Below are 57,671 nucleotides of genomic sequence, written 5' to 3'. Positions count from 1 at the left end.
AATAGGCTGTTGCAACTTTTACAAGTTTTAGCCAAAGTATGCAACAGCCTTAATAAAAAAATTATAAGTTTTCTTTTATTACAGAGATAAGTTTTTTAGAAGTTAATTCGTATTTTTCTAAAAGCTCATTTCCAGTTCCACTTTGACCAAATTGATCATAGATTCCAACTTTTTTAACTTTTGTTGGGTGTACTTCTGATAAAAATTCAGATACAGCAGAACCAAGTCCTCCAATTACAGAATGTTCTTCAGCTGTAACAATAAATTTTGTTTCTTGAGCAGCTTTTAATATTGTCTCTCCATCAAGAGGTTTGATTGTTCCTACGTTGATTACTCTAACTGAAATTCCCTCTTTTTCTAATTCTTCAGCAGCTTTTAAAGCCTCATAAGTAAGAAGTCCTGTTGCTGCTATTGTTACATCTTTTCCATCTCTTAGTGTATTTGCAATTCCGATTTGGAAATCATAAGTTTCTTCATCAAATATTACTGGTACTCCTAATCTTCCCATTCTGATATAAACTGGTCCGTCATATTCAGCAGCAGCGAAAACCATTTTTTTAGTTTCAGTTGCATCAGCTGGAGATAAAACAACCATTCCAGGGATAGATCTCATAAGAGCTATATCTTCTACTGATTGGTGAGATCCTCCGTCTTCTCCAACAGATATTCCTGCATGAGTAGGTGCAAGTTTTACATTTAATTTAGGATAAGCTACTGTATTTCTTATTTGTTCAAAAGCACGTCCTGCTTCAAACATTGCAAAAGTAGATGCAAATACTGTTCTTCCACAAGTTGCAAGTCCGGCAGCAGTTCCTACTAAGTCAGCCTCAGCTATCCCAACGTTTATATGTCTTTCAGGAAATACTTTTTTGAAAGAACTAGTTTTAGTAGAACCAGAAAGGTCAGCGTCTAAAACAACTACATCTTTATTTATTTTACCAAGTTCAACTAAAGCTTCTCCATAAGCTTCTCTTGTTGCTTTTTTTATCATTATTAAATCCTCCAAAAATTTTTTAAATCTTTTCTAATTAGTCATTACAAGATAATTCTTCTAAAGCTTTTTTACATTCTTCAGCTGTAGGTGCAACTCCATGGAATCCACAAACGTTTTCCATAAATGAAACTCCTTTACCTTTAACTGTTTTTGCAACAACTAAAGTTGGTTTACCTTTAACTGTTTTTGCTTCGTCAAGAGCAGCTATAATTTCTTCAAAGTTGTGTCCATCAATTTCGATTACGTGCCAACCAAAAGCTCTCCATTTATCCGCAACAGGTTCGATACCCATAACTTTATCAACATTACCATCTATTTGAAGATTGTTAAAGTCTAAGAAAGCACAAACGTTATCTAATTTGTAGTGGCTTGCTGTCATTGCAGCTTCCCAAACTTGTCCCTCTTGAGTTTCTCCATCTCCCATTATTACGTAAACTCTGTAATCGATTCCGTAGATTTTAGAGTTTAAAGCCATTCCATTAGCAACAGATAAACCTTGACCTAAAGACCCAGTAGAAATTTCTACTCCTGGTACTTTTTTCATGTCAGGATGACCTTGTAAAATAGAACCGTATTTTCTAAGAGTTTTTAAAAGAGATTTATCAAAGTATCCTCTTTCAGCTAAAGTTGCGTAAAGAGCAGGAGCAGCGTGTCCTTTAGATAAAACAAATCTGTCTCTGTTCTCCATTTTTAGATTGTTTGGATCAATATTCATTTCGTGAAAATATAATGTTGTTAAAATATCAGTAGCTGATAAAGATCCTCCTGGATGTCCAGATTTAGCCTCTGTTATCATAGAAACAATGTTTTTTCTGATTTCATTAGCTTTTGTTGATAAAAGATTAATATCCTTCATTTAAAAATTCCCCTTTCAATATTAATAATCATCATATTATATTATTTTTTTACTTATTTTGTCAAATTGTTTAACCAAAAAAGAACCATTTTTTATCAATTCTTTTTGCAAAGAATCATATTTTATGTTTCCTACCAATAAAAAACTTACTAGAAACAAACATAAAGGTCTAAATAATTTCCCCTCTTTTTTTATATCTCTTATAATTTTAATTACAGAAAAAATTCCAAGTAGAAAATATTCCTCCAAATTCTTTGTAGTATAAAGTGATATAAATAGTGATATAACTATAAAGCCTGCAAAAAAACTTTTTGATATAAAAGGTTTAAGTTCAAGTTTTAATATCGGCACATGTAACAAAGCCCCCCTTGACCAACCTTTTGGAAAAATATCAAATATAAAGTGTAATGTCAAAGCCATTGCAAAACCACTTATAAATATTCTCAAAAACTCACTTTTTTCCATTATGTAAAATTGTAAAAGAATTATTAAAATAAGAGGACTGTGAGTTACTATACTTCTATGTTTTAGATTTAGATGAAAATCCCAATCTGGAAACTTAATCCCAACATTAAAAGCAATAAAAATAAAAATTATTTTGTAAAAAATAATTTTATCAAAGGATTGAAAAAAACTGTCCACAGTATCACCTATTATAAATTTCTCTACTACTATTGTACTATATTTTTTGAAAAAAATCATCATTTAATTTTAAGAAAAATAAAATATTTCAAACTTTTTTGAAATAACAAAGTCTAAAAAAATATACAGCAAAGGAGGGACTTATGAAGAAAACAATATTATCGCTTTTTTTGATGGCATCAGCTATTACATATCCTTGTACTGGGATAAGTCTTAGGACTCAAAATGGAGATCTCGTCCAAGGAAGAACTATTGAATTTGGAGAAAGTAATATAAATGGAAAAATTATTATTTCTCCAAGGGGTAGAGAGTTTAAAGCTCTTACAACAGAGGGTAAAATTAATGGACTTAAGTGGAAGGCTAAATATGGATTTGTTGGAGCTAGTGTTGTGGTTGACCAGTTTATCGGAGAGGGGATAAACGAAAAAGGGTTAAATGCAGGACTTTTTTATTTTCCTCACTATGGAAGTTTAGCAGAACATGAAAAATCAAAAGCTAATATATCTATTGCTGATATGGAATTGGTAACTTGGATTTTGTCAAACTTTGAGACAGTAGATGAAGTAAAAGAGGAAATTAAAAAAATAAAAGTTGTAAATATTGGTTATGATGATAAAGGAAAACCTCTTCCAACAGCTCATTGGAGAATAGGAGACGTTAGAGGAAATAATATTGTTTTAGAAATAGTTAACAATGGTGAAATAAAAATTTATGATAATAAAGTTGGAGTATTAACAAATTCTCCTGACTATGAATGGCATATAAAAAATCTTAACAATTATATAAATATTTATTCTGGAAATGCTAACTCTTTTAATGTAAATGGAGAAGAATTATTTTCTTTTGGAGCTGGAACAGGAGCTTTGGGACTTCCTGGAGATATAACTCCTCCATCAAGATTTATTAGAGCATTTTTCTATGTAAATACTATCGGAGAGGTTGAAAATACAAAACTTGCAGTCAATAAAGCTTTTCATATTCTAAATAATTTTGATATACCTATTGAGATAGAGTTTCCAAAAGAATACAAAGGAAATATTCCAAAAGATGTAATAAGTGCTACTCAATGGACAGCAGTTAGTGACTTATCAAATAGAGAATTTTATTATAAAACTATGGATAACAGCCAAATAAGAAAAATTGATTTAAAGAAAATAGATTTTTCATCAGTTAAATATCAATCTTTTCCAATGGATAATAAAAAAGATAATTTCTTAGAAATAAATATTAAATAATAGAAAAAAAGGATTAACCCTCATTAATTTGAGAAAGTTAATCCTTTTATTTTTTATTCTGTCTCTGGGAAAATTTTATTTAAAATAATTCCTACAAAAGCCGCAATAGCTAATCCTGATAATGAAACTGTTTTCCAGATAACAACGTTATCAATCCCAATTCCAAATACTAAGATAAGAGAAGCTATTATTAAGTTTCTTGATAGTGAGAAATCAAGTTGTGATTCAATAAGAGTTCTCATTCCAACAGAAGCTATCATTCCAAATAGAATAACTGAAATTCCTCCCATAACTGGTGATGGAATAGTTTGTAATATTACTCCAAATTTTCCAATGAAAGAAAGTACGATTGCGTAACAAGCAGCAATTCTTAAAATGCTTGGATCGTAAACTTTTGTTACTGCAAGAACTCCTGTATTTTCTCCATAAGTTGTATTTGCAGGTCCACCTAAGAATCCAGCAGCGATTGTAGCAAGTCCATCTCCTAATAAAGTTCTACTGATTCCGGGATTTTTAAAGAAATCTTTTCCAACAACAGCTCCGTTTGTTGTAATATCTCCAATATGTTCAATGAAAACAACGAAAGCTATTGGAGCAATTCCTAAAATTCCTGTTAAAGAAAAATCAGGTAAAGTTGTAAGTGATGTCATTGCATCTTGAGAAAATCCTATCCAACTAGCCTCTCTTATAGGTGTGAAATCTACCATTCCTAAGAATATAGAAAGAACATAACCTATAATAACAGAAACTAATATTGGTATAAGTCTTAAGAAAGATTTTCCAACAGAAGAGATAACAACCATACTGATAACAACTGTTCCAGCAACTAATAAACTTTTTGGATCAAATCTTCCATTTGAAAATCCAGCCATTGAAATAGCAGTAGGACTAAGTCTTAATCCTATAACAACTATTATTGGTCCAACAACTATTGGTGGGAAGAAAGATTTAATCTTTTCAATTCCATATATTCTTACAAGAAAACTCATAAGTACATAGATAAGACCAGCAGCTATTACTCCACCTTTAACAGCAGCAATTCCCTCTTCTTGTAATACAAGGGCGATAGCTCCTATAAAAGCAAAAGAAGAACCTAAGAAAACTGGAACTATTTTTTTAGTACATAGATGGAAAATAAGAGTTCCAACACCAGCTGTTAAAAGTGCAACAGATGGATTTAACTTAGTAAGAAAAGGAACTAATACAGTAGCTCCAAACATAGCTAATACGTGTTGAAGTCCTAGTATTAACTTTCCCTTAGTAGAAATTTCGTTCATAAAAACCTCCAAGTTATATTAAATTTTTTGTAAAAAATTATTTTTCGGGTAATATTCTACCATAGTTATCAATAAAAATCAAATTAAAAAGTTAAAATTTTTGTAATACTCCCAGTAGTTTTCCTGAAGAAAATTTTACCTTTGCCAAGTCTTCTACAATTATATTACTGTTACATATACTTTCTCCAAGTTTTAGATTATATCCATTAAGAGGATACTTAAATCCCTCAAGATAAATATTATTTACTTCACTGCTCATTGGGATAAAAGATATAGTATGATTTTTTCTATTTTTTATCTCCATTCCATCTTCTACTCTAAAAATAATCTCCTTTTCATCAAGAAAAATAATATTATCATATTTAAAAACAATATTAAGATTTGTTAGGAAATGGTCTGTTCTTCCTCCAAGTCCTCCTAAAATATAAATCTTATCAAAACCTTTTTCAGAAAGATATTTTACTATAAGTTCTCCATCTGTAAAATCTTTATCTGCATTAAATTTTAAAATTTTTACATTTAATTCTTTAGCTTTTTCTATATAAGACTTGTCCAAAGAGTCCAAATCTCCCCAAATCTCTAAAGGTACAACTCCCATATCCAAAGCATATTTTGTACCACCGTCAGCACAGTAAATGTTTTTCTCATTTTCTAAAAGTTTTTTATAATAAGAATTTTCCCAGTCCATAACCCCATTAAAAAAAACAAAAGCTCTTTTTTCCATATAAACTCCATTCTAAAATATAAAAATAAAGAGGTTGTTGCTTTCACAACAATCTCTTTGTTACTTAATCATCATCTTTTGAAATATTCACTTCTATAAAAATAGGAAGATGATCTGATACTTCTTTTCTCGCTTTTTTATAATTTTTTCTTGTAAAATCTAAAGTTCCACTATTTCCTGTAAACTCACTTGTATATTTTGATATAAAAATATTATCGTATTGATTTGCAAGTCCTTTTGTTCCTATTGTAGTCTTAAGATTTGGAGAGATACAATAGATAATTTTATCCTCGTGAGAAAGAAGATTTTTAAAACCGTTATCTCTAACAGATAGATTAAAATCTCCACCTATTATAATATCATTCTCTTCTTTATCCATATCTTGAAAATAATCATAAACTTTTCTCAAAGAGTTAGCCTCAGCCACCCTAAAACTTTTTTTATCTCCATAGATAGAGTGTAAAAGAACAAAAGTAAAGTCCATATTACCTATTTTAAAATCAGCTCCATAAGGTTCTCTTATGAAATCATTTTGTCTATCTTTAAAATATCCACGAGATTTTAAAAATTTTACTCTGTCAGTTCTAAATACATAAGCATAATGTTCTTTATATTTTTTAGTTCCAACAGGGTAAGAAGTCATATGATAATCCCAATCTACACTAGTAACTTTTTCTAGTTCATCTACTACTTTTTGAACTCCAGCCTCAGAAAATACCTCTTCTAAACCTACAATGTCAAAACTGCTTAAGATTTTTCCAACCTCTTTATAATTTTTTTCATTGGCTCCCAATCTTAAAATATTAAAAGAGGAGATATATCCAATATTTTCATCAGAAAAAATAATAGTTTGTAACAGAATAAAAAATCCAAGTATCAGTTTTTTCATAAAATCAACTCCTAAAATTAGTAGTTTTCAGGGAACATTATTCTTTCAACACCTTCGATAATTATATGTAAAATCATCATATGAATCTCTTGGATTCTATCAGAAGTTTCCCCTGGAATAACAAATTCAAAGTCACAAAGTCCTTTTAACTTTCCTCCGTCTTTTCCAAGAAGTCCCACTGTTTTCATTCCTAGAGATTTTGCCATCTCAACTGCTTTTATTACGTTAGAAGAGTTTCCACTAGTAGATAAACCTATAAATAAATCTCCCTCTTTTCCAAAAGCCTCAACACCTTTTGAGAAAATATAATCAAATCCATAATCATTACCAACACAAGTAATATGAGAAGACTCTGATATAGCGATAGCTGGTAAAGCACGTCTTTCTTTTCTAAATTTTCCTGTAAACTCCTCTGCAAAATGAAGTGCGTCACTATTACTTCCACCATTTCCACAGATTAAAACTTTATTTCCATTAGAAAAAGCTTTAGCTAATTCACTTGCAACTTTTTCTGTCATTTTTTCTTTTTCTTCTTGTTCTATAAAACTTTTTAAAAGTTCTAGTTCAGTTTTATAAGACTCTATAAGATTCATTGCCCCTCCTCTATTTTAATAATTTGTAGCTAGATATAAAGTTTAAGAATTTAATAATAGGAACTAAAGTATTTTTATCCTTTGTCACTATAACTTGATATCCATCTTTTACATCTACAATCTCTTCAATAACTTTAAACTCACCATTTTTTATCTCTTTATCAATAGCATAATAAGGTAAAATTACATTGGCAAGTTTATTTTTTACCATTCCTTTTATTATTTGTAAACTTCCTTGAACTATAATTCTATTATCAAAATTAATTTGATATTTTTCTTCAAGGAAATTAATAGCCTTTAAGTTATTTGGAACATTATTTCTACTGATTAGAGGATAATCAGCAACATTTGTAATATTTATATTTTCATCACCAGTTATTAAATAGTATGGAACTTTTTCAACTGTGATAATATCAAGATTAGGGTCAACAATATGCTCTTCGTCAACTAAAGCGATATCTATTCCTCCCTCTTTAAGAGTTTTTAAAAGTGTTGGCTTATCAGAAATTTGAATTTCATACTCAATCTCTGGGTATTCTTCACTAAACTCTTTCATTAATTTTGGAAGTAATGGGTCACCTATAATTGAAGTAGAACCTATAATTATTTTTGCCTTTCCAAGTTTTATAATTCTATTTATCTCTTTTTCAGCTCTTTGGACTTTGTTAAAAATATCCTCAGCCATTCTATAAAGAGCCTCTCCTGTATAAGTAAGTCTTATTTTCTTAGAACTTCTATCGAATAATTTCGCATTTAATAGTTCTTCAAATTTTTTAATTTGAATAGAAACTGCAGACTGATTGATATACAGTTTAGTAGCTGCCTTTGTGAAACTTTTTTCCTTGGCAACTTCATAGAAAATTTTTAGATAATGTAAATCCATCTTTCCTCCTAATATATTGAAAATATATATTAAAAATTTTATTTTACAATACATTCTATCACATAAATTATATATTTCATATATATTTTTTAATTTTTTTAAATTTTTTTGATTTTTTAACCAACTTTTTCTAATTTTTTCCCAAAAAAATAAAAACAAATCTTACCCCTATCTTTTTTATTAGAAAGTTTTAATTAATAATATCTACTTTTAAGTATACTATTAAATAAATTAATTATTAAAAAAATATATATACATTTATACATTGAAACAAAAGAGCTGTCCAAAACGACAGCCCTAATTCTCTTATCTATTTAAGCAAAGCTCTTTAAATCTTGGTAGAGTTAAGCACCAATCACAGAAAGCTCCCCAATCTTCCTTAAGTTTGTGATGTCTTCTTTGATTGTAAATAGTTTTTAATTGAAGATAGTTTGTTGTAACTCTCATTGTTTGTTCAAGACCTAATGGAGCGTTAGAAATTATTTTCATAAAGATTTCATATTGAGTGTATTCTTTATCTCCAACTTTTTTTGTTTCCTCTCCAGCTTCAAAAGAGTTATAAATATCTACCCATTTTTGAAGATTTTCTATAACAACATCATCTACATATTTATTACAAGTTTCTTTTAAATTCATTTTAGTTATTCTGTGCATTTTAGAAGTTGAACTTACTATATCTGCAAAGTGGTATCTTTGGAATTGTGGAGTCCAATAGTTAGGGTATGTAATATCAAATTGTACTGTTATCCCTTTTAAAAAACAATCGTGTCCACTAGCTGGGATTGCATTTCCTAATTTTTCTATTCTTTTTATATCTTTTTCAGAAAGCTCACAAATATCATCGTCATAAGCTGGTATCATTCCACTAATCATTGGATAACCACTAGCTTTTGCACTTTCTTCTAATCCATATACTCTTACATTAAATATATTTAACATTAATTTTTTACCTCCATTTTTAATTTTACATTATATTATACCATTGTGATGATAAAAAAGTAAAATTATTTTCTTAATAAAATATATAAGTATCGAAAAAATATGATATAATATTCTTAGAAAATATTTTTTATAAAGGAGGGTGTAGTAATACACAAAAAATTTTTATGGATTATCAAATAGATTTGCACGTACATAGTAATACTAATCCTCACGCTTTTAGCACAATCGAAGAAAATGTTACTTATGCTGCTGAAAAAGGTATGAAAGTAATAGCTATTACAAACCACGGTCCTGCTCTTTTGGATACTCCTCACTGGTGGCAACTTTTAAATATAAGAGTTCTTCCAAACGTTATCAAAGGAGTAAGAGTTTTAAAAGGAGTTGAGGCAAATATAATTGGAGAAAATGGAGAATTTGATATAAATCAAGCTATCTATCAACATCTTGATATTATACTTTGTGGTTTCCACGGTTGTAGAGAATATCATAAATACCAACCAATAGAAAAAAATACAAAATCCGCTATCAATATTATAAAATCTCAAAAAATAGATATTTTAGTTCACCCAGGAAATAAAGAGTTTCCTATAGATTTTGAAGAAGTTATAAAAGTTGCAAAAGAATGTAACGTGGCTTTGGAAATAAATAATAGCTCTCTAGGAGGAACAAGAATTGGTTCTTATGAAAGATGTAGCGAGGTAGCAAGAATCGCTAAAAAATACGGTTGCTTTATAACTGTTAATACTGACTCTCACTATTGTCGTTTGGTAGGACATACAGACTTAGCTAGAAAAATTATTGAAGAAGTTGACTATCCTGAAGAACTTATTATAAACAGCTCAGAAGAAAGACTAAACAAATTCTTAGAACTTAGAAAATCTCTTAGACCAAAAGAAATTTTTGATACTTATATAGATGAAAAGTTTAGTTATTAGTTTTAGGAAAAATTTGAAGAAATTTAAAAAAAATGATATAATCACAGAGAAAATACTTTAGAGAACCATAGGAGGTTAAATGAAAAATAATAGAGTTTGTCAATTATTAGGAATAAAATATCCTATTTTTCAAGGGGCTATGGCTTGGATAGCTGATGGAAATTTAGCTGGACACGTTTCAAAAGTTGGAGGATTAGGAATAATCGCTGGTGGAGGTATGCCTGTTGATATTCTTCGTAAAGAGATAAAAAAAGCTAAAGAGATAACTGAAAATCCATTTGGAGTTAACCTAATGCTAATGATGCCAAACGTGGCTGAACAAATAGATGTTTGTATAGAAGAGGGAGTAAAAGTAGTAACTACTGGAGCTGGAAACCCTGGAGTATATATGGAAAAATTAAAAGGAGCTGGAATAAAAGTTATACCTGTTGTTTCTTCTGTGGCTCTTGCAAAAAGAATGGAAAAAATCGGTGCTGACGCTTTAGTTGCTGAAGGATTAGAAGCTGGAGGACATATTGGAGAAATCACAACAATGGCTCTTACTCCACAAATAGCCGAAGCTGTATCAATCCCTGTTATCTTAGCTGGAGGAGTTGGAGGAGGAAAACAATTCCTAGCTGCTTTCGCTCTTGGAGCTGAAGGAGTACAAGTTGGAACTAAATTTATAGTTGCTGACGAATGTACAGTTCACGACAACTACAAAGAAGCTATAATAAAAGCTAAAGACAGATCAACTGTTGCAACTGGAAATTACACTGGACACCCTGTTAGAGTAATTGAAAATAAATTAGCAAAAGAACTTCTTGAAATGGAAAAACATGGAGCAAGTGTAGAAGATTTAGAAGCTAAAGGAACTGGAAAATTAAGACTTGCTGCTATCGATGGAGATGTAAAAGAAGGAAGCGTAATGGCTGGACAAGTTGCATCTATGGTTACAAAAAGAGAATCTGCTCTAGAAATAATCGAAGGACTTATCAAAGATTTAGAAACTGAAAGAGAAAGACTTTTTAAATATTTTGAAAATATAAAATAATTATCAAAACTATCTTTATTAATTTTAATAAAGGTAGTTTTTTTTATTTGTATAAAGTGGTATAATGTGATTGTAAGAATATTTTTAAAGGAGATGTTTAGATGAATACAGTAGAAATTGCAAAAAAATTATTCGATTCAGAGATAGAAGAACTTATAAAGGTTAGAGATAAAATAAATGAAAGTATAGAAAATGTGGTTGAATTGATTCTTAATTCAAAGGGTAAAGTTGTAATAACAGGAATTGGAAAATCTGGACTTATTGGAAAAAAAATCGCCGCAACTCTTGCCTCAACAGGAACACACGCAATATTTATGAACTCTGCTGAAGGATTACACGGAGATTTAGGAATGATCTGTGAAGAAGATGTGGTTATTGCTATATCAAACAGTGGAAACAGTGAAGAAGTCTTATCACTTATTCCATCTATAAAAAGAATAGGTGCTACTCTTATAGCTATGACAGGAAATGAAAAATCTCCTCTTGGAAGAGAGGCAAAATATATTTTAAATATTGGAATTGAAAAAGAGGGTTGTCCTTTAAATCTTGCTCCAATGGCATCATCTACTTCTACTCTTGTAATGGGGGATGCTCTAGCTGCTATTTTAATAGCTAGAAGAAATTTTAAACCTGAAAATTTTGCTGTTTATCACCCCGGTGGAACTTTAGGAAGAAGACTTCTTATGAAAGTTAGAGATGTTATGCACTCTGGAGATAGTCTTCCTCTTGTAAAAGATATTTCATCGGTTGATGAGCTTATTCTTAATATGACTAAAAAAAGACTTGGAGCAGTTTGTGTTATGAATGAGCATAACAAAATGGTAGGAATAATAACAGAGGGAGATCTAAGAAGAGCTCTATCTAAAAAAGAAGAATTTTTCAAAATGAAAGCTCAAGATATAATGACAAAGAATTTCACTTATGCTGAAGAAAGTATAATGGCAATAGAAGCTCTTGATCTTATGGAAAATAGAGAAAACCAAATCTCTGTACTTCCTGTTATGAAAAATGGAGAACTTGTGGGAATTGTAAGAGTCCACGACCTTTTAAACGTTGTAGGAAGATAAATATATATTTTAGAAAAATTTGATTTTAAAAATATACTTATAAAAAAATAGTTTTGTAGACTAAAATATTTAATCTCTTATTTTATTGACAACGAAAGAAAAATCTAGTATAATAACAGTGAAAAAATTTATTTTAAACTAAGGAGTGATTATATATGGTAACAAGAGATAGTAACATACTTGAAGTTGCAAGACAATATCCAGTAGTAGGAATGGTATTTAGAAAATATGGTTTAGGATGTATCGGATGTATGGTAGCAGCTGGAGAAACTTTAGGAGAAGGTATCGAATCTCACGGATTAAACGCTGATATCGTAATAGATGAAATCAACAGACTTATAGCTGAAGAAGAAAACCAAGCTAAATAGTTTCTTATTTAAAGAACAAGGAGTTGTCAAACGACAACTCCTTATTTTTTTATATTTATTTTTTAAACATAAAGTATACTGCACCTATAAGACAGATAAAAGCATAGATATAATTTAATTTAAACTCTTGTTTAAGATATAAAACTGAAAATCCAGAAAATACAACTAAAGTGACAACTTCTTGTATTATTTTTAATTGAGCCACTGTGAAATATTGAGAACCTATTCTATTAGCTGGAATAGAGAAACAATATTCAAAGAATGCTATTGCCCAGCTAGAAACTATGGCAAACCATAAAGCACTTCCTGTATTTTTTAGATGTCCATACCAGGCAAATGACATAAAAATATTTGAAACAAATAAAAGACCGATAGGTAAAAATTTCATAAAATCCCCCTTAAAATTATAATTTAGCATATAATTTTATAATATTTTTTATAAATAATCAAGAAATTATTTTAATTTTTTAGTAACTTAATAGTAAAATAAAAATCCACTCTTCATATATAGAAAAGTGGATTTTTATATATTTCTTTTGGGGAGAGAAATTTATTATAACAATTTTTATTCATCGTTATACCATATAGACTACATTTCTTTAAAAAAAGTTTATTTTTTATAAAAATAAATTTTTAATAATTATATCTTTTAATTTTTGAGTGTTCATATTTAAGTTTAATTCTCTCTTTAAGTTCTCTATTTTACTTATCTCTAAATATTCTTCATCTATAATATTTTCTATTTTTAATTTTTCCAAATCTTCCTCAGAAAACTCATTTATAATATTTAAAAAATCCTCTCCATAATTTTTAAACTTTTGATTTCCCACACCTTTTATCTTTAACATTTCCCAACGATTTTTAGGTTTTTTCTCAGCCATTTCAAATAAAGTCATATCAGAAAAAATTATATATGGAGCTACATTTTCCTTTTCACTTATTTTCTTTCTAAGACCATTTAGTTTTTGGAAAAGATTATTTTCGTAGTAATCAAAAGTAACAACCTCATTTAATTTTCTTTGGATTTTTTTAATATCCTTTAAAACTTCATAGGAGTTTTTATTCAGTTGGACTGTTGGATAACTTCCTGCTGTTAGCTCTATATAATTTTCTAAAATCAAAAAGTTTATAAACTCCTCTAGCCACTCTTGATTTCTATCTTTCATTATACCAAATGTTGAAAGTTCTCTCAGACCTTTTCTCTCTATTTTAGTATCAGCTTTTCCAAGTAAAATATTAACAAGAGTAGAGATACCAATTTTTTCTTTGGCTCTGCCTATGCAGGAGATAACCATTTTTGTTTCTATTGTTAAATCTTCCACATCTTTTGCATTTCTACAATTTCCACAGTTACCACAATAATTTTTTATTCTCTTATCTCCAAAATATTTCAGAATAAACTCCCTATAGCAACTTGTAAGATTGGCGTATCTCACCATCTCATCTAATTTTTCCCGTTTTATTTTTCTTTGAACATCATCTAGCTCGTCGTTATTATCTATAAAAAAATCCTGTGTGGCAATATCTTTTTCATCAAAAAGCAAAATTGCCTCACTTGGTAATCCATCTCTTCCAGCACGACCAGCCTCTTGATAATAACTTTCCAAATCCTTTGGTATATTTTTATGGATTACATATCTAACGTTGGATTTATCAATCCCCATACCAAAAGCATTAGTAGCTATCATAATCTTAATATCATCTTTTAAAAATTTCTCCTGTGCCTCAGTTCTCTCTTCCTTTGTAAGACCTGCGTGATATTTTCCAACACTATAATTTTTTATATCTTTTAAATAACTATAAAGCCCGTCTACCTCTTTTCTAGTACTTGCATAAACTATCCCAGACATATTTTTATGTTTTCTTATATATTTACTGATATAAACTTCTGAATTTTTTATAACAGACTCGCTTATTTTTTCCACTTTAAAAAATAGATTTTCTCTATCAAAACCATCAACATATTTGTAAGTATTTGTCATCTCCAAAAGATTTTCTATATCTTTCATCACTCTTGGAGTGGCTGTAGCAGTTAAGGCAAGGATTGGAAGTTTTTTCCCTATCCCTTTTACAAATTTAGGGATTTCTAAATAGCTCTTTCTAAAATCGTGTCCCCACTGTGAGATACAGTGCGCCTCATCAACAGCAATAAAAGAAAGATTTAAAGTTTTCATAAAGTTTATAAATTTTTCATTTACAATTCTTTCAGGGGACAAATACAAAAGTTTTACTTTTCCACTTCTTAACTCTCCTACAACTTTCTTATACTCTTCCCTTGTGAGAGTTGAATTTACATATACACCATTTATCCCAAGAATTTTCAAACTATCCACTTGGTCTTTCATCAAAGAGATAAGCGGAGATATAACCACAGCAATCCCCTCTGACATAAGAGCTGGGATTTGATAACAGATAGATTTTCCCCCACCTGTTGACATCACTCCCAAAGTATCTCTTTTAGAAAGAATACTTTTTATTATATAGTTCTGTCCCTTTCTAAAAGAGTCATAACCATATATTTTTTTTAAAATTTTTAAAGCTTCTATATTCATAAATTTACCTTTTTATTTTCTTAAAAATTCCATTGCGTTTTTATTTTTATTCTTGCACATCAGTCTAAAAATCTTTGCTGTTACTTTGACATCATCAAGACTTGAGTGAAAACTATATTGTCCTACATCAATTTGGTAATAATCTGCTGTTTCAGATAGTTTTGGATTTTTATATCCATAATTTGAGGGTAGTTTCAAAACATATTTGTTAGTGTACATAGTATCAAAAGTATTTTCAATATTCATATGCCCCTCAATATATTTTAAATCAAATTTTATATTATGCCCTATAAAATGTCTCGCACCATCACAAAATCTTTCAAAACTTTTTATATCTTCGTAAAAATATTTTGGATATTGACAATTTTCCCCTCTTCTTTTTGTTATCTCATCTCGATTAAGCCCATTTACACTGATAGCTCCCTCGTTTTCTTCCTCTCCCTCACGGATATAATAATACCTATCATACTCTTCAAAATCTTTTAAAAATCTCTCATTTTCCAAATCATAAAAAACTTTTACAGCAGAAATGGAAAGGACAGAATCATCTATTGTTAAGCCATTTGTTTCTGTATCAAAAATTATTAAAGAAACTATATTTTTTCCCATAATTCACCTTACTTTTTTAATTTTAATAATTCTATTATATAACAAAGGTAAAAATATATCAATTATTTATTAGATAGCTCTTTACTGTATTATTTTCGTATTTTTCTATAAAATAAAATATTTTTTCTGTAGATAATTTTTTTAATATTAATTTTTAACCTCTGAAAATAAACTCTTAAAAATATTTTGCCCCTCAAAACTTTCTTGTTTCATATTAACACATTTTTTCAAAAAAACTCTTGACAAAAAATAAAAGTTAATGTATACTAAACATATCACTAGTAAAAAAATAAAATTTTTTAAAAGAAAAAATAGGAGGAATGAAAATGCACGTAATAGATCAAGATACTTGTGTTGGATGCGGAGCTTGTGAAGGAACTTGCCCAGTTGGAGCAATATCAGCTAACGATAACGGAAAATTCACTATAGGAGACGCTTGCGTTGACTGTGGAGCTTGTGCTGGTGGATGTCCAGTTGGAGCAATATCAGCAGGAGAATAATTCTCGGATATAGCTTAATCACCAAAAGGTTCAGTTTAAATACTGAGCCTTTTTTCTTTTTTTGTTTTATTATAAAAAATTAAAAAATAGGTTGCCTTTTATAGCAACCTATCAAAAAATCATTTTATTATTTTACTTTAATTCCAAATTTAACTTTTTCTCCGTTGATATTTACATCTTGAACGAATCCATCAACAGTATCAAATACAACTTCGTCTGTTAAAGTATCATATTTAATTGCTTCTGCGTTTCTTGAAACGATTTCTTTTATCTTATCATTTTCAGCTACAAATAGTTGAATATGGTCTGTGATATTGAAATCTGCCTCTTTACGCATTGCTTGGATTTTACTTACAACTTCTCTTACAAATCCTTCTTCTAGTAATTCAGGAGTCAAGTTTGTATCAAGAACTACAGTTATTCCTCTATCAGTTAAAGGTACATATCCTTCGCTTTGAACTGTTTCGATTAATAGATCAGCTTCAGCAAGTTTAGCTTCTTCTCCGTCAGATAATACTAAAGTTACAAATCCAAGTGTATCTAAATCTTTTTTAGCTTGTTTTCCATCAATGTCAGCAAGTAGAGTTCTAATTTCATTTACTTTTTTACCAAATCTTTGACCTAAAGTTTTTAATTGTGGTTTAAATTTGTAAGAAGTAAATTGAGCTGAATCTTCAGTGAATTCAATATTTTTGATATTTAATTCTTCTTTAACTATATTTTGATAAAGTTCATTTAATTTATTTTCAGCTTGAACATAGATGTTAGCAAGTGGCTGTCTATTTTTAATATTAGCAGCATTTCTACAAGCTCTTCCTAAAGTTACGATTTGTAGAACTTCTTCCATATTATCTTCTAATTCTTTATCAATTACAGTTTCATCAACTACTGGATAGTCACATAAATGGATACTTTCTGGAGCATCTGGATTTACTTGTCTAACTATATTTTGGTAAATTTCTTCTGTCATAAATGGAATCATTGGAGCAGCAAGTTTTGCCATAGTTAGTAAAGTTGTGTATAAAGTCATGTAAGCTGTGATTTTATCTTCTGTCATTTCTTGTACCCAGAAACGTTCTCTACTTCTTCTTACGTACCAGTTACTTAACTCATCAACGAAATCTTGCATACATCTTGCAGCTTCAAGAAGTTTGTAATCAGCTAAGTTTTCATCTACTTCTTTTACGACAGTGTTTAATTTAGATAATAACCATTTATCCATTACTGTAAGTTTTGATTTATCTAAAGTATATTTTGTAGGATCAAATTTATCTATCTCAGCGTATAATACATAGAAAGCATAAGTGTTCCATAAAGTTGACATAAATTTACGTTGTCCTTCAAGAACTGCTTTTCCGTGGAATCTATTTGGTAACCAAGGAGCTGAGTTAATATAGAAATACCAACGAATTGCGTCTGCTCCATAAGTAGCTAGTGCTTCAAATGGGTCAACAGCATTTCCTTTAGATTTAGACATTTTTTGTCCATTTTCATCTTGAACGTGTCCAAGAACTATTACGTTTTTATATGGTGCTTCATTGAAAATCAATGTTGAAACAGCTAATAATGAATAGAACCAACCTCTTGTTTGGTCTACAGCTTCTGAAATGAAATCAGCTGGGAATTGTTGTTTAAACAAATCTTGATTTTCAAATGGATAGTGATGTTGAGCAAATGGCATTGAACCAGAGTCAAACCAACAGTCGATAACTTCTTTTACTCTTCTCATTTGTTTTCCACAGTGAGGACAAGTAATAGTTACTTCGTCTATATATGGACGATGAAGTTCGATATTTTCAGGGCAGTTTGGTGACATCTCTTTTAATTCTTGGATACTTCCGATTGCGTGTCTGTGACCACATTCACATTCCCAAACGTTAAGTGGAGTTCCCCAATATCTGTCACGGCTGATTCCCCAATCTTGTACATTTTCTAGCCAATCTCCAAAACGTCCTTTACCGATACTTTTTGGAATCCAGTTAATTTTATTATTATTTTTGATTAAGTCTTCTTTAACAGCTGTCATTTTGATAAACCAAGATTCTCTTGCATAATAGATAAGTGGTGTATCACATCTCCAGCAGTGTGGATAACTATGCTCATATTTTGGAGCGTCAAATAATAGTCCTCTTTCTTCTAAGTCAACTAAGATTGGATTATCAGCTTTTTTACAGAAAGTTCCAGCCCAAGGAGTTTCTTTTGTCATTTCCCCTTTAGCGTCTACAAGTTGTACAAATGGTAAATCGTAGTTTCTTCCAACGTTGGCGTCATCTTCCCCGAAAGCTGGAGCAATATGAACTACTCCTGTACCATCAGTTAATGTTACATAAGTGTCACAAGTTACAAACCAACATTTTTTATTTGGATTTACAAAATCAAATAATGGTTCATATTCTTTGTATTCTAAATCTTTTCCAGTATATCTTTCTAAAATTTCAAAATTTTCTTTTAATACAGCTTCAACTAAAGCTTCAGCCATATAATAAGTGTATTCTCCGTGTTTAACTTTTACATAAGCTTCGTTAGGGTTAACACAAAGAGCTACGTTTGAAGGTAATGTCCAAGGAGTAGTTGTCCAAGCTAGAATATATGCGTCTTCATTTTTTACTTTAAATCTAACTATTGCTGATCTTTCTTTAACATCTTTATATCCTTGAGCTACTTCGTGACTTGATAATGGAGTTCCACATCTTGGACAATAAGGAACGATTTTAAATCCTTTGTATAAAAGTCCTTTATCCCAGATTTGTTTTAAAGCCCACCATTCAGACTCTATAAAGTTATTATCATAAGTTACATAAGGATTTTCCATATCAGCCCAGAATCCAACTGTCTTAGAAAAATCTTCCCACATTCCTTTATATTTCCAAACGCTTTGTTTACACTCTTTTATAAATGGCTCTAAACCATAAGTTTCGATTTGTTCTTTTCCGTTGATTCCTAAAAGTTTTTCAACTTCTAGTTCTACTGGTAAACCGTGAGTATCCCAACCAGCTTTTCTAGGAACGTCATATCCTTTCATTGTTCTATATCTAGGGATCATATCTTTTATAACCCTTGTTAAAACGTGACCGATATGAGGTTTTCCATTTGCTGTTGGTGGTCCGTCATAGAAAGTGTATGTCTTATCTCCTTTTCTTAACTCCAAGCTTTTTTCAAAAATCTTGTTTTCTTCCCAAAACTTTTCAATTTCTTTTTCTCTTTCTACGAAATTCAAATTAGTAGATACTTTTTTGTACATAAATCCCCTCCTGCTAAACTTTATCAATCTTTGAATAAAAAAAGGCAACCCTTGCAGGTTGCCTTTATTAATTAAATTTTTATATTAATAACAATTTTTACAACACCACAATACTATCTATAATATTCTTTTTTAGGCATATTATTGATATTATTATAATGCTGATAATTGTCATCATTTTTCCCTCTCTTTGTTTTTTGTTAGGTACACTATATCACAATTTTAGAAAAAATGCAAAGTTTTTTAATAATTTTTTTAATATTTTTTAATTATTTTAAAACAAGCTCCACTGGACAATGATCTGAACCATAGATTTCAGTATGGATTTTAGCACTTTCTAGTCTATCTTTTAAAGAACTAGATACCATAAAATAGTCTATTCTCCACCCTGCATTTTTCTCTCTAGCTTTGAATCTATAAGACCACCACGAATAGATCCCCTCCATCTCTGGATAGAAATAACGGAAAGTATCTATAAATCCATCATTTACAAGCTCAGTAAATTTAGCTCTCTCTTCATCTGTAAATCCTGCATTTTTTCTATTTGTCTTAGGATTTTTTAAGTCTATCTCTTTGTGAGCCACGTTTAAATCTCCACAGAATATAACTGGTTTTTTCTCTTCTAATTTTTTTAGATATTTTTTAAAATCATCTTCCCAAGTCATTCTGTATGAAAGTCTAGCTAACTCTGTTTGAGAGTTTGGAGTATAAACTGTTATAAAATAAAAATCATCAAACTCTAAAGTTATTACTCTTCCCTCTTTGTCGTGTTCCTCTATTCCAAGACCATAAGCCACACTGATTGGCTCTTTTTTTGTAAAAATCGCTGTTCCTGAATAACCTTTTTTCTCAGCATAGTTCCAATATTGATGATAACCTTCTAAGTCCATCTCTATTTGACCAGCTTGAAGTTTTGTTTCTTGAAGACAAAATATATCTGCGTCTACTTCCTTGAAAAAATCCATAAACCCTTTTGTCATACAAGCTCTTATACCATTAACGTTCCACGAAATAAATTTCATAATACTCCTTTACTAATCAAGTTTTAAAAATAAATTTAAAAATTTAGCCACTCCGCTCTCATTATTAGTTTTTCCAACATATCTAACTTTTTCTTTGACTATATCCAAACTATTTCCCATAGCTACAGAATAGATAACCTCTTCTAACATTGAAAGGTCATTTTCATTATCTCCAAAAGCTATGATTTCATCTAAGGCTATTCCCATATCCTCAGCCACTATTCTAAGTCCTTTTCCTTTGTTTGTTTCTTTTGATACAATATCCATTATTCTATCTCCAGAATCAAATATATTTACCTTGTCTGAATATTTTTCGTTTACATAATCTCTTAAAACTTTAAATTTTTCTTTATCATTGTAGAATACAAGTTTTTGATATTTATCTTTTAATATATTTTTCTTTTCTTTGTCACATATAAAATTTAATCCTGAGTTTGGATTATTTATAATATTTTTATATTCTAAATCAAGTTGTGAATAATAGATATTTTTTTCTCCAGTGGCACTATACTCAAGATTTATCTCACTGGCTTTTGAAAGGATATCATAAGATACGTCTTCATCAATAGATGCCTCATATATAATCTCATCATTTTTATAAACTCTTGCACCATTTAGACTGATTATATATTTTATTCCAGAAATATCTTTTACAAGTTCTTTTATGCTTACAGAATCTCTACCTGATGCCACTACAAATTCTAAACCTTTGTCTATTACTTTTGCAACTACCTCTCTATTTTCATCACTTATGCTTTTATCTGTTGCTAAAAAAGTTCCGTCCATATCTGTAACCACAGCTTTTATAGGAAAATCATCTTCTACAACACCTAAGTCAATATATTTTTGTAAGTAGTCTTTGATATATCCATTATAAACTTCTGGCATATATTCTATTATAGGTCTCATTCTTTTTAGAATTCTTCTTTTTTTAGGACTGAATTTTCTCCAAGTGTGAGCATCACTTGTAACGTTTTGGATAAATCCTTGAAATCTATCACAAGCATTAGCAAATTTTGACTCATCTGTTTCCATATCCTCAAACTCATTCCAAAGAGCAATATATTCTTCTCTTTGGTCATCTGGTAAAATTCCAAAAGTTTCTTTTGCACTAGCCACTTCTTTTTGATATTTTTCTTCTGCTGAGTAGTCGCTATAAGCTGGAGTATCTCCTGCTAAAATCTCTACAACGTCGTGGATAAGTACCATTTTTATTACTCTTTCCATATCCACATCTTTTTTGTAATACTCTCTTAGGATAAAAGCTGACGTTGCCATATGCCAAGAGTGTTCTGTGTCATTCTCACGTCTTGTTCCGTCTAATACAAGACTTTGACGAAGTATCCCCTTAAGTTTATCAATTTCTATCAAAAAATCTATTTGTTTTTTTAATCTATCCATATTTCCTCCTTAAAACTTACATATAGATTATATCACAAATCCCCGAAAAATAAAAAGAGGCTGTTGCATTTTTTATTAAATTTGCAACAACTCCTTATTTTTTAGGCTATAACGCCCATTATATCTGTTTTTTTCATTTTTTTCTTAAAAGGATTTTCTCTTTTATATTCTTCATTTAAAAAATCTAACACCTTTTTTGTAATATCATTTGTTCTTCCATAAAGGAATATCCCTTTATTATATAAATTTTCAGTTTCACAAACAACATACATAGCCCATTCAATCTCTAGATTAATCTCTTGGCTTAGCTCTTCTCTAGTTTTTTTGAAGTTTTGGTACTCCTTTGTTTTTTCCAATTTATCCATATTTTCATCAAAGGTTACCGAATATTGTTTTTCAATCGCCTCTTTCATAAGACGTAATTTTTCATTATACTCTTTTGTCTTTTCATAGTTTTCCATAAGATAGTTTTCATCTACTACAGTGACTTTTTCTTTGGCAAAAGAAGAAATACCGATAATTAAAATTATCAATGCTATTACCCATTTTTTCATATTTTTCTTCCTCCCTTCACTAAAAAAACTACTCTTCATTAACATAGAATGATATTGCCTTTTTACTGTATAATCTTCTATCTGTAAACTTAAATCCCTCTTCATCAGCTATTAAGTCTTCAAATATATGGTGTTCACAGATTATTAAACCATTTTTTTCTAAAATATCTGCTTTTCTTATGGCTTTTAAAACTTTTCTACAAAGTTCCTCTTTATATGGTGGATCCATAAATATTATATCAAATTTTTCTTTTTTCTTCCCAAGTATTTCAACAGCTCTTATAACATCATTTTTATAAGCTCTACACTTATTTTCAAAACCTAAATCATTTATATTTTCGATTATTACCTTAAGAGCCTCAGGGTCTTTTTCTATCATTACAGCTTTTTCTGCCCCTCTACTTAGAGCCTCTAAAGCGATATTTCCTGTTCCACTAAAAAGATCTAAGAAACGACACCCTTCTATATAATTTTGAATTATAGAAAAAAGTGATTCTTTTACATTAGCAAGAGTTGGTCTTGTGTCCATACCCTTTCTACTTTTTAATTTTCTCCCTTTAGCAGTTCCTGCTATTATTTTCATATTTTACCTCTCAATTTATTAATAAATAAACATTGCATCTCCGAAACTGAAGAAATGATATTCTTTTTCCACAGCCTCTCTATAAACTTTTAGCATAAACTCTCTTGAACTAAATGCTGATACAAGCATAAGTAAAGTTGATTTTGGAAGATGGAAATTTGTAATTAGTGCATCTATCATTTTAAATTTATATCCTGGATAGATAAAAATATTTGTATCTGCTACTTCTTCTATAAGATTTCCATTTTTGTCAACAGCTGATTCTAAAGCTCTAACTGTTGTAGTACCAACAGCAACTATTCTTCTTCCCTCTTTCTTAGCTTTGTTTATAATCTCACAAGCCTCTTTTGGTATCTCAAATTTTTCTGTATGCATTTTATGTTGTAATACATCTTCCACTTGCACAGGTCTAAAAGTTCCAAGTCCAACCTCTAAATATATATCAACTATTATTATACCTTTTGCTTTTATTCTTTCTAAAAGTTCTTCTGTAAAGTGAAGTCCAGCTGTTGGAGCTGCAACTGATTCTCCTCTTTTTGCATAAACAGTTTGGTATCTAGTTTGATCTTCTAACTCCTCAACTATATATGGTGGAAGTGGCATTTCTCCAAGTTTATCTAAAACTTCCTCAAAAACTCCCTCAAAATAAAATTTTATAATTCTATTTCCGTCATCTTTTATCTCAAGAAGTTCTCCTACAAGTTCGTTATTTTCTCCAATATAAACTTTTTGTCCAAGTTTTAATTTTTTAGCGTGTCCTACTAGACATTCCCAAGTATCTATACTTTGTCTTTTTAATAAAAATATCTCTAAAACTGCTCCTGTTTCTTTTCTTCCGATAAGTCTTGCAGGAATAACTTTAGTAGAGTTTCTTACTAAGACATCTCCCTCTTTTAGATAATCTATTATATCATAAAAATGTTTATCCTCTGTAGTTTGATTTTTTTTATCAACTACCATAAGTCTTGAATGATCTCTTGGCTCTCTTGGGTGTTGACCAATCAATCTTTCTGGTAAATCATATTCGTAATCTTTTAATAAAGTAGACATTTTACTCCTTTCTACCGATAACTACCCTTTGATTATTTCCATAATCTTTTATAATTCCCATTACTTCATAACCGATTTTTTTCATTATGTTACTAACTTCTTCACCTTGATTATATCCAACTTCAAAGGCAAGGTATCCACCTTTTTTTAGAAAATCATAAGCCTCTTCTGATATTTTTCTATAAAAATAATATCCATCACCTTTATCTGTCAAAGCTCCCATAGGCTCATAATTTTTTACCTCTGGCATAAGCTCCTCGTACTCAGTAAGTGGAATATATGGTGGGTTTGAAACTATAAGATCAAAATCTTTTTCCAATATATTTTCAAATACATCTGACACCACAAATGTTACGTTGCTCGCGCCATTTAGTTCTCTATTTTGAGTGGCTACTTCTAAAGCTTTCTTACTTATATCAGCACCAAAAACTTTTGATTTTGGGAAAAGTTTTGCAAGAGAAATAGATATAGCTCCACTTCCTGTACCGATATCTAAAATCTTAGGCTCGTCATTTCCTAGCCCCTCTAATAAAAATTTACACTCTTCTACCAAAATCTCTGTATCTGGTCTAGGAATAAGAACTCTCTCGTCGACTATAAATGGTAAACCGTAGAACTCCCACTCTTTAAGAATATATTGAAGTGGTTCTCTTTTTTTCCCTCTTCTTACTATATATTCTCTTATTTGTGATTTTTGTTCCTCAGAAATTTTATCATGAAAATTTAACATCAAAGCATTTCTTTTAATTCCAAGAACATTGGCAAAAATATATTCTGCATCAAGCTTTGCGTTATCTACCCCATATTTTTTTAAATATTGAATTGATTTTGTAAGAATTTCTATATTTTCGCTTTTAAAATCCTCTTGAGGTTTTTCTATCTCTTTTGTATCTTCTTTTTCTTTTAAGATTTCCTCAAAACCTTTTCTCTTTCTAGCCATCTCTTTAAGAAAAGTTTTTATCTCTTTTTTTTCGCTCTCTGTAAGTTCCATCTCAAAGTTTGAATAAAGATTTATCCTATCCATATGAAGTACATAAGCTATTAGCTTTTCACTTTCTACCCTAGATTTGGAAAAGGAGTATTTTTCCAAATACTCCTTTGAAAAGTTTATTATTTCTAATAATCTCATTGACCTACCCCGCAATATTTTTTAATTTTTCAGCTTGGTCAAATGTTGTTAAGGCATCTATCATCTCTTCTAAATCTCCGTCTAAGAATGCCTCTAATTGATAAACAGTATATTTTATTCTGTGGTCTGTAATTCTTCCTTGAGGGAAGTTGTATGTTCTTATTTTTTCAGATCTAGCTCCACTTCCTACTTGAAGTTTTCTTTCGCTTTCAACTTGAGATCTTTGTTTTTCACATTCCATCTCATATAATTTTGAAAGTAAGTGTTTCATAGCTTTTTCTCTATTTTTTAATTGAGATCTTTCATCTTGACATTGAACTACGATTCCTGTAGGTAAGTGAGTAATTCTAACAGCAGAGTCAGTCATATTAACGTGTTGTCCCCCTGCTCCTCCAGATCTATACGTATCAATTTTTAATTCAGATGGGTTGATTGATTGAATTTGTTCTACTTCATCAACTTCTGGTAAAACTGCAACAGTTGCTGTTGATGTATGAACTCTTCCTGCAGCCTCTGTTTCAGGAACTCTTTGTACTCTGTGAACTCCAGATTCATATTTTAATTTTGAGTAAGCTCCTTGTCCACTGATTGAGAATACAACCTCTTTTACTCCTCCAACACCGATTTCTTGGAATTCGATAACGTCTATTTTCCATCTTTTTCTTTCAGCGTATCTTGTGTACATTCTATATAAGTCCCCAGCAAATAGAGCAGCCTCGTCTCCTCCAGCTCCTCCTCTTATTTCTATGATAACGTTTCTATTATCGTTAGGGTCTTTTGGAAGAAGTAATATTCTTAATTCATTTTCAAGGTCAGGTAATTTTTCTTCAATTTCTGCCATCTCTTCTTGCATCATAGCTTTCATTTCGTGATCTTTTTCAGACTTGATATTTTCTTTTATAAAATCTAAATCTTCTTTATATGATTTGTACTCATTATATTTTTCAACTATTGGAGTTATTTCGTTTAATGCTTTGTTATATTCAATCATTTTTTTTGTATCACTAGCAACTTCAATAGTACCTAATAATGCAGTTAATTCTTCGTGTCTTTTTACAACTTCGTCTAATTTTCCAAACATTTTATTCTCCTTATCTCATTATATATTTAACTTATAGATTATATCATAAATATTTATTAAATGCCATATATTTTTTTTATCTTTTTATGAGAATTTTTTATTTCTTTAATTTTAATAGAAAATTGACTTTTTTACTTATATATTTTATAATGTAATGATTATTAAATTTATAAGGGGGAGAGATGTCTCAAGAGAAAAGTAGTTTTAGAGGACTTGTGCCTTTTTTAGTTTTTATTTTAGTTTATTTAGGTACTGGGTGTTATCTTCAATTTAAAGGAACTGAGATGGCATTTTATCAACTACCATCACCAGTTGCAATATTTGTAGGTATCATAGTGGCTTTTTTAATTTTTAAAGGAAGTTTTAATGAAAAATTTGATAGTTTTTTAAAAGGTTGCGGAAATGAAGATATTCTTATAATGTGTATAGTTTATCTTTTGGCTGGAGCTTTTGCTCAAGTTGCCTCTGCTATGGGTGGTGTTGATTCTGCTGTTAATTTTGGACTTACATTTATTCCGCCTCAATATATAGCCGCTGGGATTTTTATCATTGCTGGATTTATCTCTACAGCCACAGGAACATCTGTTGGAGCTATCGTGTCACTTGGTCCTATAGGAGTTGGACTTGCTGAAAAATCTGGAGTATCACTTGGACTTGTTCTTGCTGCTCTTATTGGTGGAGCTATATTTGGTGACAATCTTTCTGTTATATCTGATACAACTATCGCTGCTACTCGTACTCAAGGGGTTGAGATGAGGGACAAATTTAGAGTAAATCTTATGGTGGCTGCTCCTGCTGCTATTATCACTATTATATTATTAGTAGTTTTTGGAAAACCTGCAACAATTATTCCACCAGAAGTTTATGATTATTCTTTTATAAAAATACTACCTTATATATTAGTTCTTGGACTTTCACTAGCTGGTATAAATGTATTTTTAGTTTTAACTGTTGGAGTATTAAGTGCTGGAGCTATTGGACTTTGTGTAGTTCCTGATTTTACACTACTTGGATTTTCTAGCAATATCTACAAAGGATTTGAAAAAATGATAGAGATTTTCTTGTTATCACTTCTTACTGGTGGACTTGCTGAAATGGTAAAAAGAGCTGGAGGTATCAACTGGCTTATCTCTAAAATCCAAACTATGATAAAAGGAAAAAAATCTGCTCTTATCGGTATTGGAACTTTAGTAGGTCTTATAGATATGGCTGTTGCAAATAATACTGTGGCTATAATTATAAATGGACCAATCGCTAAAAATATAAGTAATAAATTCAAGGTTGACCCAAAAAAAACTGCAACTATTTTGGATATATTCTCTTGTGTTGCTCAAGGAATTATCCCTTATGGAGCTCAAATGTTAATTCTTATAGGTTTCGCAAATGGTGCTGTTACATTCTTTGATGTATTACCATATTTATGGTATCAAGGACTTTTATTTGTTCTTGCTATAATTTCTATATTTGTACCTTTTGCTGATTATTATATAAATAAATATCCTTGGAATTTTGAAGAAAACAAAATAGATAAATAATTTTTATTAAAATGGGACTGTTATAAAAAATGCAACAGTCCCTTTAATCTTATTATTCTTTTTCTATTTCAGCAAATACAACATCAATAATATTCTCTAGTATATCATCTGGAATTTTTTCTATAAAAATATGAGGTCTTGCCTCTAAGTCAATTGCTCTTATATGTTCACATAAAACAGTCCCAGTAGTTTTAGTTCTTTCATCTAGAGGAATATGAAGTGGAAAATTATTTTTAGTATTTGTTATTGGGCAAAGTATTACTAATCTTGCCATTTTGTTGAAAGTATCATTACTTACAACCACAGCTGGTCTATAGCCTGCCTGTTCATGTCCTGCTTGTGGATTAAGATTGACTTTTATAATATCCCCTTGTTTTACCATATCTCTTTACCTACTGGCTCTCCCCAATCAATAGTTTCTTTTGTATAAACTCCGTCGTAATTTTTAAATAATTCTTTTATATTTTTTCTCTCTTTAGCAGACACTTTTTTTATTTTTACAGAATTATCTTCAACTATAATCTCCACTTTTTCAGACTCATTCCACCCTAAAACATCTAAAATATTTTTTGGTATTCTAATTCCTTGACCATTACCCCATTTACAAATTGAAGTAGTTAATGCCATAAAAACCACCCCTTTCTTTTAGTATATACATAGTATATACTTTTTTTCTGAAAAAATCAACAAATTTTTATTTATATAACTTTGATTTGATATTCTATTGACATTTAATAAAATCAGTAGTAAAATTATTTTGTATTATAGTTAATTTTGTAAAGTTTAAGAAAACAAATTCTTATAAGTTTAGGAGGAAAAATCATATGGTTAACAAAGAAATGAGTGAACTTGACCTAAGAGTTAAAAAAAATATGGAACAAGTTAAACATAAAATCGTTGTTATGAGTGGAAAAGGTGGAGTTGGAAAATCTACTATGTCTACAAATATCGCTTACGGTCTAGCTCTAAAAGGTTACACAGTAGGGATTTTAGATGCTGATATTCACGGACCAAATGTTGCACTTATGTTAGGAAAAGAAGGATATAAAGCAGCTACTTTCAAACCATTAGAATTATTAGATGGAAAATTAAAAGTAGTTTCTCTAAGTTTCTTCTTAGGTTCTTCTGATGACCCTATTATCTGGAGAGGACCTGCAAAAATAGGAGCAATACACCAATTTTTAGGAGATGTTCAATGGGGAGAACTTGACTACCTTGTAGTTGACTTACCACCTGGAACAGGAGATGAACCTTTAACAATTGCTCAATCTATTGGAAAAGCTGATGGAAGTGTTATTGTTACTACTCCTCAAGATGTATCTATTCTTGACTCAAGAAAATCTATTAAATTCTCAAAACTTATCAACTTACCAATCCTTGGTATAGTAGAAAATATGAGTGGATTTGTATGCCCACACTGTGGAGAAAGAATCGACATATTTAAAACTGGTGGAGGAGAAAAAGCTGCTAATGATTTAGGTGTAGATTTCTTAGGAAAAGTTCCTATGAACCCTGCTATCGTTACTGCTGGTGACTCTGGAAATCCTTATATCGGTTCTGGTGAAAAAAATGCCGCTCACGACGCTTTAGAAGAAATAGTTGCTAAATTAATAGCAAAAACTCAAAACAAATAGTTGAATATCAATACTTTTTAATAAAAAAATATTTTTTAATTGACAACTATTATTTTATTTGGTATAATTAACAAGTCCAAATAAGTTGGGATGTCGCCAAGCGGTAAGGCAACGGACTTTGACTCCGTTATGCGTTGGTTCGAATCCAGCCATCCCAGCCATTAATAAACTACTAAACCTTTTAGTCTTAACGATTAAAAGGTTTTTTTTATAAATCATTTGATATTTTTTGTTGAAAAGAGTATACTATAAATAGACTATTTGTAGAATGAAAAGAGGTTTTTTATGGGGAATTATGTTAATTTAAAAGAAAAAGCTTACAGTATTATAAAAGATAAAATTATAAATCTTGAGTTTTCTCCCGGAGAATACTTAGAAGAAAAAAAGTTAGGAGATCTTTTAGAAATAAGTAGAACTCCTGTAAGAGAGGCTCTATCAAGACTTGAGAATGAGCTTTGGGTTACAAATATGCCACGTAAAGGAATCTTTGTAACTGAGGTAGATGAGAATATGGTCAATGCTATTTTTGAAGTGAGGATCCACTTTGAACCAGCTGTCCTAGAACTTGCATTTGCTAACCTTTCATCTGTTAAATTACAACTTTTCAAAAGTAGATTTGAAGAGTATGAGAGTTGGAATCAATCTGAAAGAGATAAACTTGATAACGATTTCCATCTTTATATTTTTAATTCTGTTGACAATGTTTTTGTTAAAAATATGCTAAACACTACTTTTGAACATCTAGTGAGAATTAGAAAGCTTTCTTTTGATAAAAAAAGCAAAGAGAGAATAGAGGAATCTAATAGGGAGCATATTGAAACTATCAATTATATCTTGGCTGGGGAAAAGGAAAAAGCAGTAAAGGCTTTTAGAAATCATATAGAAAATTCTTACAAATACTATTTAGGAATACTTTTTTAATAAGAAAATTTTTTAAGAGGATATTTTAATATATTCTCTTTTTTCTTTAGTATTTTTATTGACAAAATGACTTTTATAAACTATTATTATATTGGGGTATCTTTATTTGACTAGGAGGAAATATTATGTTTGGTATGCCTTTGGAAAATTTTATCTTTGTTGGTGTTTTAAGTTTTATTGCTGCTGCTGTTGATGCTATTGCTGGTGGTGGAGGTCTGATTAGTCTACCTGCTTTTATGTCTATCGGAATTCCTATCCATCTTGTTATGGGAAGTCATAAACTTGCCTCAACTATATCTTCTGTTGGAAGTTGCATCAAATTTTTTACCTCTGGTAAAATGACTACATCACTGCTTAAATACCTTGTGCCATTAAACTTTTTGGGAGCTTGTCTAGGTGTTTATGTACTTAATTTGATAGATGATAAAATATTAGAACCACTTATTATATTTTTATTATTTATAATGCTTATCTATACAGTTGTCAATAAAAATATCGGTTTAGAAGATAATTTCAAAGGGCTTAACAAAAAAAATATAATCGCTGGTTGCATTATGTCAACAGTTATCGGATTTTATAATGGTTTCTTTGGTCCAGGAACTGGGTCTTTCCTTTTATTTGCTTTTATAAAAATATATGGAATGGACTTTGTTATCTCTACTGGAAATGCCAAGGTTTTAAATTTAGTAGGAAACTTTGCAAGTCTTATTATGTTTATCTATTATGGAAATATTGAGTATACTTATGCTTTGATATTTGGAACTGTTATGTTCTTCGGAGGACATTGTGGAGCTAAACTTGCTATAAGCAAAGGTGGTAAATTCGTTAAACCTTTCTTCGTAATAGTTACATCAATTACTCTTGCAAAAATGGTAATATCTAAATTTTTCTAAAAACTAAATATATAATATAGATTATATCCTTTATTTCTTTGATAAAGGATATTTTTTTATGTGCCTAATTGTGCTAAAAGTGTTGCCAAAGCCACTTTTCTTAATCTCATAAAACATAAGGATATAAAAAATAATGTGCCATTCAATATTTCTTTTGGCACATTCCTAACTTTAGATATATTAATTATTTATATTTAAAAATATGAAAAGTGTGCCACTAAATATACTATATACATATAAATTTTCTAAATTATAATTTTATTTACCTATTTAGATTTACATATATAAATATGTATAATTTTTCACAACTTTTGGCACAAATCTAAAATTTTAGTTATAACTATATAAAATAAAAGGTATTAAAGCTGTGCCAACTCAATAAAAACTTTGGCAACAAATGGCACATCATTATCATAATTCATCTAATAATATAACTTTATAAAAAATAGATCTGGCAACACTATTTTTAAAATTTGGCAACATTAATTTTTTTATCTATAAAATCTCTGTCTTCTCTCGTGGCGAGGATTTTCCTTAAAACTTATATGAATATACCCTTTTCTAGAATAATAGATAATCTGGTCGTAGCTATAACCTGATTTTATAATTCTATTAAAAGCCTCTCTTTCACTTCCATTTACTTTAAAATCAACAGCTAAACCTTTTGTATGGGCAGAAGTACTACTTCCCCCTACTCTCCTATTTATTTTATAACCTCTATACCAACTATTTATATGGATTTGTTTTCCCACTATTTTTCTTATTCTCTCCATTCTCTGAGCTGTGCTTCTTATTCTTTTGTAGTCTGCCCTTGTTGGATAGTTGGAGATTCTATGTCTTTTCCCATAAGAGCTATATGTAGCCTCATAAAATGTAAAATGTCTCGAGATTTTTTGGTTTCCTCTCTTCTGAACTCTTCCACACCCAACAAATAAAAATAAAATCGTTAAAATAACTATTATTTTTTTCATCTACTTATCCTCTTTCATAAAAATATAATCTCTTTTTCATTATATCACGGATTTCATTCCTTAGCAAAAATTACTTATATAGGAATTATTTTCCATCTTATTTTTTTATTTTTGGAATTTTTTTCCTATTTTAATATATTTTTTATTTTTATTTTTTTCTTTTCCCTTATATATTAAGGATATAAATTTTTTTAATATTTGGTATAAAAATTGCTATATATTCTATATAGTTTTTATTTACTTTGTAGGGAGGTTTTTATATGCTAGAGATTAAATTGGATATATTCCAAACACTTGCATTCACAGTTTTATTAATTTGGTTAGGAGATTATTTAAGAAATAAATTTCCTATTTTGAAAAAGTACTGTATTCCATCAGCTGTTGTAGGGGGGCTTTTATTTGCAATTATAGCTTGTGGATTACACGTTAACGGAATTGTGGATTTTAAATTTGATAGTAAAACTACAAATACTTTATTCTATTGTTTATTCTTCGCTGCTAGTGGAGCTGCTGCTGGACTTAGCTTACTTAAAAAAGGTGGAAAACTAATAGTTATCTTCACTATCTTGGCTGCAGTTACTGCATTTTTACAAAACGTTTTAGCAGTTGGTCTTGGAAAAGTTTTAGGAGTTAAACCTTTAATCGCTCTTATGACTGGTTCTATCCCAATGACTGGTGGACACGGAAATGCTGCATCATTTGCCCCAATAGCTGAACAAATGGGAGCTACTGGAGCTGTTGAAGTTGCTATTGCGGCTGCTACATTTGGATTAATTTCTGGTTGTATCGTTGGTGGACCTTTAGGAAATGCTATCGTTCAAAAATATGGTTTAAAAGGAAATGCTACAGCTGAAGAGATAGCTGAAATGGAAAAAGCTAACCAAAAAGAATTTATAATGAATAAAGCTAGAAGTTTAAAAGGTGCTTGTCTAATGTTTATCGCTTGTGGATTTGGAGCTACACTTCTTGTTATCCTTAAAAAAGTTTTACCTGGTGTAAACTTACCTATCCACGTTTTATGTATGCTTGGTGGACTTTTAATAAGAATCATATATGATACTTGTATCGGTGAAGATGAGGCTTTATATGAATCTATAGATATTTTAGGAGAAATTTCTCTTGCAATGTTCGTTACAATGTCAATAATGACTATGAAATTATGGCAATTAGCTGACCTTGCAATTCCTATGGTAATATTATTAATAGCTCAAGTTGTTTTAATGGTTACTTTCGCTGCATTTATCTCTTTCAGATTACTTGGAAAGAACTACGACGCAGCAGTTATGGCAGTAGGACATACAGGATTTGGTTTAGGAGCTGTACCAGTATCAATGGCAACAATGAAAACTGTTTGTGATAAATATGGATATTCAAAAATCGCTTTCTTCGTTGTACCAGTAATAGGTGGTCTTATCAGTAACTTTACAAATGCTGCGATCATCACTTTCTTCTTAAACTTCTGTGGTAACCTATAATTAAGAGATTTTCTTACAATACCCTATATACTTGAAACCTCCCAAATATTTGGGAGGTTTCTCATTTTTTGATTATTAATTTTTTTATTAGAATATACTAAATCCTACTACAAATGAAACTTGATTTAAGTCATCATCTTCTACTTTTGTTCTAGAGTATAGGAGTTCTGCTTCCATATTTAGAAAATACATTCCTACTCCTGCTCCATAATATGTTGTAGCATCTTTTCCTCTATAATCGTCATCACTGTAAAGAGTTGTTCCTAATTTTCCAACTACATATGGTTGTATTGGAAGAAGAGGGAAAAAGTTAAATTTTGCAAGTCCGTAAACTGGTATAGTTTCAACTTCAACATCTTCTATACTTTTGTTATATGCTATTCCAACACCTAAGTCAGCCAAAGCAAAACTTTGTGTTACTTCAACTCCAAATGTTGGAGCATAATTTTCAAAACTTCCACTTTCTTTGTTATAAGATGAAGAGTTTGTAATAGCTCCTAATCTAAAATGTGCATCAAAAGCTAGTGCATTAACAGAAGATATTAAAAGAAACGCACCTAAAAGTATCTTTTTCATTTTTTTCCTCCTTTATTCTTTTTTATAATCCTAATATTTGTTAGAATTTTATAAAAAAATTATAGCACAAAAAAATCTTTTTTACTAATTAATTTAATATGATTTTTACTCTTTATCTTCTCTCTACAAAAGAAAATCAAAATAAATTAAATTAAAAATCCCTCATCTATAGTAGGAATATTATTTATAACTTTTTTTAAAGAGGAAATAAAATTTTTAATATAGTTACTTTGCTTCCTTTCTGCTGAATAGACAAGAATATCTTTTGTTATGATTTGTAAGTCAGTACACTCTCTCTGAGTAAGACGATTTCTTTTTAAGATATTTTCAGGAAGTATCGGAACCCACATAAATGCTTCATTAACATTTACCAAAAGATTAATATGACTACCTCTATCATAGACACTTATGCTCTGTGGAGAGGTTTGGTATGAATCTATAGTTTTATTATTTTTTTCAACAGGGATTTTTATATCCCCTTGAATAATCTCTATGTATTTTTTCAACATTTCAGCTTTTATTTTTTTCTTTGAAGCCAAGGGGTGATTTTCCGAAAAAGTCAAAAGCATTTTAAACTCCCATAGAGGTTCAAAAATAAGATTTTTACTTTTTAAAAGTGAAACAAAAAAGTTCTCGTGAATATTTTGACAACGAATAATACCTATTTCAGCATTTCCATTTGCTACCTCGTGAATAACATTTAATGAGTTAGTTTCATTAAAATTAACTGTCATCTCTTTTTTATTTTTCAAATCGTTTATAAAATTTGAAACAGCCATTGTAATATAAGTAGCTCTACAAGCAGCTATACTAAAACGTATTGTAGAGTCTGTATTTGCTGTGTATAAAGATTCCAATTGATTAATGTCCGAAATTATTTTTTTAGCATAAACTAAAAATTTCTCCCCCTCTTTTGTAGGAAAAACTCCCTTTTTACTTCTATAAAAAATAGAAATTCCTAAATCTTTTTCCAATTCTTTTATAGCAGCACTTAAATTTGGTTGTCCCATATAAAGATTTTTTGCAGCCTTGTTTATAGAGCCCATCTTATCCACTTCGACTACGTATTTTAAATATTGAATATTCATCTTGATTCCTCGCCCTTATATTTTTATTATATAATCTGATATATAGATTATAGATTATACAAATAATTTTTTCAATGCTAAAATATAAGAAGTTAAAATTTTGTAGAAATTTATACAAAGGGGTGATTTTAATGGGTGAATTAGTAGCAGTTTTAGGAGGAGGAAATGGTGCTCACGCAGCCGCAGCGGATTTTGCAAGAAGAGGCTTTGAAGTGCGTATGTTTGAAGACGAAAAATTTGCTGGAAAAATGCAAAAAGTTTTCGAAACTAAGCAAATAATACAACACGGTGTTTTAGGAGAGGGAGTAGGAAATCTTGCAATGGTTACTACTGATATTTCTGAAGCTGTAAAAGGTGTAAAATATATTGTTATAGCTGTTCCAGCATTTGGTCACAGTTATTATGCAGATCTTCTTGTTGACCATTTAGAAGATGGACAAATAATTTTAATTCTTGCAGGAACATTTGGTTCTCTTATTTTCTGGAATAAAATGAAAAAGAAAGGAATTAAAAAAGATGTGGCTTTTGCTGAGTCATATACTTTACCATATGATACAAGACTTATGGGTCCTGGAGAATCAATGGTAATGGGAGTACATTCTCCTTTAAAAACAGGAGTTATGCCTGCTAAAAAAACAGCAGAAGTTATAGAAGAATTAAAGAAATTCTATCCAGTATCAGCAAGTGAAAGTGTAATAGAAAGTGGATTATTTACTTTAAATCCAGTTGTTCACGTTCCTGGTTGTATAATGAATGCTGGAAGAATAGAACTTATGAAAGGAGAATTTTGGTTCTATAAAGAAGGAATTACTCCTTGTGTAGGAAAAGTAACAGAAGCTTTAGATGAAGAAAGAATGAACATTATAAAAAAATTAGGATATAAAGCTATATCTGTTGTAGATGCTCTTGGTTCTTCAGGAAGTGTAAAAACAAATATTTATGAAGCTATTACAAAAAATGAACAATTTGGAAAAATTAAAGGTCCTGATGGATTAACTAATAGATACTTTACAGAAGATATTCCATTTGGTTTAGTTGGTTGGTCTGTTATCGGTAAATTAGTTGGAGTTGAAACTCCTATAATGGATTCTTTCATCACTATAGGAAGTATTGCTATGGGACAAGATTGTCGTAAGACAGGAAGAACTGCAGAAGAGTTAGGAATTGCTGGAATGAGCATTGAACAATTAAAAAATTATTTATATGACGGGGAATAAAAAGGGAGGAAAATTATGGCATTTCACGAAATTAAACCTAATGAATTAAAGGAAAATACTTTTAATCTTTTTGCAAAAGATTGGTTTTTAATGACAGCAGAAAAAGAAGGAAAAGTAAATACAATGACAGTTGGTTGGGGAGGATTTGGAGTAATGTGGAAAAAGGACGTTGTTTTTGTAGCTGTTCGTCCTGAAAGATACACTCACGAATTTTTAGAAGCTTCAGATACATTTTCATTAACTGTTTTTGATCCATCTTTCAAAAAACAACTTGCATATTGTGGAGTAGTTTCAGGAAGAACTGAAGACAAAATAGCAAAATGCGGATTTACTGTACTTCATGATGGAGAAACACCTTACTTTGAAGAAGCAAGAATGAGCTTTACTTGTAGAAAATTATGTACTACTCCTCTTAGACCAGAAGATTTTATGGATTCTGAATTTGCTGGTAAATGGTACGGTGGAGAAAATAATGCAAATGGAGAAGGTGGGGGATACCATCTTATCTATATAGCTGAAATAGAAAAAATTCTTGTAAAAGACTAATTAAATTTTCTCAAATACAAAGATAACTAATATATTAAATTATTACACCCTCTAACTTAGATAACTAAACTAGAGGGTGTAATTTATTTTTAAAATAGATTGTATTGTGATTTCTTTATTTTTATATTCCTGTTAATTTTTTCAAATCATTACAGATAAATTGAGCTTTTGCACCAAATATTGCTTGAACTCCATTTTTTCCAACTTTCAATACTCCAGAAGCTCCTAATTTTTTTAACTCTTTGTCCTCTACCTTAGTTGTATCTTTTACCTCTACTCTAAGTCTTGTTATACAAGCATCCAAAGATACTAGGTTTTCTTTTCCACCTAACGCATTTAAAACTCCAACAACAAGTTCTTTCTCTCCAACTTTTTCTGTTGTTTCTTCTGCAGTGTCTTCCTCTCTTCCCGGAGTCATAAGATTAAATTTTCTGATTGCAAACCTAAATCCAAAATAATAGATAACTGCTAGACCAAGTCCAACTACTATTACCATATACCAGTGATTTTCAAATCCACTTGTACCAGGTAAAACTCCAAAAGCTAGGTAGTCAATTAATCCTCCTGAGAATGTCATTCCTATTCTAACACCGAATAAGTTCATCAACATAAAAGATAAACCTGCAAAGATACAATGTACTGCGTATAAAACTGGAGCTACAAAAAGGAATGAAAACTCTAATGGTTCAGTAATTCCAGTTAAGAAAGATGTTAAAGCTGCTGAAAGTAAAATCCCCCCTGCTATTTTTTTCTTAGATGGTTTTGCTTCGTGGTACATTGCTAAAGCTGCTGCTGGTAACCCAAACATCATAAATGGATATTTTCCAGTTAAGAATTTTCCAGCTCCTTGATATGTAGCACTTGAAAAATTAGTTACTCCATCTTTTAACATTGCAAACCATATTGTTTGGTCACCTTTTACTATTTCCCCAGCATTATTTACATATTCACCAAATTGATACCAGAATGGAGAATAGAATATATGATGTAATCCTAATGGTATTAAAGCTCTTTCAGTTACTCCAAAAAGGAAAGTAGAGATATTTGTATTAGTTTCATTAGCTAAGAAACTTAATTTTTCTAGTCCCATTTGGAAAGGAATCCAGATAACTGGCATAGCAAGTCCAACTAAAAATGCTAAAACTGCTGTAACAATTGGAACTAATCTTTTTCCAGCGAAAAATCCTAAAAATGGAGGAAGTTCTGTTTTATAGAATTTTTTATAACAGATAGCTGCTATAACCCCTGCTATTAATCCTCCAAAAACTCCTGTTTGTAATGTTGGTATTCCCATTACCATAGCGTAAGCTGTATTATTTGCTGCAACTTCTGCTGCGGCATTAGAAACAATTCCCATCGTTGTATTCATAACAAGTATTGCTATTACAGCTGATAGTCCTGCAACTCCGTCTCCTCCTACTAAACCAATAGCTGCCCCTATTGCAAATAAAAGAGGTAAGTTTGCAAAAATAATATTTCCTGCTTGTTCCATTAAAGGTATCCCCAATTTGTTTCCAAAAGCTAGAAATAATCCTGCTGCTGGTAAAATTGCAACTGGAGTCATCAAAGCTTTTCCTACTTTTTGAATCTCTGCAAATGCTTTCATTTCCTCATTTATGTGAAAAATTTCACATATCCTCCTTTTTAATTTTTTGACAAAAAAATATTTTCTCGAGATATATAGGTATAAACAATACTTTTTTTGTCTTTTTTGTTTTATTATTTGTATGAAATAATATTATCATATCAGTCAGAAAAAGTCAAAGTTTTTTTCTAAAAAAATGAGCCTTTTTTTAGAAAAATTTTTTATTTGATTTTTATAAAATAATAGTGTATCATATTATTGTACATTTAATTCTAGCATAAAATGGAGGTTCTATATGGATTCTCATGAAGAAATAAAGATAAAAAGATTTAAAATAATTGAGCCTTTTTTAAAAAAAGAAAAAAAATTAAAAGAGATTGAATTAGAGACTGGTATATCCTATGCTACCCTTAAAAGATGGATAAAATCATACAAAGAAAATGGTATGTTTGGACTAGAAAAAAAAGAAAGAGAAGATAAAAACTCCTTTAAATCTGTTGATGAAGAAGGTTTATCTCTTATAAAAAAATTTTGTTCAAAAGAGAAAGAATCAAATATATCAAAGCTCTATGAAAATTGTCAAAGTTTTTTAAAAGAAAAAAATTATAGCATAAGTTATCCTACTTTTTACAGGATTTTAAATAATATTGATGGGTTTTTCAAAAAATCTATGTCATATCATATAGAAAAAATAAAAAAATCCAATGAAATTTTTTCAGTGATAGAAGTTCCTCTATCTATTTTGGTTCAAGGAGATAAGGTAGTAGTTCCAACAATTCTTCTACTTTTCGATTTAGTAAACTTAAAAGTTATCCACTATACAATAAATATTGAGCCAACAAATATCTATTCTATACTTGGTTTCATCAGAGAAAGTATTCTAAAAAATTCTATTTTTCAAAATCGACCTACAAAACCAAAAGAGATACTTATTGATTCAGAAAATATAATAAATAAAAGTCTATTTAAAGAGATTTTTGACAATGTAAATATAAAAATCTCTAACTATACAAACTCTGATAAAAATCTTCAAAAGTTTATTTCTCTTTTAAATGATGACTTAAATAAAATATTTTTTGATAAGGATAAAATATTTGAAAAAGAGGAGCTTATAAATTTTTTAGACCAGTATCTTTATCTTGATAATCCAGAGCTTAATTTTAAGTTTGAACCAAGTCTTATAGAAAATAAAAATTTCTTAAGAGAGCTTGATATTTTCTTACAAACAACCACAAGAAAAGTTTCAGCCTCTAGTTTTAGACTTAAAAACAATATTTTTAAATCTAATATACTAGAAGACCTTGAGGGAATACAGATTCAATTAAAATTTAATCCTATCAACTATAATATAATCTATATCTTTACTAAAAATAAATTTTATGGTTTGATAGAATTATAAAAAATATAATACAAAAAAAATGTACCTAGAAAACTAGGTACATATTTTTTATTAATATATTGGATTGATCATATATTCTGTAATATCTCTAACTATTGCAGCTGTTTTTAAACTCTTATCATAAACTGGGTTATATTCAACTATATCAACAGATGTTATGAAGTAGTTTTTGAATAAATATTTGAATGTTTTGAAGATATCTTCTTCGTCAAATCCATTTTTAACTGGAGTACTTACACCAGGAGCAAATTTTGGATTTAATGAATCTACGTCAAAACTTATATGGATATCAGAAACTTTTAAGTAATCTCCGATTTCTTCAAGTACAGCTTCTATTCCTTGACGCATTACATCGTCATAAGGTATAACTTTTACTCCAAGTTTTTCGATAACGTCATATTCTCTAACGTCTATATCTCTAGCTCCAAGGATAACTACATTTTCAGGTTTTATTTTAGCTCCCTCAAAATAACAGTTAACCATATCTGTATCTCCCTCACCTTGTAAGAAAGCAAGTGGCATTCCGTGGATATTTCCACTGATTGTAGTTTCTTCTGTGTTCATATCAGCATGAGCGTCAATCCACACAACTCCAAGATTTGGATTAGATTTTGCTACTCCAGAGATAGTTCCAAGAGCTATTGAGTGGTCTCCTCCAATTGTTATTGGTCTGTATCCATCTTCAACAGCTTCATCTACCATTTTAGCTATTTTTTCACAAGTGTTAAGGATAGTATTTTTATATTTCATCATAGGAACGTTGAAGTCTTCTCTTTGTTTATCAACGTCTATCATTTCTATTTCACCGAAAGTATCTGAGAAGTTTTCGTATAATACATCAATACCGAACTCAATACCAGATCTATCTGCTCCAAGATTTAGAGGAACACCAAAGATTCTGTTTCTCATTTTTTCAGTGTATAGGTACATTGCGTCTTCATCTTCAATGATGTTGATGTATTCAAGATTAGGGTCTTCCATTCCTTGTAAGTGAGTTTTTTGTTCACGTAATTCTTCTACATAGTTTATAACTTCTTTACTAATTCTTTCTCCAGGAATGATGATAGGAATTCCAGGTGGATAAGCCATTATCATCTCAGCACAGATTTTTCCAAGACTGTCTTTGAAAGGTACTTTTGAAGTTTCACTGTAGAATGCTTCCCTTGGGTTTAGTTCTTGCTCTGGGATAGCTGGTATTCTTGAAGTTTTTATTTTTTTGATTTCTTTTGTATTGAAATATCTGTCACTGATGTCTTGTAAAGCTCTTATTAAAGTATCAACACTTTCTTTTGTATCTCCAATTGTGATAAGTCCTAAAACGTTGTAGAAATCTGAAAGTTCAACTTGAATGTTATATTCATCTGTTAACATTGTTTCTAAGTCAAATCCAGTTATTCCTAAAGCTTTTGCTGATACTGTAAGTTTTGTAGGGTCAAATGCAAATATTCCCTCTCTTCCAACTATTTCTTCACCGAATGAGTACATTCCAGCTATTTTATTTATCTCAGCTCTAGCATAGTTTGCTAGTTCGATTGTTCTTGAAAGTAATTCTCTTCCTTGAGTGGCGATTTGTCTTCTTGCACAATCAAGAGATGCCATTAAAGGATAAGATGGTGAAGTTGTGTGAAGTAAACTTAAGATTTGTTGTACTCTTGTTGGGTCAACTCTGTCTGAGTTTACATGTAATAAAGACATTTGAGTCATAGCACCTAAGATTTTATGTGTACTTTGACAACAGATATCTGCTCCAGCATCAACAGCTGACATTGGTAAATCTTCATGGAAATGTAAATGTGGTCCGTGAGCTTCGTCAACTATTAATGGAATATCATGTCTATGAACTATAGCAGCTATTTTTTGAATATCAGTAGCCACTCCATAGTATGTAGGGTTTATAATTAGAACTGCTTTTGCGTCTGGGTGTAGTTCTAACATTTTTTCAACTGTACTTGGTCTAACTCCGTGAGCTATTCCTAAGTCGTTATCTATAACAGGATTCATATATACAGGTATTGCTCCAGCTAGAATAATACCAGCAGAAACTGATTTATGAACATTTCTAGGAATTAATATTTTTTCTCCAGCCTTTACAACTGAAAGAATCATGGCTTGAATCGCACCAGATGTACCGTTAACAGCAAAGAAACTTTTTTTAACTCCATATGCGTCTGCTGCTAATTCTTGAGCTTCTTTTATACAACTTTTTGGGTGGTGTAATCCGTCAACCATTTTAAAAATTGTAACGTCCATTTTTAAAGGATTTTCTCCAAAAAATTCAAGAAATTCTTTATCCATTCCTTTACCTTGTTTGTGGCCAGGTACATGGAAAGGTGTTATATTTCTTTTTACATATACATCTTTTAGCACTGTAAATAATGGTGTCAAATTTTGATCTAATTTTGCCATTCTTTTCTTTCTTACCTCCATATTTTAATTTTTAGATTTTTGTGTTATAATTTTCTTACATTACTGTATTTTATGTTTTTTTTCAGAATTAGTCAACAGTTTTTTTATTTTTTTTATTTTTTGTTAAAAGGAGTATGATTTTGAAAAGTATTTTAGTTTTTCTGGCTAGTGGAGTTGAAATTTTAGAAGTTTCTCCATTTATAGATGTCTTTGGTTGGAACTCAGTTGTTGGAGATAAAGGAAATCCTATCAAATTGGAAACTGCTTCTTTTGGAAAAGATATCAAATGTACTTGGAGCCTTGGTCTAAAAACAGAGATCGATTTATTAGTAGATGAAATTGATATAGACAGGTTTGATGCTCTTGTAATCCCAGGTGGATTTGGCATGGCAGGATTTTTTAAAGATGGTAAAAATCCAAAAATCCAAGATATTATTCAAAAATTTTATAAAAAAAATAAAATTATAGTTGGGATTTGTACTGGAGCTATACTTTTAGGAGAGGCTTCTGTTTTACAAAATAAAAAAGCTACAACATATTTCCTTGATAATGAGAGATATTTTAGTCAGCTTAAAAAATTTGGTGCTATACCTATAAAAGATACTATAGTCCGTGATGAAAATATTTTTACAACTGCAAATCCTGAGTCAGCACTCAGAATGGCATTTATTTTACTAGAGATTTTAACAGATAAAAAAAATTGTGACCTAGTCAAAGAAAATATGGGATATAAAATTTAAAAAAAGAGAGAAAATTAACTCAAGATATGATATACTATTGATAGCAAATTAAAACAAGAGAGGTGTTATTATGGATAAAGAAAAAGAATGTTGTTGTGGACATGACCACGAAAAAGAACACGAATGTTGTGGAGGACATGAACATCATCATCACCATGAAGATGGAGAATGTTGTTGTGGACATAACCACGAAGATAAAATAAAAGAGTTGAGAGAAAAATTAGCTTCTGAAAGAGCTAAAGGAAACACAAACACTATATCTGAAGGTAAAGTTGTTACTGTTGAGTTTAAAGTATATGACAATGACACTAACGAATTATTAGAAGATACTAAAGAAGTTGGACCTTTCTTCTATATTCAAGGTATGGGAGCTTTCGTTCCAAAAATCGAAGAAGTTTTAACTGGTCAAAAAGCTGGATATAAAGATACAGTTTCTTTAACTGTTGAAGAAGGATACGGAGAACGTGACGAAGAATTAGTTGTTGAAATGGACAGAAAAGACTTCGTTGAATTTGAGGATATCTATGTTGGACTTGACTTTATAGCTGACTTAGAAGATGGTTCTGAGCAATCTTTCGTTATCACAAAAGTTGAAGATGATGTTGTTACAGCTGATGGAAACCACCCATTTGCTGGAAGAAATGTTAGATTTGAATTAGAAGTTTTAGGTGTTAGAGAAGCTACTGACAAAGAATTAGAATTTGGAGAACCTCTATTTGAAGGTTTCTAATATAAATATTTAAGGAGTTAAAAAAATGAAAATTGCTTTAGGTTGCGACCACGGTGGATATGAATTAAAAGAAAAAGTAAAATCTCATTTAGAAAAAAAAGGATATGAAGTTCTTGATTTAGGTTGTCATTCAACAGAATCTGTTAACTATCCAGTTTATGGAAAAGCTGTTGGAGAAGCTGTTGCTAAAAAAGAAGCTGACTACGGAGTTGTTATCTGTGGAACAGGTATAGGAATTTCTATCGCTGCTAATAAAGTTAAAGGTGTAAGAGCTGCTCTTTGTATGAATACTACAATGGCTAGACTTACTAGAGAACATAACGACGCTAACGTTTTAGCTTTCGGTGCTAGAATGGTTGGAGATGTATTAGCTCTTGAAATGGTTGATACTTTCCTTACTACAGCTTTCGAAGGTGGAAGACACGTTGCTAGAGTAGAAATGTTAGAAGACTAACATCAAACTTAAGAAGGGAGAATTGATATGGCTACAATTTTTACAAAAATTATTAATAGAGAGATCCCAGCTAGTATAGTTTATGAAAATGATAAAGTTCTAGCTTTTAAAGATATTAACCCTCAAGCTCCTATTCATATATTAGTAATCCCTAAAAAAGAGATACCTACTATCAATGATATAAAAGAAGAAGACAGAGAGTTAATCGGTGAAATGTATCTAGCTATTGCAAAAATTGCAAAAGATTTAGGAATAGCGGAAGAAGGTTACAGAGTAATCACTAACTGTAATGAATATGGTGGACAAGAAGTATTTCATATCCACTTCCATCTACTAGGTGGAAAAAAATTAGGTACATTAGTATAAAAATAATGTTAATATTTAAAAAAAACTATTGACAAATATTTTTTTTGATGTATAATTCATATTGAAATAAAGAATAGCAATCGCTTAGTTTTATTTATAATTTTTAGTATCAAATTATAATTAAGAAAAAAGCGGGGGACCCATTTATTCGGCTAAATACCGTAGCTAACCTCGTCATTTATAGACAGGGAGCTCTAATGTGTCCACAGGGTTTAGTGTGTAATGCCATTAGTGTTCTAATGGCATTTTTTTATTACTTTTTATTCTAAAAATGAGGTGATATTTAAAATTTTAATTCTCGAAATTAAAATTTAAAAATTTAGGGGGACAAAATGAAAAAAGAAACAACATCAAAAGTAATCAAAGAAACAAAATTTATTCACGCTTTAATACCATTAGTATTTTTAATAATTTCATTAGGATATACAATAAGGTGTACTGAGGCTTCTCCACATATTCCAATTATAATATCTGGAATGTTAGCTGCTTGTGTGGCTATGTTTGCATTAAACTATGAATGGTCTACTATATTAGAAGGAATTCTTGAAACAATTAAATCATCTATGGAAGCTGCCTTAATATTATTAATTATCGGAATGGTTGTAGGAAGTTGGATTATTTCTGGGGTTGTTCCTACTATGATTTTCTATGGTCTTAAAATAATGGATCCAAGTATATTTTTACCAGCTACTGTTTTATTATCTCTTATCGCTGCTATTGCAACTGGAAGTTCTTGGAGTACAGCTGCTACAATCGGTATCGCTTTAATGGGAGTTGGAGCTGGACTTGGAATACCTGCACCCATAACAGTTGGAGCTATTATATCTGGAGCATATATGGGAGACAAACTTTCTCCTCTATCAGATACAACTAACCTTGCACCAGCTATGGCAGGTTCTAATCTATTTGATCATATAAAATCAATGTTAGCTACTACTATACCAGCTTTTATTATCACTATGATAATATTTACTTTTATGGGAATGAAATATTCTGAAATAGAAGTTGACGCATCAGTACTTGATTCTATACTTTCAACTTTAACTTCTGAATTTACTATAACACCAATTTTATTTATAGTACCAATAATCACAATTGGACTTGTAGTAAAAAAAGTTCCAGCTATACCAGGACTTTTATTTGGAAGTATAATGGGTGGAGTTGTTGCAGTATTTGTTCAAAAAGTATCTCTTAGAGATTTTGTTACAGCTTTACAAGTTGGATATGTTTCTAATTCTGGAAACCAAATGGTAGATGATCTGCTTACTCGTGGTGGAATGAATAGTATGGTAAGTACAGTGGCTCTTATTATCTGTTCTCTATTCTTAGGTGGAGTAATGGAAAGAACTGGAATGTTAAACGCTATCGCTATGAAAATAATGAGCATTGCTAATTCAACAGGAAGTTTAATTCTTTCTACACTGCTTACAGCTTTTGCTGTAAATATGCTAGCTGCTGAACAATATCTTTCAATAGTAATTACTGGAAGAATTTTCAAAGATGTATATAGAGAAAGAAATCTTGATCCAGTTACTCTTTCAAGAGCTTTAGAGGATTCTGGTACAATGACTTCTCCTCTTATCCCTTGGAACACTTGTGGAGCTTATATGATAGCAACACTTGGTATCGCTCCTTGGGTTTATGTGCCATACTGCTTTATGAATTTAATTAGTCCTGTTATATCTTGTATCTATGGATATACTGGATTTACTATTAAATATTTAGATAAAGATACTGTAAAAAAGCCTAATATAAAACATATATTTGCAACTCTTATTAGCTTTGCAAAATAATATCTAAAAAGAAAAGGAGTTTTGGAAAATACCAAAGCTCCTAATTTTTTTATTTATTTTAATGTTTGTATATAAAATCTACTCCAAGACTTAAAAGCTCATCTTTTGAAATCTCTTCTTTTATTTTAAATATTATATTACTTTTTATATTCTTTTTACTTTTTAAAATTTTTAAAGATTCTATTGAAGAAACCTCTATAAATCTAGGATCCATATTTTCTATTACATTAAGACTTGATGAATCTATTTTTGATTCTTTGAATAATAAAGGTGAGTCATCATCAAAATAATTTAAAAAATCACTAATAGAGTCCCAACCGTGGATACCTTTTATCTCATAGATAAGATTTTCAAGAGGAATATCAAAATTTGATATTAAATTTTTAACACTCTCAAAAAAGAAATCTGGATCATCAATATAGTCTACCCTTAGAGTATAAAATAATTTTTTCTCTGAAAAACCTTTTTCCAAAGCTAGTTTATAAGATTTTTCCTGTAATTTCAAAGTAAAAAACTCAAATAAACCGTTCTCTGACGCCAGAGAATATACCTCTTCACTACTTGAAAAACCTGTGTTTGAAAAATTTTTAATTATTTTATATCCGTAAATCTCATTTGTTTTTAGATTTATAACTGGAATAAAATCAAATACTACTTTATTTAAAATCTCTTTAAAATTTAGTTTAGTCATTACAACCCCTTTAAGTTTATAAGTTTAAATTTTTTAATTCTTTTATACTATTTATAAGCAGATTTAAGTCTATAAATTTATACTCTTCTAGGTTTTCTTCAGAAATATTCTCCATAGAGATATCTGGCAATTTTTTTCCTATATTAAGAGCTCCTTTTATTAAATTAAGAGATATACCATTTTCTGCTGTAAAATCTTTAGAAACTATAATAGATTTAAACGGATTATTAGAGTTTTCTAAGTTATAAATTATAGGATCACTTAATAATTTATGCCCTTTTAAAATACACTTGTAAACTTCTGCTAAAACTCTGCAAATATCCTCATTCTCTAGCAACACAACTTCATCAGTTTCTTTAAAAAAATTAAAAACTTTTTTATTATTAGTAACTATTGTAAATGACATTTCAACCTCCTATTATTCTAATAAAATAATTTTATATACATTATAGTATACCACATAAATTCAAATAAAGGAAAAAAATTTTTTAATATGGTATATATTTTTTTGAAAAACATCTAAAGAATAAAACTATATTTTTTTACTTTAATATATTTTTTTAGAATATTAAGTTCTATTTAAAATCAAATTAAAATTTATAAAAAATATTTTTAAATTTTTTCAAAAAAACTATTCCAAAAAATAATTATTTGTGGTATCATTTAGTAAATTTTTTAAAAAATATTGAGGAGAGGATATATATGGAGAATTTTAATTTGTTGGTACAGAATGTCAGTGGATTTGTTTGGAATAAGGTTTTAATACTACTTCTTATTGGTACAGGTATATTTTTTACTGTTGTTTTAAAATTTATACAAGTCAGGAAATTTGGTGAAGGTTACAAAAGAGCAGTAAAAGGTGTAAACTTAAACGGTGAAAGTGCTGGAGCAGACGGAATGAGTTCTTTCCAATCTTTAGCAACTGCTATTGCAGCTCAAGTTGGAACTGGTAACCTTGCTGGAGCAGCTACAGCTATCGCCTCAGGAGGTCCTGGAGCAATATTTTGGATGTGGGTTAGTGCTTTCTTTGGAATGGCAACTGTTTACGCTGAGGCAGTTTTAGGACAACTTTACAAACAAAGAGTGGACGGAGAGATTGTTGGAGGACCTGCTTACTATATCAGTGAAGGACTTGGAAAAAACAGATTTAGTAAAGGGCTTGCTATTTTCTTTGCTCTTTCTTGTGTCTTAGCTCTATCATTTATGGGAAATGCTGTTCAAGCTAACTCAATCGCTTCAGCTTTTAGTAATGTACTTTCTATAAAACCTATCTATATAGGAATCCCTATTGCTATTGTATCTGGATTTATTTTCTGGGGAGGAACTCAAAGAATAGCTTCTTTCACAGAAAAAGTTGTTCCTATAATGGCTGGATTATATGTTGGAGCTTCTATCCTTATAATTATATTTAATTTTTCACAAGTTATCCCAGCTTTCAAAATGATAATCACTGGTGCTTTTAATCCATCTGCTGTTTTAGGAGGAGCTACTGGTATTACAATAAAAGAGGCTGTTAGATTTGGAGTGGCAAGAGGATTATTCTCTAACGAAGCTGGTATGGGTTCTACTCCTCACGCTCACGCAGTTGCAAAAGTTGATAAACCTAGTCATCAAGGATCTGTTGCTATTATAACTGTTTTCATTGACACATTTGTAGTTTTAAACTGTACAGCTTTTGTTATTATTATGACTGGTGGAGTTGGAAGTGGATTTACTGGAATTACTCTTACTCAACTTGCTTTTAATAAAGTTTTAGGAAGTTACGGAGGAATATTTATAGCTATTTGTTTATTCTTCTTTGCTCTTTCTACTATTATTGGTTGGTACTATTTCGGTATCGCTAATATAAAATATCTTTTTGGAGAAAAAGGTATGAATCCATATAGAGTAATTGTAATATTATTTATAATTCTTGGTTCAATGGCAAAAGTTGATTTAGTATGGAATTTATCAGACCTATTTAATGGGCTTATGGCAATACCTAACCTAATTGCTATTATAGCTTTATACAAACTAGTTAAAAAAGTTGCTGATGCTAGTGACAGAGCTAAACATAAAAATCTGTAAAATTATTATAGACAAATCAAAAAAAATATGTTATCATAAACTTGGTTATACAACTGACGGAAGTGGAACTGACCACAGGGAGTATAACTCTTAGTAAGCCGACCGTCTGGGCAAAAAAGCCTAGAAGTTCGGCTTTTTTTATCCCTAAAATAAAAATATTCAGGAGGATTATTAAATGAAAACAGATATCCAAATAGCTCAAGAGGCAAAATTATTACCTATAAGTAAAATTGCTGAAAAATTAGGTCTTACAGAAGATGACTATGAAATGTATGGAAAATACAAAGCAAAAATTGACTTTAATCTTTTAAACAGATTATCTGATAAAAAAGATGGAAAATTAGTTCTTGTAACTGCTATCACTCCTACACCAGCTGGAGAAGGAAAATCAACTGTTACAGTAGGACTTACACAAGCTCTAAACAGAATGGGATATAATTCAATGGCAGCTCTTAGAGAACCATCACTTGGACCTGTATTCGGAATAAAAGGTGGAGCAACAGGTGGAGGATATTCTCAAGTAGTTCCAATGGAAGAAATCAACTTACACTTCACTGGAGATTTACATGCTATCGGTGTAGCTCATAACCTTATCTCTGCAGTAATAGACAACCATATTAAATTTGGAAATAAATTAAATATTGATATAACAAAAATAACTTGGAAAAGAGTTGTAGATATGAACGACAGATCTTTGAGAAATATAGTTATTGGTCTTGGAGGTTCTGCTTCTGGAATTCCTAGAGAAAACTCTTTCCAAATAACAGTTGCATCAGAAATTATGGCATCTTTATGTCTTGCTAATTCTTTAAAAGATTTAAAAGAAAAAATTGCTAGAATAATTTTTGCTTATGATGTAAATGGAAAACCACTTACAGTAGCTGATTTAAAAATTACTGGAGCTGTAACAGCATTATTAAAAGATGCTATAAAACCAAACTTAGTTCAAACTCTTGAAAATACTCCAGTACTTATCCACGGAGGACCATTTGCAAATATAGCTCATGGATGTAACTCTTTAATCGCTACAAAAATGGCTTTAAAATTGAGTGACTACGCAATTACAGAAGCTGGATTTGCTGCTGACTTAGGAGCTGAAAAATTCTTAGATATTAAATGTAGACAAGGAAATCTTTCTCCTAACTGCGTTGTAATAGTTGCTACAGTTAGAGCTCTAAAACACCACGGTGGAGCAAAAGATTTAGGAGTAGAAAACTTAGAAGCACTATCTAAAGGTTTAGAAAACTTAGACAAACATATTGAAAATATGAAAAAATACAATCTTCCAGTTGTTGTTGCAATGAATAGATTCTTAACAGACACTGAAGCTGAATTTGATTTAATAAGAAATAGATGCCTTGAACAAGGTGTTCCAGTTGCTCTTTGTGATGTATGGGCAAAAGGTGGAGAAGGTGGAGAAGAACTTGCCAAATTAGTTCTTGAAGCTGTTGAAAATAACCACGAACAATACAAACCACTATATGATTTATCTCTTTCTCCAAAAGCTAAAATTGAAACAATAGTTAAAGAAATATATGGTGGAGCTGGAGTTACATTCTCTGCAAAAGCTAAGAAAATGTTAACATTCATCGAAGAAAATGGATATAACGAACTTCCAATCTGTATGTCAAAAACTCAAAAATCTTTATCAGATAAAGCTAACTTATTAGGTAGACCAAGTGGATTTACTGTTGAAATCAACGAAATCAAAATGGCTGCTGGAGCTGGATTTATTATTGCTATGGCTGGAGATATTATCGATATGCCAGGACTTCCAAAAGTACCAGCTGCTGAAACAATAGATATTGATGAATTTGGAAAAATCTCTGGATTATTCTAATAACTTAAATTATAAAAGCTGTTGCATTTTTCTTTTGCAACAGCTTTATTTTTTTATATAAATCTTTTATTTTTCCATTTTTTACTTTTCCATCTAAACCACATTGCAATACCTCTGAACCATTCATCAGCTGCATTGGCTATCCAAATTCCTACAAGTCCCATTTCAAATTTTATTCCTAAAATATATGAGAATAAAACTGCTACTAAAAATACAAATCCTACTCCAACTGCCATTGGATATTTTATATCTCCAGCAGCGTGAAGTGAGTTTATTATAACAATATTAAAAACTCTTCCAACTTCTAAAACAAACATAAATGGAAAAACTACCAGAGAAGCAGCAAGTATCGCCTCATCTTTTGTAAAAACTTCCATTATTTGTCTTTTAAATATTACCACAGTTCCTGTAACTACTATTGCTAGTAAAATAGAAATTTTTAAACTATTGATACATCTTCTATAAGCCTCATCATCTTCTCTAGCTCCTACAAGTTGCCCCACTTGAATAGCCGTGGCGTGTCCTAAAGATATTGAAAATGTCATAACGAAATTAGCTATAAGCATTAGATAAGTACGAGATGTTATCATTGTAGGTCCCATTTTATTTACCATAGCCATTATCATCAACTGCCCCACATTCCAAGCAAAGTTTTCTCCAGCAGTAGGAATACCTATTGAAAGAATATTTTTTACAATATGGAATGGGAAAGGTTTTAAAAATTTCTTTCTAAATTTAAAATGACAATACTTACTCATTACTAAAAATCCAACAATACAACCGACAAATCTTGATACTACTGTAGAAATTCCAACTCCTGTTGCCCCAAGAACTGGCATTCCAAACCAACCAAATATAAACATTCCATTACCAAAAATATTTAAAATATTTACTCCCATATTTACATAAAGCATTGGTTTTGGATTTCCGTGACTTTTCATTATTGCACTACAAGTAAGTGTTACAGCTTGGAATACACATAACCCTCCAACAAGTTTAAAATATGTTTTTCCTATATCTACTAACTCCAATGGAAGGTTTATTTTTTGTAATATAAGCTCCCAAAATCCAAAATATAAAGCTCCCATTAAAAGTCCAAGCAAAAGATTTACTATAAGAGATACTGTTATAACCTCTTGAACTTTCTTTTTATTTCTTGCACCTATAAACTGAGCACAAAGAATAGAAGTTGCAAGGTTTATAAATCCAAAAATTACATTTTGAATATTAAGAACTTGGCTTATTCCTCCTACTGCTCCAACAGCTTTATCACTATAATGATTTAACATTAGTGTATCAATATTTCCTACAATGGTTATCAATAAAAGCTCTAAAAAAATAGGTATTGTCAATGAAACTAGTGATTTTACTTTTATTTTACTCATACTTTCCCCTCTTCTTTTTTATTTTTTACCGAAGTTAATTCTAACAAAAAAAACATATTTTTTCAAGAATTTTTTTATTATATTTAATAATTAAAAATATCTTTCATTTTTTTAGAAAGTTCTTAAAAAATTAGAAATAAAAAAGCTCAGGGTAGAACCACTGAACTTATTTATATAATTTTACTTAAATTTTACAAGGTACTAAAACAGATAAAGAAATAAGATTAAATTATAAAAGATTTTTTCATACTTAAATTTTACAAGGTACTAAAACGGGCTTTATTAATTTGGAACTCATTAATGAATTTTTTCATACTTAAATTTTACAAGGTACTAAAACTTGTGAATATAATCTCTCCAGTAGTTAAATATTTTTTCATACTTAAATTTTACAAGGTACTAAAACTATAAATATTTGTTACTTCGTGCATTAATTATTTTTTCATACTTAAATTTTACAAGGTACTAAAACAGACAATAATAAATTAAAATCATTATGGGAATTTTTTCATACTTAAATTTTACAAGGTACTAAAACATCTAGCAACATATTTTTATACCCCCTTATATTTTTTCATACTTAAATTTTACAAGGTACTAAAACAAAAATATATCCTCTAAAACAACAAAATTAAATTTTTTCATACTTAAATTTTACAAGGTACTAAAACTCAGACGAAGAAATATTTACAAGGGCAGATATTTTTTCATACTTAAATTTTACAAGGTACTAAAACTTATCCCATATACTCACAATACAATTTTTATTTTTTCATACTTAAATTTTACAAGGTACTAAAACATGGCTTGAAGAGAATCTAAAGAGATCATTATTTTTTCATACTTAAATTTTACAAGGTACTAAAACGGAACTTACGAACTACTGAACACAGAATTAATTTTTTCATACTTAAATTTTACAAGGTACTAAAACAATCTAGCTTTTCATTTGCTATCTTTAGTAATTTTTTCATACTTAAATTTTACAAGGTACTAAAACTTAATTTGTATATGCCCCCGTGAGAATAGATTTTTTCATACTTAAATTTTACAAGGTACTAAAACTAAGTTCTACTATTAAATTATCACTTAACCATTTTTTCATACTTAAATTTTACAAGGTACTAAAACGTATCTTTTGATTGCTCCTTGTTTGAAATAATTTTTTCATACTTAAATTTTACAAGGTACTAAAACCATTGAAGTATTAGAACGTCTTAAAACGTGATTTTTTCATACTTAAATTTTACAAGGTACTAAAACTATAAATTGATACCCGTTTTCTCCATATTGATTTTTTCATACTTAAATTTTACAAGGTACTAAAACAAAATGTTATAATAATCTAAAATACTTATAATTTTTCATACTTAAATTTTACAAGGTACTAAAACATTTTTCTACATATTTCAGCAGTAAGAAAAATTTTTTCATACTTAAATTTTACAAGGTACTAAAACGAGGAACGACAATGGCAGTATATAAAACATATTTTTTCATACTTAAATTTTACAAGGTACTAAAACAAATCGACTGATTTTATTTTTTTCATTTTTATTTTTTCATACTTAAATTTTACAAGGTACTAAAACACTACAGAGGGAGCAGTATTAATTCCTAAAATTTTTTCATACTTAAATTTTACAAGGTACTAAAACACTTATGCAACAATTTAATATATTACAATAATTTTTTCATACTTAAATTTTACAAGGTACTAAAACAAAGAAAGTATTTGCTCAAATCTTCTATCTATTTTTTCATACTTAAATTTTACAAGGTACTAAAACGTGCCATGAAATCACGGGGCGGCATGAATGATTTTTTCATACTTAAATTTTACAAGGTACTAAAACCTATTTTTACTGCCTACTTCTTCAGAAAATTTTTTCATACTTAAATTTTACAAGGTACTAAAACATAAATAGTTTATTTCTATCATAACCAAATATTTTTTCATACTTAAATTTTACAAGGTACTAAAACCTCAAATTGATTATAACATAATTTATCTATTTTTTAAAGTTTTTCTTCTATATAACTAGAAAATGGAGATTTATGATTATACTCAATATCTTTTTGATAGTTTATTTTTGATAATTTTAGATAGAATAATAATAAAAAAATGTGTTCATAATCATTTATATAAAGATTTTCTTCTTCTAAAGAAAATTTATTTGTAATTTTGTTTTTATAGAAAAATTCTCCTAAATAAATATTTAAAACAGATTTTAATTTTTGAGATATATTTTCTTTTGTTTCCAATACAGGATAGTTTTCTTCAAATATTTTTATTAGTTCTTCTTCAAAAAATAGATTTTTAAGTTCTTTATTTTGATAAATATTTAAGTTATCTAAACTAGAAAATTCAAATAAATATTTTGAAAAGGTAGCAATAATAATTTTATTATTTTTTGACAGTTCTAATAAAAATTTTTTTAGCTCTTTTAATTCTTTTATAGAAATATTTTTTTCGGGAAAAAGAAAAATATATATTTTATCCTTTATAGTTTCTTCATCTAATATTCCCAAAGTTATTTTTAGTTTTTCAAAAGAAGTTAAATTATTTATTTCTATATCATTTTCATCTTTTAATACAGATATTTTTATTTTTTTTATTAAATCACTAGAAGTTAATTTGTCAAAAGAAAATTTTAATTGATAATCACTATATTTTGAGATTTCTGAAACTATATCCAATGTAAATTTATCTATTTCTAAATCTTCTATCAAAGAATTTATAGTAATCAATATTGGTTCTGTTGGCAATTTTTCTTTAAAAAGATTATTAAATCTTGAATAAAGAACAGTTTTACTACCTAAATCAAATTCTTCTTCTATTTTTTCTTGAAAAAAATATATACATTGTTTAGAAGAAACTTTTTCCTTTACTTTTGAGAAATAATTTACTATTTCTAATTTCAAATCATTTATTTTATCTTTTTTCCCTAATTTTTTATCATTATAATAAAAATAGATACTATCACATATATCTTTTAAAAGTATCTCATCATCTCCAGTAATTACTGTATAATTTCTATTTTTCATAATTAGAGAAGATATATTTCTAAAATTTTTTATTTCTATCATACTTCCCCCTTAAAATATTATTATTTTTTTATCAGTAATTATTCTTTCTTGTTTGCTTTTTTGTCCTAAAAATATTTTCATTTTTTCATATTGCTTTTCTGTTATTATCAATCCTCTAACACTTCCATCACTAGGAAGAAATTTTTCAATCTTTTTCATATAGTTATCTGCCATTGTTTGATTTGTACAAATTCTACAATAAACTGAATATTGAAGCATCAAAAAACCATTTTCTATCAAAAAATGTCGAAATTCCCTATATTCTCTTTTTTCCATATTAGTATCCATCGGAAGATCGAACATTATCAAAAGTCGCATATATTTATAACTCATAAAAATTTATTCTTTTTAACACAGGTATTTTATTTACTTCTAATCTTTCAGTTTTAAAAAAATCTATAATATACTCTATATATTTTTCCATTACATTATAGGTTGTTTCCATATAAGAATTGTACTCTAATTTGGCATTTAAAAGATTTATTAATTCTATTCTATCTTCTCTTGAAAAATATTCAGCATCTTTTATATTAAGATAAATATAATAATCTACTATTGGTCGAAAAACCTCTATAATATCACTTGATAAATTAAATTGATTATACTCATTTTTATGATGTATTCCTAAATAAGGTAATAGTCCCTTACTAGCTATTATTCTAGAAATTTTACTATTAAAAATAGTATATCCATAATTTAACGCACTATTAACTACATCATTTTTTCCTCTTATAAATTCTTCTTCGAATAATTCTCTAAAATATATTTTTGCTCCTAGTCCTTCTCTATTTTCAATATCATCTTCCACTACCTCTGATTGATATTTTTCTATAAGCTTAATAACTTCTTTATTTTTATTTAATTTTTTTAAAATTTCCTTTTGATTTTCTAATTTAATTTTTACTATCTCTTTCCATAATACTTTTTTTAAATTTATATCCCAATTTATTTGTTCTTCAACTACTTTGGATTGTCTAAAATACCCTCCCAATGGATAAACCATTGTTTTAGGATTATATTTATCATCACAAAAAATTAATAAAATATTATATTCTATTATTTTATTCATCAATTTTACAGTAACTGAAGTCCTATTATCCTCTAAAATAATACTTCCAATATCTCTTAAAGGAATTTTATATTCTTCTCCATCTTTTATTATCATCAAACTATCTAAGTATAAACATAATCTTTCACTTTCTCTTATATAGATTGTTCTCCAACTCATTTTTCTCCTTTTTTTCAAAAAAAGAAAAAGTCCCTCAAAGAGGGACGATTCCGGTACAAGACCTTATTTTAGTAGGTCTTGTAAAACTTAAGTATGAAGACAAAGCGTCCTTTGTCCCCTCAATTATATCATTTTTATTTATTCTTTTCAATTATTTTTTTATAATATTTTCAAATTTTTCTTGTGAAATATATTCTTTTCCAAGTACATTAATATATATTTTTTCAAATTTAACTACATCTTTTCCTATTGTTAAAAATTTTTGTTTAGAACTTGTTGGAAATTTTTCTAAAAATTCTACAGCTTCTTTATGCTCAAACTCTTTATTAAACAATTCATTTAAGTTTTTTTCGATATAAATCTCCTTATCATTCTTTAATATTTCTTTTAATTTTCTTAAATTTTCGATAATTCCACCATTATTTTTATCTATAAAATCAATCTCAAATTTCTTAGCTTCATCATCATTGACACCTTTAAATTTTACTTTTTCAATTGTTCCATCTTTTTTTTGAACTTCTATTATATCCCCACTAAATATAGAGAAAATAAATTGATACTTATCATCTATCTCTTTTTTTATTTTTTCATACTCATATCTATTATTATCTATTTCAAAATATTGTCCTTTGTCTTTAAGCATTGTATATCTTACACTTATAAATTTATAATCTTTTCCGTTATAGTAAACATCAGCTCTATAAGTTGGAATAGTATCCATTATAACTCTTTTTTTCTTAGTACTATATTTATGAGTAATATCTATATAATTTCCAAGTTCATTAGATTTATATTTTAAATCTGATCTGTACCCTGTCAAGTACTCAATTTAATTATCAACATTTTTTTCTTTAAATTTCCTATATTCTATTGGACTTCTA

General features: G+C 29.4%; 55 protein-coding genes, 1 tRNA gene, 1 CRISPR repeat array and 1 riboswitch. Of the genes, 22 read left to right on the top strand and 34 right to left on the bottom strand.

Features of this window, described 5'->3' with window-relative positions; all coding sequences use genetic code 11:
• Positions 1-61 precede the first annotated feature (61 nt).
• The 3 genes from I6E15_RS00935 to I6E15_RS00925 are packed head-to-tail and all read right to left on the bottom strand — an operon-like array spanning position 62 to position 2,492.
• On the bottom strand, positions 62-991 hold the full coding sequence (locus tag I6E15_RS00935; RefSeq protein WP_177160858.1) for a transketolase family protein: 930 nt from the start codon (positions 989-991) through the stop codon (positions 62-64).
• A gap of 37 nt (positions 992-1,028) precedes the next feature.
• The gene (locus I6E15_RS00930) at positions 1,029-1,850 is read right to left on the bottom strand and encodes a transketolase (protein ID WP_177160859.1); all 822 of its coding nucleotides are present in this window, start codon (positions 1,848-1,850) and stop codon (positions 1,029-1,031) included.
• A gap of 36 nt (positions 1,851-1,886) precedes the next feature.
• Complete coding sequence (locus tag I6E15_RS00925; RefSeq protein WP_235243487.1) at positions 1,887-2,492, bottom strand: hypothetical protein; 606 nt, start codon at positions 2,490-2,492, stop codon at positions 1,887-1,889.
• Between the two features lie 143 nt (positions 2,493-2,635).
• Here I6E15_RS00925 and I6E15_RS00920 point away from each other — a divergent pair, with 143 nt between their 5' ends.
• The gene (locus I6E15_RS00920; RefSeq protein WP_235243486.1) at positions 2,636-3,727 is read left to right on the top strand and encodes a linear amide C-N hydrolase; all 1,092 of its coding nucleotides are present in this window, start codon (positions 2,636-2,638) and stop codon (positions 3,725-3,727) included.
• 53 nt (positions 3,728-3,780) lie between these two features.
• Here I6E15_RS00920 and I6E15_RS00915 read toward each other — a convergent pair whose 3' ends face one another.
• From I6E15_RS00915 to I6E15_RS00890, 6 genes are all read right to left on the bottom strand, one after another.
• The gene (locus tag I6E15_RS00915; protein ID WP_235243485.1) at positions 3,781-5,004 is read right to left on the bottom strand and encodes a uracil-xanthine permease family protein; all 1,224 of its coding nucleotides are present in this window, start codon (positions 5,002-5,004) and stop codon (positions 3,781-3,783) included.
• Between the two features lie 91 nt (positions 5,005-5,095).
• Positions 5,096-5,728 (bottom strand): thiamine diphosphokinase, encoded by a 633-nt coding sequence (locus I6E15_RS00910; RefSeq protein ID WP_235243484.1) that lies wholly within the window; start codon positions 5,726-5,728, stop codon positions 5,096-5,098.
• Positions 5,729-5,792: 64 nt separating this feature from the next.
• A complete protein-coding gene (locus I6E15_RS00905; RefSeq protein WP_235243483.1) occupies positions 5,793-6,617 on the bottom strand; it encodes an endonuclease/exonuclease/phosphatase family protein in 825 nt (274 codons plus the stop codon).
• Positions 6,618-6,634: 17 nt separating this feature from the next.
• The gene (gene gmhA / locus I6E15_RS00900) at positions 6,635-7,210 is read right to left on the bottom strand and encodes a D-sedoheptulose 7-phosphate isomerase (protein WP_235243482.1); all 576 of its coding nucleotides are present in this window, start codon (positions 7,208-7,210) and stop codon (positions 6,635-6,637) included.
• 10 nt (positions 7,211-7,220) lie between these two features.
• Positions 7,221-8,093 (bottom strand): LysR family transcriptional regulator, encoded by an 873-nt coding sequence (locus tag I6E15_RS00895; protein ID WP_177160866.1) that lies wholly within the window; start codon positions 8,091-8,093, stop codon positions 7,221-7,223.
• Between the two features lie 306 nt (positions 8,094-8,399).
• Positions 8,400-9,032, bottom strand: coding sequence for a hypothetical protein (locus I6E15_RS00890; protein ID WP_235243481.1), 633 nt, complete (start codon positions 9,030-9,032; stop codon positions 8,400-8,402).
• A gap of 167 nt (positions 9,033-9,199) precedes the next feature.
• Here I6E15_RS00890 and I6E15_RS00885 point away from each other — a divergent pair, with 167 nt between their 5' ends.
• The 4 genes from I6E15_RS00885 (at position 9,200) to I6E15_RS00870 (ending at position 12,438) form a co-directional block, all read left to right on the top strand.
• A complete protein-coding gene (locus I6E15_RS00885) occupies positions 9,200-9,970 on the top strand; it encodes a phosphatase (RefSeq protein ID WP_235243479.1) in 771 nt (256 codons plus the stop codon).
• Positions 9,971-10,049: 79 nt separating this feature from the next.
• Positions 10,050-11,003, top strand: a complete 954-nt coding sequence (locus I6E15_RS00880; RefSeq protein ID WP_235243477.1) for a nitronate monooxygenase — start codon at positions 10,050-10,052, stop codon at positions 11,001-11,003.
• 101 nt (positions 11,004-11,104) lie between these two features.
• Positions 11,105-12,070, top strand: a complete 966-nt coding sequence (locus tag I6E15_RS00875) for a KpsF/GutQ family sugar-phosphate isomerase (RefSeq protein WP_177162398.1) — start codon at positions 11,105-11,107, stop codon at positions 12,068-12,070.
• 155 nt (positions 12,071-12,225) lie between these two features.
• A complete protein-coding gene (locus tag I6E15_RS00870; RefSeq protein WP_177162399.1) occupies positions 12,226-12,438 on the top strand; it encodes a DUF1858 domain-containing protein in 213 nt (70 codons plus the stop codon).
• Positions 12,439-12,493: 55 nt separating this feature from the next.
• Here the strand turns inward: I6E15_RS00870 and I6E15_RS00865 are convergent, their stop codons facing one another.
• The 3 genes from I6E15_RS00865 to I6E15_RS00855 all read right to left on the bottom strand — a co-directional run bounded on the left by I6E15_RS00865 (position 12,494) and on the right by I6E15_RS00855 (position 15,599).
• The gene (locus I6E15_RS00865; protein WP_235243475.1) at positions 12,494-12,826 is read right to left on the bottom strand and encodes a DMT family protein; all 333 of its coding nucleotides are present in this window, start codon (positions 12,824-12,826) and stop codon (positions 12,494-12,496) included.
• A gap of 229 nt (positions 12,827-13,055) precedes the next feature.
• A complete protein-coding gene (recQ, locus tag I6E15_RS00860; RefSeq protein ID WP_235243473.1) occupies positions 13,056-14,990 on the bottom strand; it encodes a DNA helicase RecQ in 1,935 nt (644 codons plus the stop codon).
• A 12-nt stretch (positions 14,991-15,002) separates the two neighbouring features.
• Entirely contained in the window at positions 15,003-15,599 is a 597-nt protein-coding gene (locus tag I6E15_RS00855) for a 3'-5' exonuclease (RefSeq protein ID WP_235243472.1), read from the bottom strand.
• 326 nt (positions 15,600-15,925) lie between these two features.
• Here I6E15_RS00855 and I6E15_RS00850 point away from each other — a divergent pair, with 326 nt between their 5' ends.
• A complete protein-coding gene (locus I6E15_RS00850; RefSeq protein WP_177161108.1) occupies positions 15,926-16,099 on the top strand; it encodes a 4Fe-4S binding protein in 174 nt (57 codons plus the stop codon).
• 127 nt (positions 16,100-16,226) lie between these two features.
• Here the strand turns inward: I6E15_RS00850 and ileS are convergent, their stop codons facing one another.
• The 8 genes from ileS to prfA form a co-directional block, all read right to left on the bottom strand.
• Positions 16,227-19,340 carry an isoleucine--tRNA ligase gene (ileS, locus tag I6E15_RS00845; protein WP_235243470.1) on the bottom strand — a complete coding sequence of 1,038 codons (3,114 nt, stop codon included), beginning with the start codon at positions 19,338-19,340 and terminating at the stop codon, positions 16,227-16,229.
• Between the two features lie 269 nt (positions 19,341-19,609).
• Positions 19,610-20,362, bottom strand: a complete 753-nt coding sequence (xth, locus tag I6E15_RS00840) for an exodeoxyribonuclease III (RefSeq protein ID WP_235243468.1) — start codon at positions 20,360-20,362, stop codon at positions 19,610-19,612.
• A gap of 12 nt (positions 20,363-20,374) precedes the next feature.
• A complete protein-coding gene (locus I6E15_RS00835; protein ID WP_235243466.1) occupies positions 20,375-21,763 on the bottom strand; it encodes a Cof-type HAD-IIB family hydrolase in 1,389 nt (462 codons plus the stop codon).
• Positions 21,764-21,864: 101 nt separating this feature from the next.
• A complete protein-coding gene (locus I6E15_RS00830; RefSeq protein ID WP_235243464.1) occupies positions 21,865-22,317 on the bottom strand; it encodes a hypothetical protein in 453 nt (150 codons plus the stop codon).
• A gap of 28 nt (positions 22,318-22,345) precedes the next feature.
• Positions 22,346-22,900: a 16S rRNA (guanine(966)-N(2))-methyltransferase RsmD gene (rsmD, locus tag I6E15_RS00825; protein ID WP_177161113.1), complete on the bottom strand. Its 555-nt coding sequence runs from the start codon at positions 22,898-22,900 to the stop codon at positions 22,346-22,348.
• Between the two features lie 18 nt (positions 22,901-22,918).
• The gene (gene queA, locus I6E15_RS00820) at positions 22,919-23,950 is read right to left on the bottom strand and encodes a tRNA preQ1(34) S-adenosylmethionine ribosyltransferase-isomerase QueA (RefSeq protein ID WP_235243462.1); all 1,032 of its coding nucleotides are present in this window, start codon (positions 23,948-23,950) and stop codon (positions 22,919-22,921) included.
• A 1-nt stretch (position 23,951) separates the two neighbouring features.
• Complete coding sequence (gene prmC, locus I6E15_RS00815) at positions 23,952-25,079, bottom strand: peptide chain release factor N(5)-glutamine methyltransferase (RefSeq protein WP_235243461.1); 1,128 nt, start codon at positions 25,077-25,079, stop codon at positions 23,952-23,954.
• Positions 25,080-25,083: 4 nt separating this feature from the next.
• On the bottom strand, positions 25,084-26,160 hold the full coding sequence (gene prfA / locus I6E15_RS00810; RefSeq protein ID WP_235243459.1) for a peptide chain release factor 1: 1,077 nt from the start codon (positions 26,158-26,160) through the stop codon (positions 25,084-25,086).
• A 182-nt stretch (positions 26,161-26,342) separates the two neighbouring features.
• On the opposite strand from prfA, the gene I6E15_RS00805 reads away from it, so the two are divergent.
• Positions 26,343-27,695, top strand: coding sequence for a Na+/H+ antiporter NhaC family protein (locus I6E15_RS00805; protein ID WP_235243457.1), 1,353 nt, complete (start codon positions 26,343-26,345; stop codon positions 27,693-27,695).
• A 52-nt stretch (positions 27,696-27,747) separates the two neighbouring features.
• Here the strand turns inward: I6E15_RS00805 and I6E15_RS00800 are convergent, their stop codons facing one another.
• Positions 27,748-28,077 (bottom strand): type II toxin-antitoxin system PemK/MazF family toxin, encoded by a 330-nt coding sequence (locus tag I6E15_RS00800; RefSeq protein ID WP_235243455.1) that lies wholly within the window; start codon positions 28,075-28,077, stop codon positions 27,748-27,750.
• Positions 28,071-28,322, bottom strand: coding sequence for an AbrB/MazE/SpoVT family DNA-binding domain-containing protein (locus I6E15_RS00795; RefSeq protein WP_235243454.1), 252 nt, complete (start codon positions 28,320-28,322; stop codon positions 28,071-28,073). The genes I6E15_RS00800 and I6E15_RS00795 overlap by 7 nt, the downstream gene beginning before the upstream one ends.
• Positions 28,323-28,519: 197 nt before the next feature.
• Between I6E15_RS00795 and I6E15_RS00790 the strand changes: the two genes are divergently transcribed.
• From I6E15_RS00790 to I6E15_RS00775, 4 genes are all read left to right on the top strand, one after another.
• Complete coding sequence (locus tag I6E15_RS00790) at positions 28,520-29,329, top strand: Mrp/NBP35 family ATP-binding protein (protein WP_177161118.1); 810 nt, start codon at positions 28,520-28,522, stop codon at positions 29,327-29,329.
• A gap of 86 nt (positions 29,330-29,415) precedes the next feature.
• Positions 29,416-29,490, top strand: a tRNA-Gln gene (locus I6E15_RS00785).
• Positions 29,491-29,614: 124 nt separating this feature from the next.
• The gene (locus I6E15_RS00780) at positions 29,615-30,250 is read left to right on the top strand and encodes a GntR family transcriptional regulator (protein WP_235243453.1); all 636 of its coding nucleotides are present in this window, start codon (positions 29,615-29,617) and stop codon (positions 30,248-30,250) included.
• Between the two features lie 125 nt (positions 30,251-30,375).
• Entirely contained in the window at positions 30,376-31,143 is a 768-nt protein-coding gene (locus I6E15_RS00775; protein WP_235243452.1) for a sulfite exporter TauE/SafE family protein, read from the top strand.
• Positions 31,144-31,634: 491 nt separating this feature from the next.
• Here the strand turns inward: I6E15_RS00775 and I6E15_RS00770 are convergent, their stop codons facing one another.
• A complete protein-coding gene (locus tag I6E15_RS00770) occupies positions 31,635-32,114 on the bottom strand; it encodes a D-Ala-D-Ala carboxypeptidase family metallohydrolase (protein ID WP_235243451.1) in 480 nt (159 codons plus the stop codon).
• Positions 32,115-32,374: 260 nt separating this feature from the next.
• Here I6E15_RS00770 and I6E15_RS00765 point away from each other — a divergent pair, with 260 nt between their 5' ends.
• Positions 32,375-33,589: a sodium/glutamate symporter gene (locus I6E15_RS00765; protein WP_235243450.1), complete on the top strand. Its 1,215-nt coding sequence runs from the start codon at positions 32,375-32,377 to the stop codon at positions 33,587-33,589.
• 87 nt (positions 33,590-33,676) lie between these two features.
• Here the strand turns inward: I6E15_RS00765 and I6E15_RS00760 are convergent, their stop codons facing one another.
• Together I6E15_RS00760 and I6E15_RS00755 are read right to left on the bottom strand one after the other, a co-directional pair.
• Positions 33,677-34,165: an outer membrane beta-barrel protein gene (locus I6E15_RS00760; RefSeq protein ID WP_177162039.1), complete on the bottom strand. Its 489-nt coding sequence runs from the start codon at positions 34,163-34,165 to the stop codon at positions 33,677-33,679.
• A 146-nt stretch (positions 34,166-34,311) separates the two neighbouring features.
• Complete coding sequence (locus tag I6E15_RS00755; RefSeq protein WP_235243449.1) at positions 34,312-35,253, bottom strand: LysR family transcriptional regulator; 942 nt, start codon at positions 35,251-35,253, stop codon at positions 34,312-34,314.
• Positions 35,254-35,384: 131 nt separating this feature from the next.
• On the opposite strand from I6E15_RS00755, the gene I6E15_RS00750 reads away from it, so the two are divergent.
• Together I6E15_RS00750 and I6E15_RS00745 are read left to right on the top strand one after the other, a co-directional pair.
• On the top strand, positions 35,385-36,470 hold the full coding sequence (locus I6E15_RS00750) for an NAD/NADP octopine/nopaline dehydrogenase family protein (RefSeq protein ID WP_177162041.1): 1,086 nt from the start codon (positions 35,385-35,387) through the stop codon (positions 36,468-36,470).
• A gap of 15 nt (positions 36,471-36,485) precedes the next feature.
• A complete protein-coding gene (locus I6E15_RS00745; protein WP_235243447.1) occupies positions 36,486-37,016 on the top strand; it encodes a flavin reductase family protein in 531 nt (176 codons plus the stop codon).
• 121 nt (positions 37,017-37,137) lie between these two features.
• Here the strand turns inward: I6E15_RS00745 and ptsG are convergent, their stop codons facing one another.
• Positions 37,138-38,622: a glucose-specific PTS transporter subunit IIBC gene (ptsG, locus tag I6E15_RS00740; protein WP_235243445.1), complete on the bottom strand. Its 1,485-nt coding sequence runs from the start codon at positions 38,620-38,622 to the stop codon at positions 37,138-37,140.
• Between the two features lie 274 nt (positions 38,623-38,896).
• Here ptsG and I6E15_RS00735 point away from each other — a divergent pair, with 274 nt between their 5' ends.
• Positions 38,897-40,000, top strand: a complete 1,104-nt coding sequence (locus I6E15_RS00735) for a Mu transposase C-terminal domain-containing protein (RefSeq protein ID WP_235243444.1) — start codon at positions 38,897-38,899, stop codon at positions 39,998-40,000.
• A 51-nt stretch (positions 40,001-40,051) separates the two neighbouring features.
• On the opposite strand, the gene I6E15_RS00730 is transcribed toward I6E15_RS00735, so the two are convergent.
• Positions 40,052-42,406, bottom strand: coding sequence for an aminotransferase class I/II-fold pyridoxal phosphate-dependent enzyme (locus I6E15_RS00730; RefSeq protein WP_177162045.1), 2,355 nt, complete (start codon positions 42,404-42,406; stop codon positions 40,052-40,054).
• Positions 42,407-42,546: 140 nt separating this feature from the next.
• Here I6E15_RS00730 and I6E15_RS00725 point away from each other — a divergent pair, with 140 nt between their 5' ends.
• The 5 genes from I6E15_RS00725 to nhaC all read left to right on the top strand — a co-directional run bounded on the left by I6E15_RS00725 (position 42,547) and on the right by nhaC (position 46,489).
• A complete protein-coding gene (locus I6E15_RS00725) occupies positions 42,547-43,146 on the top strand; it encodes a DJ-1/PfpI family protein (protein WP_235243442.1) in 600 nt (199 codons plus the stop codon).
• Positions 43,147-43,402: 256 nt separating this feature from the next.
• Complete coding sequence (locus I6E15_RS00720; protein ID WP_235243524.1) at positions 43,403-43,876, top strand: FKBP-type peptidyl-prolyl cis-trans isomerase; 474 nt, start codon at positions 43,403-43,405, stop codon at positions 43,874-43,876.
• Positions 43,877-43,901: 25 nt separating this feature from the next.
• Positions 43,902-44,330, top strand: a complete 429-nt coding sequence (gene rpiB, locus I6E15_RS00715; protein WP_235243440.1) for a ribose 5-phosphate isomerase B — start codon at positions 43,902-43,904, stop codon at positions 44,328-44,330.
• A gap of 27 nt (positions 44,331-44,357) precedes the next feature.
• A complete protein-coding gene (locus tag I6E15_RS00710; protein ID WP_177162049.1) occupies positions 44,358-44,696 on the top strand; it encodes a histidine triad nucleotide-binding protein in 339 nt (112 codons plus the stop codon).
• Between the two features lie 332 nt (positions 44,697-45,028).
• A complete protein-coding gene (gene nhaC / locus I6E15_RS00705; protein WP_235243439.1) occupies positions 45,029-46,489 on the top strand; it encodes a Na+/H+ antiporter NhaC in 1,461 nt (486 codons plus the stop codon).
• 58 nt (positions 46,490-46,547) lie between these two features.
• On the opposite strand, the gene I6E15_RS00700 is transcribed toward nhaC, so the two are convergent.
• Positions 46,548-47,180 (bottom strand): hypothetical protein, encoded by a 633-nt coding sequence (locus I6E15_RS00700; RefSeq protein ID WP_235243438.1) that lies wholly within the window; start codon positions 47,178-47,180, stop codon positions 46,548-46,550.
• 16 nt (positions 47,181-47,196) lie between these two features.
• Positions 47,197-47,586: a GrdX family protein gene (locus I6E15_RS00695; protein ID WP_235243437.1), complete on the bottom strand. Its 390-nt coding sequence runs from the start codon at positions 47,584-47,586 to the stop codon at positions 47,197-47,199.
• Between the two features lie 296 nt (positions 47,587-47,882).
• On the opposite strand from I6E15_RS00695, the gene I6E15_RS00690 reads away from it, so the two are divergent.
• Together I6E15_RS00690 and I6E15_RS00685 are read left to right on the top strand one after the other, a co-directional pair.
• Entirely contained in the window at positions 47,883-49,247 is a 1,365-nt protein-coding gene (locus I6E15_RS00690; protein ID WP_235243436.1) for an alanine/glycine:cation symporter family protein, read from the top strand.
• 39 nt (positions 49,248-49,286) lie between these two features.
• Positions 49,287-49,366: riboswitch (ZMP/ZTP riboswitch) on the top strand.
• A gap of 56 nt (positions 49,367-49,422) precedes the next feature.
• On the top strand, positions 49,423-51,087 hold the full coding sequence (locus I6E15_RS00685; protein ID WP_177162056.1) for a formate--tetrahydrofolate ligase: 1,665 nt from the start codon (positions 49,423-49,425) through the stop codon (positions 51,085-51,087).
• A 53-nt stretch (positions 51,088-51,140) separates the two neighbouring features.
• On the opposite strand, the gene I6E15_RS00680 is transcribed toward I6E15_RS00685, so the two are convergent.
• From I6E15_RS00680 to I6E15_RS00660, 5 genes are all read right to left on the bottom strand, one after another.
• Positions 51,141-52,472 carry an MATE family efflux transporter gene (locus tag I6E15_RS00680; protein WP_235243435.1) on the bottom strand — a complete coding sequence of 444 codons (1,332 nt, stop codon included), beginning with the start codon at positions 52,470-52,472 and terminating at the stop codon, positions 51,141-51,143.
• 172 nt (positions 52,473-52,644) lie between these two features.
• A CRISPR array of direct repeats spans positions 52,645-54,458; the repeat unit is 36 nt; unit sequence ATTTTTTCATACTTAAATTTTACAAGGTACTAAAAC.
• 33 nt (positions 54,459-54,491) lie between these two features.
• Positions 54,492-55,562 carry a hypothetical protein gene (locus I6E15_RS00675; RefSeq protein WP_235243434.1) on the bottom strand — a complete coding sequence of 357 codons (1,071 nt, stop codon included), beginning with the start codon at positions 55,560-55,562 and terminating at the stop codon, positions 54,492-54,494.
• Between the two features lie 9 nt (positions 55,563-55,571).
• Positions 55,572-55,880, bottom strand: coding sequence for a CRISPR-associated endonuclease Cas2 (cas2, locus tag I6E15_RS00670; protein WP_268827892.1), 309 nt, complete (start codon positions 55,878-55,880; stop codon positions 55,572-55,574).
• 4 nt (positions 55,881-55,884) lie between these two features.
• Positions 55,885-56,790, bottom strand: coding sequence for a type II CRISPR-associated endonuclease Cas1 (gene cas1, locus I6E15_RS00665; protein ID WP_235243430.1), 906 nt, complete (start codon positions 56,788-56,790; stop codon positions 55,885-55,887).
• A 151-nt stretch (positions 56,791-56,941) separates the two neighbouring features.
• Positions 56,942-57,610, bottom strand: coding sequence for a hypothetical protein (locus tag I6E15_RS00660; RefSeq protein WP_235243429.1), 669 nt, complete (start codon positions 57,608-57,610; stop codon positions 56,942-56,944).
• Positions 57,611-57,671: the final 61 nt, after the last annotated feature.

The organism is Fusobacterium perfoetens (assembly GCF_021531475.1).
Lineage (GTDB): Bacteria > Fusobacteriota > Fusobacteriia > Fusobacteriales > Fusobacteriaceae > Fusobacterium_B.
This window is presented reverse-complemented; position numbering and strand designations above follow the sequence as displayed.

Bases quoted from the DNA above. Each gene is read 5' to 3' on its own strand.
- I6E15_RS00885 (WP_235243479.1), top strand. From the start codon at position 9,200: ATGGATTATCAAATAGATTTGCACGTACATAGTAATACTAATCCTCAC.
- I6E15_RS00675 (WP_235243434.1), bottom strand. From the start codon at position 55,562: ATGATAGAAATAAAAAATTTTAGAAATATATCTTCTCTAATTATGAAA.
- I6E15_RS00875 (WP_177162398.1), top strand. From the start codon at position 11,105: ATGAATACAGTAGAAATTGCAAAAAAATTATTCGATTCAGAGATAGAA.
- I6E15_RS00865 (WP_235243475.1), bottom strand. From the start codon at position 12,826: ATGAAATTTTTACCTATCGGTCTTTTATTTGTTTCAAATATTTTTATG.
- I6E15_RS00770 (WP_235243451.1), bottom strand. From the start codon at position 32,114: ATGAAAAAAATAATAGTTATTTTAACGATTTTATTTTTATTTGTTGGG.
- I6E15_RS00915 (WP_235243485.1), bottom strand. From the start codon at position 5,004: ATGAACGAAATTTCTACTAAGGGAAAGTTAATACTAGGACTTCAACAC.
- I6E15_RS00850 (WP_177161108.1), top strand. From the start codon at position 15,926: ATGCACGTAATAGATCAAGATACTTGTGTTGGATGCGGAGCTTGTGAA.
- I6E15_RS00775 (WP_235243452.1), top strand. From the start codon at position 30,376: ATGTTTGGTATGCCTTTGGAAAATTTTATCTTTGTTGGTGTTTTAAGT.
- I6E15_RS00745 (WP_235243447.1), top strand. From the start codon at position 36,486: ATGGCATTTCACGAAATTAAACCTAATGAATTAAAGGAAAATACTTTT.
- I6E15_RS00800 (WP_235243455.1), bottom strand. From the start codon at position 28,077: ATGGTAAAACAAGGGGATATTATAAAAGTCAATCTTAATCCACAAGCA.
- I6E15_RS00765 (WP_235243450.1), top strand. From the start codon at position 32,375: ATGCTAGAGATTAAATTGGATATATTCCAAACACTTGCATTCACAGTT.
- I6E15_RS00805 (WP_235243457.1), top strand. From the start codon at position 26,343: ATGTCTCAAGAGAAAAGTAGTTTTAGAGGACTTGTGCCTTTTTTAGTT.
- ptsG (WP_235243445.1), bottom strand. From the start codon at position 38,622: ATGAAAGCATTTGCAGAGATTCAAAAAGTAGGAAAAGCTTTGATGACT.
- I6E15_RS00755 (WP_235243449.1), bottom strand. From the start codon at position 35,253: ATGAATATTCAATATTTAAAATACGTAGTCGAAGTGGATAAGATGGGC.
- I6E15_RS00930 (WP_177160859.1), bottom strand. From the start codon at position 1,850: ATGAAGGATATTAATCTTTTATCAACAAAAGCTAATGAAATCAGAAAA.
- I6E15_RS00735 (WP_235243444.1), top strand. From the start codon at position 38,897: ATGGATTCTCATGAAGAAATAAAGATAAAAAGATTTAAAATAATTGAG.
- I6E15_RS00685 (WP_177162056.1), top strand. From the start codon at position 49,423: ATGAAAACAGATATCCAAATAGCTCAAGAGGCAAAATTATTACCTATA.
- prmC (WP_235243461.1), bottom strand. From the start codon at position 25,079: ATGAGATTATTAGAAATAATAAACTTTTCAAAGGAGTATTTGGAAAAA.
- nhaC (WP_235243439.1), top strand. From the start codon at position 45,029: ATGAAAAAAGAAACAACATCAAAAGTAATCAAAGAAACAAAATTTATT.
- I6E15_RS00890 (WP_235243481.1), bottom strand. From the start codon at position 9,032: ATGTTAAATATATTTAATGTAAGAGTATATGGATTAGAAGAAAGTGCA.
- gmhA (WP_235243482.1), bottom strand. From the start codon at position 7,210: ATGAATCTTATAGAGTCTTATAAAACTGAACTAGAACTTTTAAAAAGT.
- I6E15_RS00855 (WP_235243472.1), bottom strand. From the start codon at position 15,599: ATGGGAAAAAATATAGTTTCTTTAATAATTTTTGATACAGAAACAAAT.
- I6E15_RS00920 (WP_235243486.1), top strand. From the start codon at position 2,636: ATGAAGAAAACAATATTATCGCTTTTTTTGATGGCATCAGCTATTACA.
- rsmD (WP_177161113.1), bottom strand. From the start codon at position 22,900: ATGAAAATAATAGCAGGAACTGCTAAAGGGAGAAAATTAAAAAGTAGA.
- ileS (WP_235243470.1), bottom strand. From the start codon at position 19,340: ATGTACAAAAAAGTATCTACTAATTTGAATTTCGTAGAAAGAGAAAAA.
- I6E15_RS00695 (WP_235243437.1), bottom strand. From the start codon at position 47,586: ATGTCATTTACAATAGTTACTAATAATAAAAAAGTTTTTAATTTTTTT.
- cas2 (WP_268827892.1), bottom strand. From the start codon at position 55,880: ATGCGACTTTTGATAATGTTCGATCTTCCGATGGATACTAATATGGAA.
- cas1 (WP_235243430.1), bottom strand. From the start codon at position 56,790: ATGAGTTGGAGAACAATCTATATAAGAGAAAGTGAAAGATTATGTTTA.
- I6E15_RS00895 (WP_177160866.1), bottom strand. From the start codon at position 8,093: ATGGATTTACATTATCTAAAAATTTTCTATGAAGTTGCCAAGGAAAAA.
- I6E15_RS00835 (WP_235243466.1), bottom strand. From the start codon at position 21,763: ATGGATAGATTAAAAAAACAAATAGATTTTTTGATAGAAATTGATAAA.
- I6E15_RS00700 (WP_235243438.1), bottom strand. From the start codon at position 47,180: ATGACTAAACTAAATTTTAAAGAGATTTTAAATAAAGTAGTATTTGAT.
- I6E15_RS00750 (WP_177162041.1), top strand. From the start codon at position 35,385: ATGGGTGAATTAGTAGCAGTTTTAGGAGGAGGAAATGGTGCTCACGCA.
- I6E15_RS00935 (WP_177160858.1), bottom strand. From the start codon at position 991: ATGATAAAAAAAGCAACAAGAGAAGCTTATGGAGAAGCTTTAGTTGAA.
- recQ (WP_235243473.1), bottom strand. From the start codon at position 14,990: ATGAATATAGAAGCTTTAAAAATTTTAAAAAAAATATATGGTTATGAC.
- queA (WP_235243462.1), bottom strand. From the start codon at position 23,950: ATGTCTACTTTATTAAAAGATTACGAATATGATTTACCAGAAAGATTG.
- I6E15_RS00795 (WP_235243454.1), bottom strand. From the start codon at position 28,322: ATGGCATTAACTACTTCAATTTGTAAATGGGGTAATGGTCAAGGAATT.
- I6E15_RS00680 (WP_235243435.1), bottom strand. From the start codon at position 52,472: ATGAGTAAAATAAAAGTAAAATCACTAGTTTCATTGACAATACCTATT.
- I6E15_RS00910 (WP_235243484.1), bottom strand. From the start codon at position 5,728: ATGGAAAAAAGAGCTTTTGTTTTTTTTAATGGGGTTATGGACTGGGAA.
- I6E15_RS00760 (WP_177162039.1), bottom strand. From the start codon at position 34,165: ATGAAAAAGATACTTTTAGGTGCGTTTCTTTTAATATCTTCTGTTAAT.
- I6E15_RS00710 (WP_177162049.1), top strand. From the start codon at position 44,358: ATGGCTACAATTTTTACAAAAATTATTAATAGAGAGATCCCAGCTAGT.
- I6E15_RS00730 (WP_177162045.1), bottom strand. From the start codon at position 42,406: ATGGCAAAATTAGATCAAAATTTGACACCATTATTTACAGTGCTAAAA.
- I6E15_RS00780 (WP_235243453.1), top strand. From the start codon at position 29,615: ATGGGGAATTATGTTAATTTAAAAGAAAAAGCTTACAGTATTATAAAA.
- I6E15_RS00830 (WP_235243464.1), bottom strand. From the start codon at position 22,317: ATGAAAAAATGGGTAATAGCATTGATAATTTTAATTATCGGTATTTCT.
- I6E15_RS00880 (WP_235243477.1), top strand. From the start codon at position 10,050: ATGAAAAATAATAGAGTTTGTCAATTATTAGGAATAAAATATCCTATT.
- I6E15_RS00790 (WP_177161118.1), top strand. From the start codon at position 28,520: ATGGTTAACAAAGAAATGAGTGAACTTGACCTAAGAGTTAAAAAAAAT.
- xth (WP_235243468.1), bottom strand. From the start codon at position 20,362: ATGAAATTTATTTCGTGGAACGTTAATGGTATAAGAGCTTGTATGACA.
- prfA (WP_235243459.1), bottom strand. From the start codon at position 26,160: ATGTTTGGAAAATTAGACGAAGTTGTAAAAAGACACGAAGAATTAACT.
- rpiB (WP_235243440.1), top strand. From the start codon at position 43,902: ATGAAAATTGCTTTAGGTTGCGACCACGGTGGATATGAATTAAAAGAA.
- I6E15_RS00870 (WP_177162399.1), top strand. From the start codon at position 12,226: ATGGTAACAAGAGATAGTAACATACTTGAAGTTGCAAGACAATATCCA.
- I6E15_RS00690 (WP_235243436.1), top strand. From the start codon at position 47,883: ATGGAGAATTTTAATTTGTTGGTACAGAATGTCAGTGGATTTGTTTGG.
- I6E15_RS00905 (WP_235243483.1), bottom strand. From the start codon at position 6,617: ATGAAAAAACTGATACTTGGATTTTTTATTCTGTTACAAACTATTATT.